Raw genomic sequence first — 53,329 nt, 5'->3', positions numbered from 1 at the left:
CCAGCGACACAGACTCGAATGACGCAACGTGTGCACCAAGCAAGGAAGGGTAAAAGCGAAGGGGCCGCGACACCCCGGTTCTCATCCTGATTGTCGCTGGCTTCTCATCCAGATTGACGCGCTACAGCAGCGATTTCGTAGAAGGCAGTATCCAGCGAGTCGAAGCTCATTCCGGTAGCGAGATCGGTGGCCAGCCAAGTTTGCAGGATAAAAATCCCGCCCATCAAAAATAGCGAGATCAGGGCCGCCCGGCCAACCTGACGGGAGGGGTCGCCCTTGACCTCTTCTGCTAGGGTCGAAATGGCATCGAAACCAAGAAAGGACAGCACTGCCACCGATACCGCGGTCATCACCAGGTTCAGGTCGAAATTAGCTGGATCATAGAATGGCTGGAGCGTAAGTTCTCCATTCCCCATGCCACCATAGAGCGCCTGAAATCCCAGCCCCAAAAATAGCGCCAAGACGATCAGCTCACCGATCAGGAACATTTTGTTGACGCGAGCAGTGAAGGTTACGCCACGCAAGTTCACCAAGGTGGCGGATACCAGGAAAATCAGCATCCAGCCCAGCTTGGGAATGGCCGGAAAGAAATGGTGCAATGCCAGGGCACTGAAAATATAGAGAAGCGGCGGGATTAACAGGTAATCCAGTAGCAGCACCCATCCTGCTATGAATCCCAGGTGCTCATGCACGCCGCGCTGGGCATACGAATACACCGACCCGGCGATGGGAAATGCTTTCGACATCTGCGCATAACTCAGTGCCGTGAACAGCATGGCTACCATGCCGATGAAATATGCCAGTGGTACCATCCCCTGGGCATCGGCATGCACCCAGCCGTAAACCCCGAAGGGAGCGATGGGGATCATGAAGATCATGCCGTAGATCACCAGGTCGGTCAGGCTCAGGCCACGCTTGAGTTGTTGTTTGTAGCCAAAGTTTTCTATGGACATATCAGTCACCTATTGTTGTTTGTACTGAAGGTGTGGGGTTGCTCAGGGGCTGGCTTAAAGCAGTGGTGCAAGGCGTTCGGCCCATCGCTCTATCGCGGTATGCGTACGCAACAGGTCGTTGCGAACTTCGAGCAGAACGCAAGGTAGTCCGCGTCCGTCGCCATGCACGGGCACGGTGACATCTTCATCGGGGTGAATCTGGTAGGGCTGGTTGTCGCCCACGTGAACCCCCGCGCGAGTCAGACCAAGTATCATGTGCTCGGCGTACGCTTGGGCTTTTGCGTAGAGTACGCCGACCTCCCAAGGCCTTTGTTGGCCATGCATGGCTGGGGTAAACGAGTGAATGGCGACAACCCGAGTCGGGATGCCCTTCTCCATGCGGTGGTCGATCAGTTCACTGACCTTTGCATGGAAAGGCTGGAATAAATGATATCGGCGCGCCATGCGCTCCTCTTCGGCCAACGAGACATTCCCTGGTATCCGCCAACCGTCGCTAAGAGATGGAATGCTGTCTGGTGCCTCGACAGGACGATTCAGATCGATCAACAGTCGCGAATAGTTGGCCAACACCAAAGGGGCTTCCAGCCGATCACTCAGCGACTGTGCCAGCGCAAGCGCACCGATATCCCAGCCGATATGCTCGCGTTGCACTCCGGAAGGCAGGCCGAGATTGTCATAACTCTCGGGGATATAGTCGCTGGCATGCTCGCAGAGCAGCATGACGGGGTGCGATGAGTCGATATGGCGCAGCGTATAGGCTGGCTTCGTGAAGCGCGTTGCAATGTTCTGATGAGCATCAACGAACATGATGGGCCTCAATAGATGGAGCGATACAAGGCGCACAGTGCGTCGTCATCCAGGCCTTCGACATTGGCGAGTTCCTGGCGCTTGAGTGCTTGATAGGTGGCTAGCAGCGGCTCGGATAGACACTCCTCCAGCGCTGGACAGGCACGTAATGCTTCCAGCGCAGCGCTTAATGATGCCGGCAATGGATGGATCCCCAGCTTCGTTCTCTGCTCGTCGCTGAGCGTATCCGGGTCCTGGTCGGCTCGTGCCGTCATCGGTAGCCGTTGCTCAATCCCCAGACGACCAGCCATCAGAATTACCGCCATCGCCAAATGTGGGCTGGCCGTGGCGTCGAGAGCTCGGTACTCCAAATTGAACTGTTGCTCCACCGGCTTATTGCCAAGTCGGGTGGTTGGGCACACCCGCAATGCGGCCTCGCGATTTCGCACACCCAGACATGCATAGGCGGAACTCCAATGGTGTGGTTGCAAGCGGAGATAGGAGACTGGCGACGGCGCGGTAAATGCGCATAGCGCTGGCATGTAATGCAGCACTCCCGCAGCCCAATGCTGACCTAATCTCGATAGACCGATAGCCCCTTTCGAATCGTGCAATACCGGCAAGTTATTCTCGTCAAGAAAGCTGAGGTGCAAGTGCACGCCATTACTGACGCCTCCGGGAAACGGCTGCGGCGTGAAGCTTGCTTCCAAGCCCAATTGTCGGGCGATGTCCCGTGTGATCTCGCGTACATTGATGGCGCGATCGGCACTTGCCAGGCCTATGGCCGGGCGACAGGTAACCTCGTATTGGTGCTGGCCATATTCTGGAAGAAAGGTCTCCGGTGAATTGTGGCTGTTGGCCAGGGCCTCCATCAGGCATGCCGCGAAGCGCGCTGCCCGGCGTTGGGCCTGCAACGAGAAGGCAGGTGCTGCCAAGCCAGTAGAATCGTTCAAGATGAACTCATGCTCGAACGCCGCTTTGACTTGCCATCCCAGATTCTTCCGATAGTGAGCCAACTCGGCCTCGAGCACGGTACGGGGACATACCGGCCATGGCTCTCCATCCACCGTATACAAGTTGCCATGAACGTAATGCATGTCGGGGACATGGTCAGAGATCGCCCGGACATGCACATGGCTATCCAGGTCCGGTATCAAGCGCAGATCACCATGGGATCCCCAAGGGTTGGGATCGGCAATGATGTCCTGAGGCGTGAGAGCACTATTGGCGGGTACCCAGCCACAACCACTGGTTGCTTCGTTCTGTAGCGCCTCGCGGGGAACGGCTCGGCCTCGCGTGATAGCCGTGAGGTCCGTAGAGACGATGCTGATCAGGTCCATGAAATATTGCTCTTGTATTGGTTATCGAACAGGTCGCGGCGAGTTTCTAGCCCTGCATTCGTGCAACTTTTTCCAGCACGGTTTGCGTGTCGGAGATGAAGCAGTACCCCTTGATGGCATTCAGGCAGGATCGATGGCGAGCTTCACTCTGGGTGGCGCAGGCATCCTCTACCATGGTGACGAGGTAGCCGCGATCAGCGGCATCGCGCACGGCCATGTCCACGCATTGGTCGGTAACCACGCCGCAGATCACCAACTGCTCCACGCCCAGGTTACGCAGCACATAATCGATGGCCGTGGAGTTGAAAACTCCCGACGATGTCTTGGGTAGCACGATTTCATTGGCGACAGGCGCCAATTCCGAAATCACCTGGGCATGGGAATGGCCCTTGGGCAGATGGATATTGGAGAGCTTATGATCGAGTGATCGATCGCGGCCATCCTCGGTCAGGCTCTCGATAATGGTGTGCAGCACATTCTGCTGGGCTCCTCGGAAGGCACTCAGAAGCGCTTGCTGGTTGGGTATCACCGTATTTCGCAACCGGTTGAAGTAATAACTGGATTCCCCCTCTTCCGACTGAGGGGCGAGGCCCGGCCGTATCCACACCTCTTGCATGTCGACAAAAAGCAGAGCGGTTGCATTTTTCTTGTAGGGCAAGTCGCGCGGCGACTCGACTGGCGGGGTAGCCATCATCATGCGTCCTCAATCAGATGAACATGAAATTCGGAGCGAATCCTGTCGATGCGAGCCAGGCGATTGTCGAGAGTGTCGAGAGACTGATGGGTCAGGCAGGCAATCAACGCTTCTACCTGGGCCATGGCAGGCACTAGCGTGTCGAAGGGTGACGGTGATTGGACTGGGGCGCTGATGACGATGTCCGCATCGTCTCGCAGTGGGGAGGCATAAATATCGGTGAACAATATGATCCGTGCCCCCTGTGCGGCAGCGACACGTGCCAGGGTTTGCGCTTGCTGCTGGTAGCGTCGGTAATCGAAGATCACCAGGATGTCTTGCTCTCCCACGTCGATCAGTGCATCGGCAATATGGCTGGAATCGGGAAGCAGGTGGCAATTGGCGCGCATCAGCCTTAGATGTGCGTGTAGGTATCCAGCCAGGAAGAAGCTATAGCGACCGCCATGCAGCCAGACATGATGCTGTGGAGAGGACAGAAGCTTGCATAGTCCTTGAATGTCAGGTGCTGACATCAGTTGGCGTGTCTCATCGACTAGCGACGATGTGCCAGCAAGGTAGTCATCCCAGTTTTCGGGCAAGGGGTGCTTATAGCGCTGCTTGTCCAACTGCATGCGTGGGGAACGCAAGCGTTCGTCGACTTCTTCGACCAACCCACGCTGGAAATCCGAATAGCCGCTGAACCCCAGCTTCCTGACTAGCCGCATGACGCTCGGCTCGCTGACCCCGGCCACTGCCGCCAGGCGCGCCATGGGCCCCAGGCCTGCACGAGGATAGTCATCAAGCAATATACGCACGACCTTGCGCTCGGCCTGCGTCAGCGATACGGGGGGCGATGACAGTAGTGTCTTGAGATTCGGCATCTTCCGCCTCTGTGCATTGTATTCGTAGTGAACACTACACTATTAACATATTTTGTATTTTTTGTAGCATATACTACTTTTCGGCGGGCGCAAACATGCTGGTGATTTCTTTACACTGGAATGGGCGAAGGAGGGATTCGTCTATGATTATTGCCGCCAGTCTTGGCGAAAGGGGGTATGCGCCACGCGCACATACGTCATGTACGTGCCCATTGCACACAAGTGAATCTGGGGCGAGGGGTGGTTGTGCGGCAGGTTCGCCTGAGATATGCGTCTCATCGCAATGCCCCGCCCCGGCGGTGACCCGTCGCGCGCCATCGACACCCCGCCCCGCCTGCGCTCTAAACAAGACGGTTTTTCTTCATTCCCTCAGCCCTAGGCGGGCATAGCTGGCACAAGGCGCAGGGTGGCTGGGGTGTCAAGGGGGAGCGTGATTAGCTGTCAGCTAAAAATAATTGCGCGTTTTTAGCTGTAAGCTATAATTGGGGCAATGAAAACGATCTCGTACAGCAAAGACGCCTTGAAGGTATTGAAGCGCATGCCGCGCCCGGACGCGCAGCGCATCCGGCGCAAGATCACGGCCTATGCCGAAGACCCGGTGGCCCAGCGCAACAACGTCAAGGCACTGGTTGGCAGCGAGTATATCCGGATGCGGGTCGGGGACTGGCGGGTGATCATGGACGACCGGGGCACGGTGTTGTTGGTGCTGAAGATCGGCGCCCGCGGCGACGTCTATCGTTGACGAATCACGAGGAAGCAGATCATGGGTACACCACAATTCATCCAAACTCCCGCCGGCGAGCGCCTGGTAGTGCTAAGCGAGCAGGACTACGCCACGCTGCTCGAGCAGGCGGAAGACTATCACGACATTCAAGCGGCGAATGAGGCCCGCGCACGCATCGACGCGGGCGAGGAGACCTTTCCGTCCAGCGTCGTCGAGGCGTTGCTCGACGGCGCGGCGCCGGTGCGGGTGTTCCGCGAGTACCGGGGGCTTCGCGCGGGCGAGCTGGCCGAGAAGGCGGGCATCAGCCAGGGCTATCTGTCGGAGATCGAGGCGGGCAAGAAGACCGGCTCATTGAGTGTGTTGAAGCGGATCGCCGAGGCGCTGGATGTGGACTTGGACAGCTTGACCTGACGCTACACCATTATAACGGCCGCGCCCTATCGCGTTGTGGGTAGTCGATAGTCGGGCCGTTGCGATCGACCCGGTCGCGCACGTTTCTTCTGTTCGTCTATGATCGCTGGGGACTCGGCGGGGACTGAATTCGAGAGGTTCTGAGATGCTGAAAGGCTCTAGAATGCGGCTTCTAGGCCTGTTGATGGTGCGGATGGGGAGACTTGAACTCCCACGCCCGAAGGCACTGGAACCTAAATCCAGTGCTCATTTGGCCAAAGTCTCCAAGTCATTGATTCCGTGATAATTTTTGTTTCCGTTGGTTGATATGTTTTGCGCCACACCACGATCCACACCACGGTCTGAGGCGTGTGGCGTTTCCGTGGATTTCAATCCAGTGCCCTCATCTAGCACCCCAATAGCGTTCCTCAGATTATCAGGCGACATATGGACATAGCGCTGTGTCGTCACGATGGACGAGTGACCAGCCAGCTCCTTGATAGCCGGGATGGGTACGCCACGTTGAGCCAGCCTGGAGCAAAACGTGTGGCGCAGCACATGGATGCCGAACTGAGGATCACCCATCAGTCCCATGTGGTGACGCGCACGATCCCAGTGATACCGAATCATATCCTTGGTCCAGCCAGTGAACAGCCTATCGGTTGGCTTCTCGATCCTGTTCAGGCGCTTCCCCAGGATGGCTGAAGCTCGACGAGTGAGAGGCACTGACCGGGCTCGACCAGACTTGCTCTCCCAGATGAACACCTTGCCATCACTGACATCCCGAGCCTGGAGTCGGAGTAACTCGCTCCTCCGAAATCCAGTGTCCAGTGCGAGGCACATGAAGTCTGCCATATCTTCCTGGCCAACATGCTCGAAGTACGCCAGCGCTTCGGCTTCCTCTTCAGGCGTGACCCAACGAATGCGATGCTCAGGTTCACGCTTGCGGCTCATGTCCGGTAGCTGCTGAACGTAGCCGTGCTTCTGGCCATACTTGAGCATCGTCGATAGGGCAGAGAGCTTACGGTTGATCGTGGCGTCACTGTTACCGGCCTCGGAGAGCTTTATCACCATGTTCTCCACCCGGCGAGTCGTCACAGAGATGACCGGCAAGTCCCAGCCGAGAGCCTCACAGACGCTCGCTGAGTTCATCTCTGAGGTTTTCTTGGACTTGGCCCCGGCCCAGTGGTGGGTAAGCGTCTCTTCCCGTAGCTGAGCCATTGTGACGCCACGAGTCTGAGTCGGTCCTTCGTCCCCCATGTCAACCGGCTTGCCGTACTTGAGGTTGTGCTTGGTCTGGCTCTCCCAGGCTTCGGCGTCAGCGTAGACGTCGAAAGAACGGCGGAAGCGCTCACCACGGTGATGAACAGTGACCTGATACTTGCGACCACGCTTGGCGATAGGCATAATGTGCCTCCGTTATTGAGTTGCGTCGGTGATGGAATTGGTAGACATGCAGGATTTAGGTTCCTGTGCCGCAAGGCGTGAGGGTTCAAGTCCCTCCCGACGCACCATCCTTGGCGCTGCTTCTCCTGGCGTCAGCGTAAAGGCTGAGACACCAGATAATCCAACTGTGCTGCTAGGCGTTCGCCTTTAGGTGTGAGCTTTACGATCTTCCTGCGGCGCTCGACTGGGTCTTCCATAGCCTGGACGAGTCCGTATCCTGGCTTGTTGTGCTTCAACCACTCAGAGAGCAGCGAGACATTCCTTGAGCATGTTGACTGGACAGTCCCCGTGCGTTCCATTAGCTCTTTCATTGTGATGCCAGGATTCATCGCTATCGTCACGAAAAATACCGCTGTTTGCGTCTGCATATCAGGATATATCTGACGGAATTCTTCTAGAATCTGACAGACTCGCATCATCCCTGCCTTTGTGTACCCGCTGCTACTGTTCATGGTTCGGTTTCCTTCAGCCATATCCAGGCGATATGACGATGTGACATCGACCAGCCCAGATAAGAATGTCACCTGTATCGGTGTCTTTTTCGTATTCAAGAGGACGGTAGCCCCTGACTACCGATGGGAATTCCATGAAGATTGACTTATGGAACGGCTTAATGTTGGTGAAGAAAAACAAAACTGTCAACCCCTGGTTGATATGATATGTGAACGGAATTGATGAGACAGGGGAATTTTACCGCCCTCTGTAAGGTAGTCAAGTAAACTTAGTTAGCCAGCTACCGACAGGAACCACCAGCCGTCTATCCTTTTGATAGTTATCTTGGCTCCAGCTCTCACGTAGTCATGGAGGGGCTTCAAGAGCCCCTCCAGGCTGCCCCCAATCACAATGGTCATGGTGCTGCCCTCCGCTGGTGTTCGTCCAAGCGTTCCGCTGCGCGTATCCTTAGTTCCCTGATCCTTGGATCGCCCATACCGTATATCCTGGCGAGCCTTTCGGCCTTGCGCTGCTGGTGTTCCCAGTGCTGTCTCTGTTTCTCAGTCATCGCTCACGGTCCCTTGGACATGGCCACTTGAGACTTGAGTTCCTGGCGTTCCCTGATAAGGAGGTCGATGAGTTGATCGACTTCTCTCATCCCAAGGTCGGCCTTTTCGTGCAAGTCAATCAGGTGCTCTACCTGTTTCTCTTCGCTGTGACTGATCATTTTGATTTCCCCTCCAGTCGTTGCTTAGAGTGTTTCCAGGCTGCCTTCACTGCCTCTTCTCTTGAGTTGTAGCTATGGTCGAGTGTTTCCAGACTGCCACTGACAACCCAACCGAAGGTCCAGCCGTTGTCGTATTCCTGAAGCCAATAGAGCGTCGGCGGTGTTAAAGCCTCCGAATATGTCGGAGCGAATTCCCGGTAGTATTCCAACAGCCTCGCCATTTGCTGGAGCTGCTCACGCTGCCGTTCGATCTTCATCTCGGCGAGTTCAAGGTGATGCTTAATGTCCATCTATTGGTCCTCCTCTTTGATTTGTTGATTGATCCTAGCGAGGTACTCGGCAGCGGTTTCGACTTTATACTTTTGTCGATTCACTGCCTCCGCTGTAGACTCACTGAAGGTTTCAAGAACAGGCTTTCCAGTCTGGCGATGAGTGATCACCCAGCTACCGCAATGATTCTCTAAGGGAGGGATCATGGTGTTATCTCCTATTGCTTCTCTCGCGGTTTATCTCAATCCCTCCCCTTTGGCGTATGCCATCAACATCCGGCGATACCATGAATACCCTCTCGGTCCTCGTCCCTTGGCATTGCCTTCCCACATCACGACAACGGTCCCTCCGGGCTTAACCCCGCAGTACACTCCACGGGCTCCACCAGCGGTGACCCATTGTCCCGGCTGTAACTTCTTGGCGATTTCTTCGCGATCAATCGCCCATATATCTAGGGTTTTCTGGAATTTCATCGCGTGACTCTCTCTCTCTGTTGTTTCTCTTGGTCCTGGCCAGACGGAGACTCGCGGCGCTCGTTCCAGCGGTCAGGCTCAGGGACACTCGCTTGGAATGTCCCTTGGTCTGTTCACTGGCGAAGCGGCATAACGACGGCTGTTCGACCACCCGGAAGATCGAGACGGATAGTGCTTTCTTTCTTGGCTATCCAGACATTGGCACTGGATTTCTCCATGCTCATAGCAGCCAGGAAGTAATCACGGTCAACATGCGGACCATTCTCTTCGTTGCCGTGACAGTCAGGCAGCTTGAAGAACTTCAATTTGTCGTCCTTAACGTGAACGTCGAGAGCATCCTTGTTGATCTCATATGGACTATACTCGCCGTTCATTACAGGGTCAGGAACTACGCGCTCATAGTTCGGGTATTGAGCCCAATTAGGATCATGACAACGGACGCCTGACACGTCATAAAACCCTGGCTCCAACCCTTCCCAGTTGCGGGCCATGTGAAGTCGATGGCCATCAGTGCCGACGATATGCTTCTCAGTCACGTAGACCCAATTCAGGTAATACCTGGCATCATCCTTAGCGACAGCCTTAGCGACCCACTCAAAGTCACTCTTAGGCTTCGCTGGAGCCTTCGGCATGAAGTAGGCATAGAGACTGGCCAGAGCGTCTTTAGCTGATGAGTCGATGTATTGTTCGCCCATCGTTTCGATGATCTCTTTGAGCTTCTCGTGAGCGACTGCCTTGGTCGGCTTTTTGCCATGGCTGGCGGCGGTAGCGATAGCGGAAACGAAGATGTCAGTCATGTCGTTCTCTCCTGCTGGTTGTCTTTTGGTCCAGTCAATGACACTGGCCAGTGGACACGCTTCGACATGTCCACCAGTCAATAACATCGAACTACGGATATGTTGAGGCACAATTAGAACTCACTGGCATTGATGCGCCAGACTCCTGGCTCAATCTCTGCGACATCGCCGCCTATCTGAAGGTCACGAGCGAATGAGTCATAATCGAAGTAACGTTGAGCTATCTCTGGAAGATCGAAGCAATAATCGACTAGCTCTTCCGCATAGTCTCTAATCGAGCCCCACCAGACTTGAACCTCATCGGCTTTTGACAAGGCATCGGACAGGTCCATCCCTACGTTGTCTAAGAGGTAGATAATGGCGATAGCCTCATCGTCTGAGAGATGATCAAGGTCATCGAACCAATCACCGATAGTCGCTTGACTGATACCGGCAGCCTTGAAAATCTTGGGATTATCACCGTCGATGAATTGAATCTCGAACTCTTCGACAGGCTGGCCGAATTCATTACGACATTTCTCTGATTTGTCCATGTACTCTTCTTCAGAGTCGAAGTAGAAGCCAGCAGCGTGAAGGTCATATGGTTGAGCAAACAGAGTGGACATTGTGTTGTCTCCTATCATTGACCGTGCATGGTTTTCTTGAGGTAGTCGATGTACTCTTGCATGGCATCCTCTCTTAGTCAGTCTTCCCGCTTGATCCAGCGAGCCCCGTGAGGCACTGACATTCCATTGAGAAAGGCTTCTCTATGCTCTTCCTTAACTTGGTGTAAAGCGACTGAAGCTCTATGCCATGGCCCACTTGTTTTCGCCCCGTTGTCAGTCACCACAATACTGAAAATTACGTTAAGCGGTTCGATCATACGCATCATTTCTCTCCTCTATTGAATCGTATGAATCAACGGATACCTTCAGGCGCACCGATAGAGATACGCCTTGAGCTATCCGCTCGACTGTTTTTAGGGACAGCTAGCCCATCCAAAGAGCTGTTACAGCGGTCACTTGGCTGATCGAGGGAAGCGCTTGTGACTTGTTCCCAGGCCATGATCTTTAAGTTTGCCCCTGGTAGCTTGGTCTGTCTGGCGTCTCTCGACGTGATGTTTTCCAGCTTAGTATCCGCTAGTTGATATGTCAAGTCAGCGGATTGTTCGATTTACAATTCATCGCTTGGTTGTTGGCTGCGAGGGCTCAAGCTTATAGCTGATCTTGCCGTTCGCCTCGCCGTGTCCCTTGGGTTTTAACGTCTTTAACCTTGACTCCAGTCTGGACAGTGGCGAGTGCCTTGCGTCGTTGCCTTGCGATGTACTTTCCAGCCTAGACCCTCGATCATATCCTGTCAAGGATCAATTCAATCAAAGGATACATCGGCAGCAAAAAATAAGTGAGTGACAGCATTCTCACTTCGTCGCGACTCAACCTAAGCAGGGCAGTAGGGCTGCCTTGTGGTCAGCCTAGTAGTGAGCCCATCATGTAGTGTCTCTTGTGGCTGTCTCGTGGTATATCTAGTAGTGGTGATGGTGTAGTACAACATGTGGTGGGCTTTGAGTGTGTCTTTTGGCTCATCTTGTGGTGTCTTCAGCAAAAATAATACCCCAGCACTCAGGCACGCCAAAAAGAAAAGCGATGCGATGCCTGTACAGTCGTCGAGTAGCTTTCTAGGGCTATACACTAGATTCATGATCGAGTGTGAGGCCAGTAGAATCAATCACCTAGATGAATTTGTGGTGCATCTTGTGGCGTGATCCAGGGGGTGGGTACGGTAAATCAATGACTTATACCACCAGGGTGCTGCCAGGGCCGCCCCCAAGGGGGGAATCCCGCGAGCTATTCTACTCTCAATACCGGCTCACATTTTTGCACCAAAAGAATCGGCCTATAGACCACCCCAAAGACGCTCTCACAGCCATCAATAGGGTAGGGCATCTCTCTAGTAGATAGACTAGTAGAGGAACGCACAGAGCGATCTGACGGGTATTGAGTCCTTCGATGAGGATGGTACATCAATACCAGACTCATCGAAGGACTCTGGAGATGTTCTTGTACAAACTGTACAAAGATGTAATGATATTGTACAAGTATTTCCCCCTCCCACGGACGTTCATGACAGGAAGTACCTGTACATCCCCATCTTAAAGATTCCTCTTTAGCGTGACTCACAGAGAGAACCTGTCCATCCATGTCAGTAATGGATAATCACTCACCAGAGATCATCTAAAGACGCTCTTAAAGACTGTCTTAAAGAAAGGGGAGGGGATTCATACGTTCCCCTCCTTGGGTGGGCTTTATTGTCAGCCCTGATATGTCGGTGCTCAGAGATGAACCCAGGTCTGCTCATTTTCACCCAGAGAGCTTCCCAGGATGTTCTCTTTGAATTTCTCCAGTTCCATGTTCAGGAGCTGGTCATAGTGATCTTGGGCGCTTTTGTCAGCGTCCTGAGCCATCTGCTCGACCCAGTAAGCGACTGCCCCAGCGAGCGCATCGAGACGGTCGTCATGAGCCAATGCGCCTTTGTCGTGAGTCAGCCGGGTCATCTGATAGAACAACGAATAGCGAGGATTCGAAGCCGTCTCGTAGTCCTTCTTGATGAGCCTCTCGTCGATCACCAGTCGATGCTGGTTCATGACTGGCTCCAGGGTGTCGATGATGCGACGTTCTTTCTGCTGAGTGGCTCGTGGGCCTTCTTCCAGGGTGCAGGGATGGATTCGACGGAGCCACGGTTTGAACAGCTCGTTGAACATCCCATCGCCGAAGTTGGGCTCGGACCAGACTTCATTGACCTTGTGTTTCGCTGCGATGGTCGCCAAGCCTTTCAATGTGGCTTCCTCATAGCCGCCCTTGAAGCCTCCAACGTCCATGACGAACAGCCATCCATGGAGCATCTTCACGACAGCGTAGGAAGTCTCATCCTGGCCACGTCCTGATGGGTCGATGAACATGAACGAGCCTGTGTACTCGGCCATGTCATTGGACTTCCACATAGGACGATAGAACTTGTCGCCAGCCATACCCACGTTGGGAGCATCACCAATGACGTACTCTGGGCCAGAAGACCAAGCGAGCTTCACTGGTGCCCTCTCAGGGTCCAAAGGCATACAGATCAGATCGGAAAGCTTCAGTGGGAACTTCTCAGCGTCGGACAGCGAGGTATCCAACATGAACTGGAGGGCAAACCCTGAGCGACCATAGGACGCTTCACGCTCATTCAGGTCTTCATCGCCAAAGCGCTGAGGGTCAACAGGATCACGCGCTTGTCCGCCCCTGGCGATCTTCTCCATGACCATCGGAGCGAGGTTCCCTTTGTACGTCTCATCGTTCTGGGGAATCCGGGCTGGCCATACGCGAATCTCATAGCCGCGCTCATTGAGTTCGTTGTAGATCGACATCTCGGTCTGTGGCGTACCGAGAAACGTAATGACGCCTCCAGGCTTGAGAATGGCGTCGAACTCTTTGATGCGCTCAGAGAGCTGCTCACGGAGAGCGTGGGTAAGGGAGTTGTTCAGGGACTCCACGTCATCGGCAATGATCTCGTCAGCACGGGAGCCGGTAAGCTGACCAGTGATACCAACGGACTTCACTGAGGGAGAGTGGGAGATACCTGCCGGTCCCACGTCGAACATGATGTTGGAGTCACGCTGACCTTGCTTGGGACGAAGGGAGCGTAGAAGAGGGAACTCATAGATCAGTCGCTTGGTGAACGTGGAGAACTGGTCTGAGCGATCCTTCGAGGCTGACACCACGAGGAAGTTGAGATGTGGATTGAGGAGTAACCGCCAGCACACATAGGCACTCGTCACCCAGGACTTGCCCACGCCACGGAAAGCCTCAATGACCTTCCTTCGTGGGCCAGTCTGGAGATAATGAGCGATGTCGTATTGAACAGGCGTGGGGTCAGGCTTCGGGGCGGTAATAGCGCCGGACTCCCAAAGAAACTTCCAAGTGAGATACAGGAAGTTCCTGAAGTCTTTCAGCTCTTCAGGGATATTCTGATTGACTACGTTATGCATACGCATCCTTAGAAGCCCTGTGAGCCTCTCTAAGAGCTTCTATCCGTTAGCAGTACAGATGCACTAGGGGATATGTTGAGGCAGCACAGAGAAGCACACAGAGCTGTCTCGAAGGGATTGAGAGAGACTTAGTGGGAAGTGGGCTCGTCAGGATTCGTGAAGGGGAGCTTTGAGACTGAAGATGACAGTTGACCCAACGGGCTATCATCGGTCGGCACAGCCTCGATGCCGTTATCCTTGAGGAACTTCACTGCTTGGGCGAACTCTGAGGCAGTCGCCTCACCAGATTCGATGCGTTCTAGGAGTTGTTTCCCGACAGCATTGTGAAGCTTCTCAAGGAGTTCCTTACTTGCGGTTGACATTGTGGTTTATCACCTCCTTGATGTGATTCTTGAGTGATCGCAATGATCGACAGGCTTTGGGAACGATTACGATCAGTTGGAATACGATGAGTACCCCTGTACCCATAAAGACCCAATCTTTGAGAGTGACTCCGAGAAAACTCAGGGACGATACTCCGACAGGGACAGGGGCAGTGACTTGTGCGACGGTCTCTGCGGCTTGTCTTGTGGTGGACATTAGAGATTCGGTTTATTTGGCCAGCTTACAGATTTCGGGAAGCCCGCCTGTTCGGGTAAGTCTCGGAGGGACTGGCGGTAATCTTTGAGATTCTTCGGGACGGGTTTCCCTGATTCAAGAGCCCGGAGAACCTCTACGTCGGATTCACGGAGTTTCTCGTTACGTTCTCTTCGGGCTTTATTTTTGGCTTCTTCGAGACGTTCTGACTCTGCCTCTTCTGGAGTTTTAAATTGGATATTCGCCATTATGTTCTCCGGGGTTAATCAAAGAAACGGATTCCATCACGAGTTTTTACCCATGCCTTCCCATAATGTAGCTTGGACGTGTCGCGTACTACATGAACCGTGCGGGGGTCGTATCCAGACACATTAAACCATCCGCTTTCGCTCCAATACCCAGGACCTACTTCTTGACATAGGAAGACTTTCAGCTCCCCGTTTACACGTTCAACAGACCAGATTGGGATCACCCCTTTAATTTTCTCGGCGTTAGTAAGCTCCCCACCTTCTGGGAAGTCTGATAGATCATAACTCTTCGAGTGGCCGTCAACATAGGCGATAATTGTTTCCCCATCAAACCCGTAATAGTCTGGACCATCAGGAGTTGCCAGGATGTTTATTTTCATATATTCCTCTTGATTACTTCCAACGTCCAAAAGCAGACATGGATATATCCACACTTCCGTTGTATCCATCCCCGTCCCTAAATAAACGCCATTCATTCTGGGCGGCGGCGTCGGCTGATATTGCCCAATTAGCGGATACGTTTGTTCCCGATGTTATTCCGTTGTAAAACCCGCTAGCTCCTCCATCGACTTGAGTGAAGGTTTTAGGATATTGAAGATTAACTATCGAAGTATTTGATAGATTAACACTATGAATCCGATGGCATTCCTGATACCCATCCGCATTCCGATACCATGTCCCGAAGGAGTTACTACCAGACTCCACAACTGAATTTCCGCCAACAGTAGGCATGGAGCTGAACTCAGTAGAACCAGAAAAAGTGTTACTACTGGAGAAAGTGTTGGAGGAGCTTAGTTTGGCGATTCCAGACAGCCCGGTCCCGCTCCCATCTGTTTGGAGAAATTCTGTCCAACCGCCCCAGGTTCCGCTATCTTTGCGGCGGGCGGCCATTCTGACGCCAGAGGGAGTGCCCCAGACCAATTGAATGAGCTGTCCTGTCCCCTCGGTCACTAGCATGTTACAGTAGTCGCCGAATGGAGCATTCACTGGGCTAAGGCTTCCCCAGGCGTAAAGACCCTTTGTGTTGATACTATTAAGATCATCAGTATCATCCAAAAGAGTCCCTTCCCCTTGAATGAACCGCGAGTCGGCAGTGCTCTTCGGGTAAGGCTCCTCGATGTACTCAAAGCCAGACTCATCACTCTTCTGTCGGAGGATCTTCAAGGCATTCCCAGAGGCACTCGGCATGTTCACGCCTTGAGCCCAGCCTTCTGCTTTCCTGGCCCAGTGAAGTGCGGAGTAATCATCTACGCCATCACCTTCAGGAACCAGATCGTCTTCCGCCCGATTGGCCCAGTTTTGAGCCTCTATCGCAGCGTTTTCCGCGTCTGTCGCATATTGCTCATTAGACCCTAGTTGATCTTTGACATATCCTTGAGTTGCTGCGTCATCGTCGGAATCAGGATACCCGACAGTTGAAATACGACGGCTACTGGCAGAGTACGATCCGTCCTCCGCTACGGTAAGCGTTGAGCCAGTCTGATCGAAGGACTCTTGGGCAAGGTAGAAAGATTGAGTTGCAGCAAGATCAAGATCGGACTCAAGGAGCGTGGAACCGTCTTGGAAATCTACCAGAAGATTTTCTCGTTCAGTCTCCCTGACAATATCAATGATTGTCCCCGAAGTTGGTACGGTATCGAACTTGATGGAACTATCTGAAGCCCAGGTCCAGGCAGTAGTCTCAGTCCCGTCGAGAGAGACTTTAACGTCTTCCTTAGCGATATACGGGAAGGTCAGCGAATAAGTGTCCGTGGAACCATCGGCCTCATATTGGACACGAGCTAGAGCCATAAATAATGTCTCCTATACAAACGAAAAGACCGCCTCAAAGGACGGTCTCTCGTAAATCTTTTAGATGTGGAATCGGTTAGCGGTCTTCTTCTGGAGCGTCTTCCGGTAAGCCAGTCTCGCCAAGAGCGATGTTCACCATCTGAGCCACTCCATTGGCATTCTGGAAGGGGAGCAGTCGAATGACGTTGCGAACATCTTCCTGGCTCTCCAGGGTGTCACCAGTGAGGATCGTAGAGAGAGCTGTATGCATACTGTCCGCTGTGTCGGCAGTAGGGTTCCCGAATACGGAACTTACAGCCTGACCAGAAGAGCGCGAGAATTGGAAAGTCCCAGGGACCATCGTGTCGATGGCCGTGGGCATGAGGGCCGACCAAGAGGAACGCTCGAAGGTAGCCTTGGCCAGTGCCTCGGGATTCAGCCGCCTCTCCAGATACTCTCCCTGATCCTCTCGACCGATGGACCGGGCGTAGGTCATGGCGGTGTACCCGGCTGTCGCCATCATCGTCGTCGTGACGAATGTCGAGAATGACTGGAAGTCCCTCATGTGGAGGTTATGGAGAAGCTGTTTCTCGTGAGCCCCGATGATGAATGACCGGAATTGGAGGAACATGCGGGCGACCGGGTGAGCCATCCACTGACGGAACTGCCCGATGTCGTTCTCTTGGACCAGTCTCCGAGAGTACCGGAACATGGCCTCAGTGAAGTTAGCCTCAGCCTTCAAGTCCCACTTGTTGAGGTTCAACCGCTGGACTCGCTTGCCCGACAGTCCATCCTTGAAGGTGGCGTGCTTACGGATGTTCTCTAGGATGGCGTCTACCTGAGCGTCATTGAGGCCAATGGAACGGAGACGCTGACGGTTCATCAGTTTGCCGGTCCCTAGAGCAGCCTCCCCGAACCTCTGGACGATGCCATTCATGGTGCCACGCTGTAGGGCAGTGTTGATGGTGGACATTCCAGAGAGAGCGAAGACGCCGCGCTTGCCGCGCCTCACGCTGAACTCCAACTTGTCCTTCCAGCCTTGTCCCATGAAGGTATCTTGAGCGCCGGTCATGTCGTTGAACCGTTGGATCTGTCCTGAACGGAGCCAGTCGCCCCCATGGCCAGTCACCATCTCCAGCTCATCGACTACCTCATGCTTGATCTTCCCTGTCTTGGCGTCCCGAATCATGTGGCGCAGTTGGGGAGCGCCCTTCATGGCAGTCTTGATGCCCAGCCCTGAGATGGCCACGCCAAGCTCTGGCACCTGAGCAAAACCGACTTGCCCCATGAAGCGCATGAAGGACCAGTCACGGAAGAACTTCAGGGCTTGTCCCCAGCGTGTCAGGTCGGCCTCGTTGGGCATTCCCATGACCGCTCGGTACATCTTGTCGAGTTCTGCCAGTTCCCGGTTGGTCTTCTCTGGGTCGATCCCTTGGCGATGTCCAACATCCCTGATCTTGTTCTTCAGGGTCTCGAACTCACCATGAGATGTAATCCCATCAGACAGCCCAGGAATCCTGTAGCGGGCCATGGCCAAGGCACCGGACATTCTTCGGTTGTACCTGGCTAGCAGGTCGTGAGCGTCCCGGTTGAACAGCTCTCGCATATCCAGCGTCCGACTCCCTGAGCCAGTCTCCGGGTTGCGCTTCAGCTCCATCTTGAAGTCCATGTTCAAGGGAGTGCGCTTCTTGCTGTACTTCTGGCCTCCCTCGGTTCGCCTCACAGTCAGAGCGTCAACGATGTCCTCGATGTCAGCCTCAGTGATGTCCTCACCGTTGGCATTGTTGCGGAGGAACGCTTTGATCTCTTCAGCGTCACCACTACCGAGAATCCGCCCAGTATCCATACCCATCCCAGCGTCAATGCTGCGGACAGTTTTCAGGTAGGCTCGACCAGCCTTCATGGCGGCTTCCTCAGTGATGTCGTCGGTAGCACTCTTGATGGCTCTCGCCAAGAACATCTCAAGGTTAGGCGTGCCGAACTCCTGATCGAGACGGCGGATAGCCTGAAGGTCGAACTCACGAGGGACATAGAAGGGGTCTTCTTCCAGTGTCCCGAAGCCTTTCACTGGCCGACCGAACTCCTGACGGTAAGACATCGGTTGGTTCAGGTCTTTGCGGTAGTCGTCGAGGATCTTCCGCATGACTTCACCCTGTCGACGAACTGCCGGGTGAGGGTTCTTGTCGATCCCTTCCACGAAGTCCGTCACCTGCCGGTTGAAGACAGTCGCCATCTCTTCCTTGAAGAACGGCTTCCAGCTCTTCTTTTGGCTCTGGCTGGACATCCACTCACGGAAGTTGGGGTTGTAGCTGCGGAGCCATTCAGTGGTGACTTGGCGTTCACGGAGAACCTGACGCTCGGATGCACCTATCTGAACAGCAACGTTCCTGTTGGTGTACCCCACGCCTTCCTCAGCCATCGGCGCATAGGCAGCTCTCACAGCGGGATTGTCGGATGATAAGCCAGTGGCCATAGAGCTGAACCTTACGTCACCGAATGCGGCTCTTGGCGCTACTGCATCAGGAGCCTTCTTGTAGTTGCCCAGGAAGGTGTCGATGGACGTGTCGTCTTCCCTGATCGGGATGAATCTCGACACACGGGCAGCACCAGCGTCTCCAACGTTCCCTGCGGGCTGATAGGAAGCTGACCGGACGATCTGACCGATCTCCTCTTCGGCAGCCTTCTTGATGCCTTCTCCAGCGCTCTTGAGTCCCTCCACTTCAGTCTGAAGGGATGGATTACGTGAGAGAGCTGAGAGACCAGCACCGAGACCGAACCCTATGCCAGTCGCATAGAGCAGGTTCATGTCATCGTAAAGAGGCTTATTCGCCCGGATGGCCGACTCCACGGCAAGGTTCCCAGCAGCACCGGCAGTCCCAGCCTGGACGATCTTCCTGACTCGGTTGGCTCGATTGACGGCTGTACCGACGAACCCAGCAGGACCGAGCAACGCTGAGGAAGCCGCACCGATTCCCCAGGCAGCAGGATCAGTGAGAGCCGCACCGACCCTCAGACCGATCCCAGTGAAGCCCATCTCAGCAAGCTTCTGTTCGTTCTCATAGTCTTGCCGGTAGCGTTTCTCCAGGGCTTCGGCCTGAGCCTTTGATTGAGCCTCAGCGATGTACTGGAAGGCATCTTCCGGGAGTCCCTCGGCTCGCTCTTTAAGCTCCTCCTCGGTCATCTCATAGTCAGGATCAGGCGCATAGTCATCAGGATTGGCCATCAGGAGACGGGGAACCCACTCTTGCTGTGTCGCTAGGTCAGCCCCTTCGATCAGGCCAGGAGTTCCCTCTTCGAGCTGCTCTCGCTCACGCCGACGCTCGGCATCGGTTTGCCTGACCACTGGGACGGACTGGCGGGCAGTCTTTTGGCCACGGGAAAGGTCATCTTCAGGGGAAGGAATGCCGTAATCAGCTCCCTCCTGTGGACCGAACATCACCTCACCGAACAGCTCTCGGGCTCGTCCGGTTTGTCGGCGTTCGCGGTCAGCCATTGGTTACTCCTTGATTGTCTTTAGGATGTGGGGAGATATTGGCGAATCGTCTCTCTCACAGTGGGGTTCGTTGCGAACGGCGCATTCAATGACTTCCCGTTACCCAGGAGCCCAGCCCATTGAGTCGGCTCCCTTCGGTTCTCTTCAAGGAACCTGTCGAAGTCCGATTGGGTAATCCCTGCATCACGGAGGGTCTCAATACCCTGGCGCATCTTTGGGTCGAGATTGGTTGGGAGCCGTGCAGGAGTAGAGGAATCAAAGTGACCCAGGTCAACAGCCTCCTCGCCATCTTCAGGAGCGGCGTTCATCTCTTCCGCAGTGAGACCGTCAGTGCTGGTATGTCCCTGTTCCCTGAGAGCCTCTCTGGCTGCACGATCGCGCTCCTCTTGGTCTTCACGCATGAGCTGGTCAAGAGTGAACGTTGAGCCAATAGGATCAGAGAGAGGGCTGGCAGTCGTCTGATCGACAAGTGTCCATACGCCACTGCTTCCAGACCCACCTAGAGGGAAAACTGTAATGTCGTCTTCACTCATTCCCTCATCGGAATTCTTCTCGACGTACTCGTTGATCTTCTTCTCAGCGAGTTCCTTGAAGTTGACCGGGACATTCTGACCACGAGTTGGCACAGCCCATCCATTGATGAACTCATGTTCTGACTTGAACCGTTCGACAGCCTGATCAAGTCCAGTAGATCCACCTGCACGAGCAATATGACGGCCAATCTTGCGGAGTTCCGTGGAGACGTAAGAGTCATTCTTCACGTCACCCCAACCGTCTACCCAGCCGTTCAGGCTTTCGACAGCAGCATCGACTTCATCGTACCGTGCTCGAATAGATGGGTTATCTTCGATGTCCTGATTGGTGGCGATGCGATGAGCCTGAGAGACAGAGCGCTCAAAGGGGAGTCCCATGTACTGCTCACCGATGCGGATGGCTTCATATACATCCCGATCCTTCTCAGTGATCATTCCATTGAGGAGTCCAGGGTTCCGCACTCGAAGCCGATTATAGAGAGCGTAGCCTTCCTTCAACTTGGTCGGGATTTCATCTCCATCTGTGGCGGCGGCGGCAGTCACAGCCCCAGGAGCGTTCTCCAGGGTAGCCTTCCACTGATCATTCACGAGATTGGGATTCTTCGAGTAAATCTCCAGGGCATAGTTGAAGGCTGCTTCGCCTTGTTCCTCTTCAGGAAACTGTGAGGCATACCGGGGAATGACAGTGTTATGAAGCTCAGTCTTGATGGCTTCCAACTGATCTTCTTTGCTCATCATCTCCAGCTCGCCGTTGTCGTCAGTGACAGCTACAGGTTGGATTCGATGAGTAGTCCCGTTGCGTAAAGCCTTGATGCCTTGGGTAACGATCTCAGCCCGTTCGTTGTTCTGACGAGCCCGGATAGCGTCTTCTTCGCGTTGTTCTGCAAGAGCCTTCCGTTTGGCTTCCTGAGCTGATCTATTGGAACGGAAGAGAGAGCGGATGCGTCCCTCAGTGAGAGCCCCAGGATTCTCTTCATGCCAAGCCAGAAGCTCTTCCTCGTTGAGCATTCCTTGCTCAGCTTCCTCAAAGAACCTCATGCGGGCATCGAAAGTTCGCTCACGGTTATCAGAGTGGTAGTTCTTCTCAGCTTGTCGGAGGATTGATGCAGCCTCAGAGCCCACCTTGCCTCGCTTGTCGATGATCGCACCGATGCCGCCACGGTTGTCCGTCAAGAGCTTCTCAACGACATCGGCCTGTCCATCCCTGGCGTACTTCGATGCCACCTGCATCAGCACAGCGTCTTGCTCAGCGTTACTCAGATTGAGCAACTTTTGGTGCTGCGGGTAGTGCGACCGAATAGCCTGATACGCCTCATTGATGGCAGCCTTGCGCTGTTCCGGGGTTTCTGCACGGGATATACGCTGATCCAACTCAGCAGTAAAAGTCTCATAGACGCCATCGAGTTTATCTTGCTCATAGGCGGCAGCCTGTTGCTTGGCAGCTTCATCCCGAATCGTCACCATGGTTTCTTCCATGGCATCGGTGAATCCGCCTTGAATAGTGGGATTCTGAGCCATTGCCCCCATGTCCACGCCGAGATTCTCAGCGATGAACTGATCGACATCATCGGAGCGAGCATTGAAGCCAGTCGCGAACTTGGCTTTCAGTTCACGTCCTTTGGCTAGCCCCAGGCGGACGCCATATTGACGCTGGAAAGCTTCCTGAAAGTAGGGGTTTTCGTATTCCGACATCTCCCCTGATTGAACAAGCTGTTCGGCTTCCTCCATGCTCATCTGTTGGATTTCAGCCTGAGCTTGTTGTTCGGCTTCCTTCCGGCGTTTCTCTGCAAGATGAGAACTCAGACGTCCCAGGGTAGGGGAGACAGATTGTAAGGCGTTAGCCAACTGTTCTGCCTGAGCGTTCCTCGGAGTCCGAGTTGGCCGCTGATAATATTGGCCAGGACTAGCGGAAGGCCGAAGACTCACTTGACGATTGATCTGACGGTTTCGGCCCTGGCGACCTTCTTTGCTCTCGGTCTCCGGGCTGTTCGTTTGCAGTGTCCTCCGACCGGGAAGTCTAGCCATGAAGTTCTCCTTATGATTCCGGCTTCACTGAGTCGTATTGCATGTAACCCTGAGCGGCTGAACTCGCTGCGCCAAGTCCCAGAGCAAGATTAGAAGGCTTCTGGCCGGGTTGTACTGAGTTGATTCGATTGACAGTCCCGGTACGTGAAGACTGCTTCTGGCGTTGGAGCTGTCCGAGCGTCCATTCGAGATTCTGGTCGATAGTCGAACGGTCACGGGCAGCAGCACCAGAGATGTCACGTAGAGCCGTATCGACACTATTCCCTGACACACCAGACTCACCCGCCATCACCCTGGCTGTGGCCATTTGGGCGCGGGCCTGTCGAGTGACTTCTTCTTTCCGTTCAGCGGCAGCTTGTTGCTCTTGAGATTGCCGCTCACCGATGTCTCCATACCGTTGAGCCAGCGCATCATAAGAATTCTGCTTGTTTCGCTGGTACATCTCGCTTTGATATTCTGCCCGAGCCTCAGCCTGTTCATGCTGAACGTACATACTCCCGGCAGAAGCAACCGCCATTGTGGTGGCTGCAATAGTCATGGGCTCGCACATAGTTACCCTCCTGTATTTGTCACTCGGGCGAACTCATAGAAGCTCTCCCCGTTGAACTGGACTTTCCGTAGGAAGATGAACCCGGCCCACTTCAGCCATCGGATGTGGACGGAGTTATCGGCGTGAACGACATTGGCGAGAATGCTGTAATCCTCGGATAGCCTGTCGATCCATTGGGGTGTCTCTCGCAACAGCCTCACCCAGCACAGACGGATTGCCGGTGTGGCCATCATCCAGACGAACCCCAGGATCGGGTCGGGAGACGGAGCCGTACCGAAGATGATGTGAGGAACATCCTCCTCATCGACTGCGACATAGGTGGGATCGGGAGACCGGACGCCAGCCAGGAGAGCCTCTTCGGGAGTCCTGTCGGCAGCCTCGATCTCCTTTCGATCTGCTTTACGAAGGCGCGGGGCGAGAGACAGTGCATCAGCCTCAGTGGCCAACCTCACTGTCGTTGGTGTCATTTCATTAAATCCTCTTGGAGCGAGTCGTGAAGTAAGCCTCCCATTCAGCACTCAAGAAGGATGCCGGGAGATAGGAATCATTGGTGATGTCGATGGTTACTTCAGTATTTCTAGCCATGATTGGGAAGGGGAACGTTCCATCTTCAATGGAGATGTCACCGATCAAGTTACGGGCAGAGCCCAGGACACGCCCTGAGAAGACATACTCATAGGTCTGTCTACGGAAAGGCGTGACTTCAATCTTGAAGTACCCTGCCTCGGAGAACTGTAAGTTCATCTTCCTGACTTGTGTCCGGCCTGAATTTACCGTGGACTGACCGCCACCATCGGACGATTCTCGAAGAGCAAGCTGTGAGAACCTATACCGGAAGGTGTACCGAGTCCCGACAAAGAAAGCTTCAGATGTTAAATCTTTGCCAGACACAGTGACGACTGTTTCAGTCCCAGAATTATCGACACTACTCTTCAGGACGACGCCTTTCTTGATATTCCCTCCGTCCCCAGCGACTACCACCAGCTCTTGCCCAGAGCCAATCTTGTAGGGGAGCGTGAAGGTCGTATCTGTGCCGTCGAAGGTCAGGCTGGATACTTGAGTCTCGTCCAAGAGACGATCTAGGTGAACAGCCGAAGGCATCCCCGGTGACTTGTAGCCGGGCTCAAAGGACGCGACTTCGAGATAAACCCCATCGTCCCTCTCAATGACAGCGTACAGGTCAGACTCGATGAACTCAGCATTGAGAATTCTATCGCCTTCAGGGATTGTCCACTTCGACCAAGACGCTTGGATTTTCTCTTGGTCGCTCCAGTAGTAGCGATAGACGTAAGCAGCATTCTGTTCCTGCTCACTGAGAATCACCAGAGCATCCTCGTTGGAGCTGGAAGCTATCTTGAAGACATCTCCAGGGATGTACTCAGGGACGTGTCCAGTGACATCGGCGGCCTCTTGAACCTCGGTGCTTTTATCAACGTAATATTCCATTACACCAGAGGAGCCACCCCGGTTCACCATGAAGTAAACGAAGCGACCGGCTGCCCCAGGCTTAGCTCTCAGGGACGTTTCATACTCAGTTGTTTGGTTGATCGACACAGTATCAGGCGTGAGAATGTTCGCTCGCCCTAGCTGGAACTGAGTCTGATCAGAGAACAACAGGAGCGTCTCATTGAAGGGAACAGCGTGACGGAGGATGGATACCTTAACGTGCGACACGCCGACATCTATAGGATCGTCGTCGAGAACCTGAGTGGCTGTCCCTCGGAAGAAGTTGAAGAAGTCCCCAGCCTTAGACATTACGACGTTCTCACCAGAGATAACGCCAAGACGATTCCGGTGGAAGAACACGCCACTGATATTCATTCCGATGTATGATGGGAATGGGTTAGAGTTCAGGTCGCCGACTTTGCGATCCTCCCAGGTAATCTCTCGGAAGGTAAACGTCCCGTCAGCTTCACGGACCAAGGCATGAGGCATTGTGGAAGTGTCAAGTCCAATCTCTTGGCCCTGTTTAATGGTCTCTACCCATACACCATCCTGATACTTCACATAGTAGTTATCGAAATTGGAGGATTGATCCCCTGTAACCTCAACCTCAAATCCTTCTACTGCCGTTGCCGGTAGTTCAGAGAACCGCTGGATTTTCTCCCCGATAGCCTGGATGGCGGTATTCCCGAGAGAGTCTTCAGACGAAACAGTGACGGAGCCAGAAGACCGCTTTATGTAAATCACTGAGCCAACCGTGTAGATGGTATAAGCCGTACCGAAAGCGGCGTCTAGGTCTGCTTCTAGCTGGCTCGCAATGTAGTCTGTTGCGATTTTCGTGGAATCAGCGGAGCTACCACCGTCCGGGGTAGTGTAGCTCGCTGTAGTTCCATTGACTGTCGCAGTATAGGTAGCACCATAAGCCCCCTGTTTGATCCATATCATGGCCTCGTTGTCACGAGTAGGAGATAGAGTGCTGGACTTTGCGGCAGTCACAGTCTTGTTCACGATAAACGTGTAGTCGGCTACTGTGATGGTGTCGAAGTCTTCTGACGGAGTGCTGGAAGATAGATACCCAACTCCATCGGGCTTATTGACTACCATCTCGTAGCCGTATATATCGAACACTCGTATGTCGCCATCGTAAATCGTAACGACATACCGTTCGCTTTTGTCTCGGTTGATTACATGGACATAGGCATTGCCGATCTGAGTGCCCAGCATCTTAGCGACATGCCGGAAGGCGGGACGCTTCCTGAGCCCCTCAGCGATGGACGACAAGCCATTCTCTTGCAGTTCCCCTTGAGAAGCCAGTCGAAGCGATTTAGGCTGTTGACTGACGCCATTAACCAAGTTGGGAATGCTGGACGTTATTAGACTCATCTATCGAGAACCCTGAGAATCGAGTAGTTTCCGTTGAAGACGTTCAAGTCGGCAGTCCTGGCCTCACTATTCTCCAAATGGACCAAGGTCCGGGCTTCGTCTTGCGCGGTAAATCCATCCAACTCCGCTGACCCAATAGTTCTCTTCTGGAAAATTCTTGCAGCCCTCATGGAGATATACTCACGCGCATATTGCGGTAAGTCCTCAAAGGGAAGAAGGATGATCATCGTCACTTTGATCGTGGAGTCGAACTTGTAGGTGTGATTCTTCCGGTCATAAAGACGCCGACCACGGACAACCACTTCCTTGTCTGTATCAGTGCCGACGGTATCGACTTCCATAGCGTTATCAGGGATGACAATCTCTTTGTCGGGATATGTGGGCGACATGGGATAGTCAATCTCAGTATTGAAATGCCATCCTCGGCCTTGGACTTCCCGACTTACTTCCTGAAGAATCTGGTGGGCAATCGCAGCGTCGACAACTCCGGTATCGTCTACGGAGGAGACTGGAGATTCCCCAATAGTGGTCAGCATGGAGTTGATGGCTTCAAGCTCAGTTGTTGCAGCAAGCATCGAAACTCCTTAATCAGTGAAAAAGCAAAAAAAGGGAGAGACCTATTGGCCTCCCCCTTGGAGAAAAACTATTGGTTTATGCAGTGACCAGCTCGATAGCAGACTCGGGACGGAGAATGCCGTGGCCAACTGCATACTTTGCGACCAGCAGAGTGCCCTGGCGGTTAATCTGATACTCAGATTCCAGACCCAGGTCCAACAGCTTGACGGTGCCGATGGCAGACGGGTGCATCATCAGACCGACAGTCTTGGAGAAGTCGCCAGCGTACTTGTCACCAGTACCGGCTTGGAGAGTACCGGCACCGACGTTAGTGCTCGGCAAGTTGTTGGTCTTGACGATGGTCAGGCCAGCCACGCGAATGACGTTACCGCCAGCGTAGGAGCCTTCACCGCCCCAATCCCGGTTCAGGATTTTGGTAGAGCGGGCCATCGCATAGAACTCTTGCGGACGGACGAACAGGAAACGCTCGTCTTCCGGTACGTCCTTCTCGTCGAAAATCTGGGCGGAATCAAAAGCCATATCGGCCAGAGTGTCGCCAGTCGGTGCAGTGGTTGCACCAGTAGAGAGCTGAGTGCCGCCGTTCTGATCAGAGTCGTCGATGGTCTTGGTGTCACGAGCGGCAAGACAGCCCAACTGGAGCAAGTGCTTGTCCATGGTCTGGCCCAGCTTGCGGCCCATCTCAGTGGAATAAACGGAGCGAACGTCGTAGTGGTTCTTCGCTTCGTCGATATTCGAGATGAACTGCGGAGCGATCAGAAGATCGTCGATGGTGATAACACGCTCAGCGTGCTTCAGAGTGCCACCAGTGATCTCAGCGCCAGGAGTGTGGTACTCAGCGCTCGCTCGACCCATAACTGGGAACTGTGCGCTCTTGCCATTGGAAATAGTGCGAACTTGGTGACGACCCATCATCACAGTGTTCTGCTCAAATGAGGTCATTACCTCGCCAGAGAACACTTTGAGAAACAGAGCGTCGGTATCACCTGCGCCATTGATCTGACCCAGGCGAGAGACAGTTGCGTCAGCCATTTAGTTACCTCATGAAAGATTGCGTGGAGTCGTGTTCCTTCGCGATTCCCAGCAGTCCTTCACGCGGTCACACATGGTTATCCGCCTCAGCGGGCCACGGATCTCGGCGCGAGTCCTGTGAGTGCGAATTGATCGCCGCCTTTGCTGGCAGCGCGATCTGTCCGCAAAACTTCATGAGTGGCTGAAGTAACCCCTGCGCATCCGAGACGGGACGGGAGGCAGGGGCTGTAGAAAACCCTCTACGATTTAAGCGTCATCACAGATACATGGAGAGAGGCTTGGAGGGTATATTCATAAAAAAACCCCGCATTGCACGGGGCGAATTTCAAGGAGAGACTTTAGAAGGAGAGAAGAGTATTCTCCTTGGGTGGGCTCTATTAGACAGAGACTTCGATGGAACTAGTACCTGTCGATGTCATTCGGACGCCAGAAGCCGCTTGAGGGAGGGTCGCGGAGGTCTTGGCAGTCACAGTGCCGGGAGACCAAGTGACCCAAGTTGCGGTGTCACCCTCAATGTCGTCATAGCTGGAGAACGTATACTCGACCTTCGCGTCGGTTCCAGGCACCACCACAACGCCAGCTTCGATGCCCTCGTTCGGGAGTCGAATGGGTGACGTGGTGGTGTCCGTTACAGATTCCTTGTGGAAATGCCGGTAGTCCCAGCGGTAGCCGTGCTTAGTAGCGCGGGGTTCAGACAGGGTTGCCATTGGTTATGGGGGCTCCTTTTATGGTTTATTGCGGGTCACTCCCTTCCGTTTCTCATAGGTACGATAAGCACCATACCCTAGATAGCCGGAAGTGAATGTCCACCAGAGTTCTTCAGGGATTGCCTTGAATCCTTCACCGACATTATTGAAGAAGGTCTCCATCTGATCGGGATAGAAGATTCCCAGAGTCGGCGCAACGATCACCAGGGAGATGATCACGAGATAGAAGACATACATGAAGGAAGGCCGGGCTCGGGAAGTCCAAGGATCATCGCTCTCAGCTTCGGCCATGATGGTGGACATTCGAGTCGAGAGCTTCTTGAGTTCGCCTTCTTGTTCCAGCTTCTCCAGCTCTCGTTTTGCCTTGGCTTTTTGTTCGGGGTCGGGGAATAGACGATCAATGAGCTTGCCGCCGATGTCGAACAGGCCACCGGCGACAGCAGAAGAGATTACTCCCATAGACTACCTCATGGTGAGGAAGCCCTTGTCACTTGTCCTTGAAGCAAGCCAGCCAGACGAGCACGCCAAAGCCGATAGTATTGCCGATAGCAAGGAACACGAGACCATATGTGATGATATTGGCCAGGGCTTCCATATTGATTCTCCCCAGTCAGCTCACAGAATGTTTGACTTGGCGAGCCGACGCTCCACGTCCTGACGGTAAGCCGGGTCCTTGTGGTAGCGCGGGTCTTTCATCGCCTCCGTCAACTGTGCCACTGATTGGAACGCATCGGAACCCCCCTTGCCTTGGCTATCGCCGCCGATCAGGTCAGGCTCAGAGGGCTTCGCTTGGCTGTACTGGAAGGCAAGCGCTTGGACAGCTTGCTCCATCCGGCGAGGGTCTCCTGAGTCGATCTCGGCGTTGTAAGCGTCGAGCTGTTCAGGGGTCATATTGGCAGAAGCCCATTCAGCCATCTTGTTGAACTCGGCCTCACCGCCGATAGCTTCCTTCACTTGGTCTTCAGCTTGAGATGCTCGGGCTTCCTGACCCTCGATGTACTGATCGACCATCTCACGGGAAATGCCGACAGCCTCCAGCGCCTTGTAGCTCTCCTCAGCCAGCTCACCGTTCTCGGCGTACTCCTGGCTCAGAGACTCCATATCGACGCCTTCAGCGCGGTCTACAGCCTCACGAGCTGCCTCATCGACATCATTCTGAGCAGCCTGACGATCATCGCTGGTGTCATTGTCGTCCGCTTGACCAGAAGAGAGCTTCGATTCGAGCTGGCGGTATGCTTCGACCAGTTCGTCCTGAGACTTGAACTTGCCCAGGATCAGCTCGTCGTCGTCCCCTGAGTTGCCAGTCTCAGTGTCGGGACCGGAAGCAGCGGATTGGGCTTGATCGAACTTATCGGCCATCTTCTCGTCGTGACCTTCGGGAGCGGCGGTTTGTCCCGTGTCGATGTTCGCTCCAGTATTGATTGAATCAGCCATTTACGTTTCTCTCCTTGATTAACCGATAGCGATAGCGCCAGAAGGCATCACACGACGACGGCGGCCTTTTTCATCGGCTTGTTCATTCTTCACGTCCTTACCTTCCGGCTCTGCCTTGTTGGCTTTTCGGGATGCGCGAGGCGACTTGCTACGGGTCGGTTTCTGTTCTTCACTCATTCGGCGTGTTCTCCATGTTTGGTCCTTGGGGTGTCATCTTCTCGACAGCCTTACCGCCAGTCTCCATGGCTTGCTCTGCCAGTCGTTGACGCATAGCAGCCTGTTGGGCAGCAGCTTGCTCCCTGGCGATCTGTTCCTGGCTCTTGATCAGGCCGTCAGTCTCGATCCCCAGCGCTGTTGCTCGACGTGTCATGTAGTCGCTGAAGTCAACGTGCTGACTGAGAACTTCAGGAGGAACGATGTCGGCCATGCCTTTGATGAACAGATCGAGCTTCTCCAAGTCATGGCCCCTACCGAGTGCCTCGATGCCGGTCGTGATAGATGGGCTTACAGCGTCTTCAGGGAGGGAAGGGATGGCATCCTTGTTCTCAAGGACGTACATCAAGCGACGAACCAGGGGTAGCTGGAACTCTTGGGAGAGGATCGAGTAGACACCACCAAGAGCGGACTCCAGCTCATTGGCCATGTACCGGATTTCCTCAGCCGTGACACGCTCAGCATCCCGTTGGATGGCAGAATTCAGGAGGAATCCGTAAGACAGTCGCTCGGTCAGCGTCCCAATGGTCTGGTAGGCGATGCTGAAGTCAGCCTGTTTCTCCATCTGAAGGACAGACACATCGTTGGAATTGCCCGACCGGATGGCCCCATTGGGAGCCTCTTGGAGAGTCTTCTTCTGAGTGGTCCCGTTGGGATTCACCAAGAAAAGGATTCGAGCGGCGGCGGCAGAGCCCTCAACGATTGTCTTGGTGAGAGCCTCCAGGGAACGAAGGTCGCCATAGTATTCCTCGACGTAACCACGACCGTAGTTCTCGCCGTCGATCTGAGTGAAACGGAGCGGAATCCAGGGAGACTTTTCGAGAGGATAACTACCCTCAGTCCCAGGAATCTTTAACCCATCGACTTCCTGATAGACAGTCCATTTGTCGCCATCTCGATAGATATGAGTGTACAGGTCCACGTTGTCGTGGTCGGACCTATCAGTTGACGGGTTGTTATCTTGTAAGGCTGTTCTCACTTTCTCGGGAAGCGTGGCAAGACTGACCGACTCCTTCACAACTGTGTCCAAGGGAGTTCCTTCAGGATCACGGCGGACAACATAGGAGTCTATCTTGAAGACCTTGGCTCCACCCCCAGGCTTGACATAAAGAAGCGCATTACCAGCCACTAGGAGTTGCTTGAGAGTCTCACCCACGGACACACGGATGGCGGACTTTTCGATCTCCGTCATGACCGTCTTTTCGATCTGTCCCAAGGCTTTCTCAAGTTCAGCTACTTGGTCGGACTCTTCAGCGGCTTGCTTCAGCTCAGGGTTATCCACGCGAAGCCGGAAGAAGGGACTATTGGGCGGCATCAGAGCCATCAGGAGCTTTGACGACAAGTTATTGACGCCACGGGCTCCGAGACTCTGAAAGGGAGTCTTCAGTTTTGTAGTGCCGTTATGCCCCTCTTCAGGCAACAGGGAAGGAATGGTCAGTTTGGCCGCATCCCTCGCTCGACGGAGGAAAGGATCACGGTCAGCTTCGAGACGTGAGTACAGCCCCTTCGCCGAAGTGGCGTTGGGGTTATGCATTGATTACCTCTTACCGGGGAATGTTCAGGCCAGACTTTCCGCCGCCTTGGGCTCCAGCCTTCTTGTCTTTCTTGACGGGTTGATCTTTGAGACGGCCAGCAGAAGGATCAGCTTTGAGTTGGATACGGAGTTTGCTCCGGCCCTTCTTCTTGATGTCGGCCTTGCGTTTCTTACCGTCTTCCTCATCATTGTCGAGACGGTCCAACGCCTTTAAGCTTCGATCTTTCTGAACATCCGTCTTAGTCTGATAGCTAGTCTTTGTGTCGTAGACGGTGTTCGTTACATCGACCTTAGCCTTTCCTTCCCATCCGTTGGCATACGCATCACCTGTTCGGTCGAGAGAATCTGCCCAGTTGATGTTTGTGACAGTCCCTTTAGACGATTGCCAACGACCGTCTTTACGGACAAAATCAGGATTCTTGGTGTCATAGCTGCCGACAGGACTGGAACCGCCGTCGATATAAAGCCCTTTATGATTCTGGTAGGCGGTGTAAGTTTTGGTCTCGTTTCGACCTACTTTCCGCTTCACCGGGACTCTACGCTCAACCCTGGTGGTAGTCTCAGTGCTAGACCTTTTGTTTCGGCGTCGAGAGTCTCTTACTGCCATTAACCTTGTCCTCCCGATCCAGGCAAGTTAAGTCCTTTGGACTGTTTCTTCGGAATCCGAAGACTGTCCCGATCCCTTCGATTCTTCTGGCCTTTCTTCGAGCCGGGTTTCTCAGGGGCAGATTGCTTCTCCGCTGCTGACTGAGTGGCTGGCGGGGCCGGAGGTGCCGGAGGGGGAGGTGGCGGAGCTGGTTCAGGCGGCTTAGGAGGGTCCGGCATGTCCGGGGCGCTCATGCACATTGGCTACTCCTGTAGAATGTTCTCGTTTTGCTCCTCATAGACCAGCTTCAAGAACTCAACCACTTCGCGCTTCCCTTTGTTAATCCATATTTGTCGTTCACTATCATTGATGTCAGGACATTGACTGGGGAATCTTTGGTCCAGCTCTTTAAGAAGGTCTTGAGGAACCCTTGAAGATAAACTCATAGATACTCCTAAAGAGGGGGTTTCACCCCCTGGCTCTCCTTGGGTGGGCTCTATTGTTCAGGCCAGTTCCAATCACCAATCATTCCTTTGGCGTTATAATCGGTGACTCGACCCTCAAAGAAGTTCTTTTGGGAATCGCCAGACACAATATGATCAATCCAAGGGAATGGGTTACTCACCCCATAGTTGGCTTTGAGTCCCAACATAATGAGACGACGGTCAGCGATGAACCGGATGTATTGCTTGGTCTCCTCAGCAGTCATCTCTTTCGGACCACCGAGAGCAAACGACAAGTCAATGAACCTGTCCTCCAAGTCCACGGCTTCCCGATACATCGAATAGATAGTCCGTTTGAACTCATCATCGACGATATGCGGATGCTCGTTGCAATATTCACGGAACAGTTCTGACATGCCTTGGACGTGAAGCGTCTCGTCACGGATGGACCACTCCACGACTTCACACATGCCGAGCATCTTGGAGCCAGCTTCAGGACGCTGATAGTTCAACAGTTGGGCAAACGCTGAGAACAGTGATACGCCTTCGTTGAGAACAGTCTTGGCCAGGGCCAGCCCAAAGCCTCGCTCAGTGTCAGGATCAAAGTCCTGCATGAACTCAATCTTTTCGGCCATCTCCTCGAACTCAAGGAATGCCGAGTAGTCCGACTCAGGAAGCCCCAAGGTGTCGTTGAGCAAGGCATAAGCCCGCTGGTGGATGGTCTCCCGGTGAGCAAACGAGAGCATCATCATACGTGCCTCGTTGTTCTTCACTCGTGGGAGAAACACATCCACATAAGCACCGCCAACAGCTTCATCAGACTGAGTGAACAGACGGAGAATCTGAGTGATATGGTCCTTCTCTTCCGGGGTGACTGTTCCATCCTTCCATTGGTTCACGTCACGTTGAAGCGAAGTCTCATGCTCGATCCAGTGAACCGAGTCGTGGTCGATGGCTCGCTCGACGTAATGCGGGTAGTTGAATGGTTTGTAAGTCTGGCTATAGGACATCAGCCCTGACATGCTGCACACTCCTCTTGATCGTCCGTGGGTTGATGGTCTTTAAGTGCATTCCGCTCGACTGACTTGGAGACCTTATCTCCAGTGAAACCAGACTCAGTTCGGAGGTAATAGAGACCTTTGAGTCCGCGCTTCCATGCCAGAAGATGAGTCATCAAGACTTTGTGGCGAGGGGTCTCGAAGGGGAAATACAAGTTGACCGATTGTCCCTGGCAGATCATCGGCTGACGATCAGCAGCATGGATTACAGTCCACTCAGGATCAGTCTCAAAGGCGGTCCTGAAGACTCTCTTTTCGTGGTCTGTCAGGTAGTCCAGATGTTGGACTGAACCGTTCTCCAAGACGATGGACTGCCATTGTTCAGCCAGCCAGTCATCGACGTTAAGACCGAGTGCCAGAAGCATTGCGTCACTTGGCGCGTGAGACTCAAGGATTCGCTGCAAGTGTCGATTCTTGACCAAGTGCGTTCCCGCTCTTGTGCGCTGGGAGAAGGCGTTGCTTCGTAACGGCTCGATACTGGGACTGGTCCCACACAGTAAGCCTGAGTTGGCATTCGGAGCGATAGCCAGGAGATGAGCATTACGACGACCAGTGCCTTCCATGTCGGGAGCTTCGCCACGCTCTTCCGCAAGTTCATAGGTCGCCTCCTTAACCATCCGACTGATATACCCAAACATTGCTTTGTTGTGGAGCTGGGCTTCAAACGTCTCCCAGGGAATCATCTTGGACTGGAGATATGAGTGGAATCCCATCGCCCCCAGGCCAATAGAGCGCTCCCGATATGCCGAATAGACGGCTTTGTGCATTTCACTTGGAGCATTCTCGATGAAGAACGTCAGGACGTTATCGAGGAACCTGATCCACCGTTTGATGAACTCCGGGTCACGCTTCCACTCGTCATAACGTTCAAGGTTGACGCTTGAGAGACAACAGACGGCTGTCCGTTCTTCGTTCGTAGCAAGGTGGATTTCGTTACAGAGGTTCGATCCGTTGATCTTGAGGCCGAGCTTCTTGAGGACATCCGGCAGGTGTCGGTTCGCAGTGTCGATGAAGTTGAGGTACGGCTCCCCAGTCCTGAAGCGAGTATCAAGAATCCATTGAAACAGATCACGAGCGCTAAGATTGTCAGTAACATGACCACTATGAGGACAGCGAAGACTCCACTCATCATCTCGTAAGCACGCCTCCATGAATTCATCGGTGAGATTCACCGCATGATGGATGTTGAAACACTTCCGATTGATGTCTCCACCTGTCGGCGTCCGCATATAGAGGAACTCCAAGATGTCTGGATGAGAAACATCGAGATAGGCTGCATAAGAGCCTTTGCGGGTTTTCCCCTGACGGAAGCCTTCGACTGCACTGTCGGCAATCTTGATGTGTGGCAGTGGTCCCACGGACTTCTCCGAGACGGAGCGAATGTGATCCCAGTGACCGCCGACACCACCACCAAGCATGGATAGCCAAGCGAGTTCTTCTTGATGCTCTACCAGCCCCTCCCGAGTGTCAGGGACGTATCCCAAGAAGCAACTGATAGGCATGGCTTTCGGTTTCTCTCCGGGCTCAGGAGCGTTGGAGAGGATAGGGGAGGAGTACATGGCCCATCCCTTGGAGATATCATTATAGATGTCCTGAGCCATCTCCAAGTCATCACTGAAAGCTAGAGCTGGACGTGCCAGAGCTACTTGATAAGTTTCCTGTTTCCCTAAATAAAAACCCGAGAGCAAGTCTCGGGCTATCTCTGTGAGTTGTTTATCTCGCTCCGAGTGGAGCTTAATACCGTGGTAATCATTCATCCTTCACGAATACTCCATCGACCATTCGGCCTGTCCGTTTACTGATAACGTGGTAGGAGTGGGCAAGACACTGACCAAGAGTTAGCCCCCGCATGTGGGCTTGAATGATCAGAGTGACTGTCACGTCGCCAATACCGTCGATGAGCATTTCATCAATATCCCCATCGTCACCGTCGATATGGTCACTAAGGGCGACAGCCATTCCCAGCTCACCGACTTCCTCGTAGGTCTTCTTCATTTGTGCCAGAGGATCGGCAGCCTCGAAGATTCCTTTCTCCTTGGCCCACTCCACGACTGCGACTTCAAGAGACTCAAGCACTGTACTTCTCCTCGACTTCTTCCAGTTTCTCCAGACGACGCTCATACCACGCAGCCTTTTTGAGACTCTTCACGCGGTCCTTGTCCTCATATCTCCAGCGATACTTGAAGGAGTTCCCACGGAGATAGCCACGAATCTGATCGACAGTTGAGAGACAGGAGACCATCCCTTCGATGCACTCCAAGTTGAGAATATCGGGTGGATCGTTCTTGTCCATCGAAAGGATGGCGTCCCGAACGTCTATGAGCTTGTCGTCGGCCTCGCGCTTGTAGTGGGACGGTTGGTTTACTTCATCGACGATCACGAAATCCGCACGATGCCCCCGAATAGAAGTCTGAGGTTTCACAGGGTGGCTGATAATGACCTGTTCAGGAGTTAATCGGCGATAACAGTCATGCTCATTTAAGCTTAATTCAAAACAGTTCCTGCTAACTCCGTTCGATTCTTTACACCAGTAGATACACTTCCAGCCTTCTTCGTTCTCCAGATACGGGTATCCGATTCCTGCCGTGGCTCCTGCGGCAATGAAGCCGTCCGCTATAGCCTTGGCCTGTTCGTGAGACTCGATGTCTCGGTAGAGGACGCAATCTCCAGGCTTGAGAGTTACTGCTTTGGGCTCCATAGCTTCACCTCTTTACGTTTAAAGTCATAATCGTCAGCTCGACAAATACGGGCTACCCTCGCTTGAGTCAGTGCTTCTTCCTCACCCAGACCTGCCTTACGGAATTGCGAGACGATAGCGGACCAGAGACTTTCCGCTTCGACTTTCCGCCACCGGAGTTCTGTTTGTCCTTTCCGTTTACCACTTTTGAACTCATGCTCGTATTGCTCCCACTCGAATGGCTCTTCGATAATCTGTCTGGCAACTGTCTCGCCAATCCCAGGACAGCCCGAATAGTTATCTGTAGGATCGCCAGTGAGCGCCTGAATGAGATGCCAGTTGTCGGCCTCTTCCTGACTCACTTCGAGATGCTCATCCTTATGAAGCACATAATGTTTCCCAGGAATCGTCAGTAAGTCCTTATCCTTAGTGACGATCACCTTGTCACCTTTGAGCTTTTTCCAAGTGGCTAGGATTCCCAGGACATCATCAGCTTCAAGTTTTGGCCGGATGAAGCACTCATATTCAGCTTGAAGATGTTCCTTCAGGAGTTTCAGGAGCATCGGCTTACGGACACCATCACGGTTGCCCTTGTAGGTGGGCAGTACGTCCTTCCTCCAGTTTTCATCATCGGATAACGCAATGATGATTCTGTCAGCTCCTACAGCTTCAGCCGCTTTGGAGACCCTATCGTCCAACTTTGTGATGGCTGGCTCTTCAAACGCATGGAGAGTCCAGAAACCATCACCCCAATGGATAGGCTCTTCAGCACTGGCTGCTTGCTCATACGCGAAGATGTCACCATCGAGAAGTGCGATTGTTTCACTCATCTCGTTAGAGCCTCCCAGGAGATCGGGTAGAAAGGTTGGAGGATGTCATTAACATCGGACGCCAACTCTTGGATTTCACCTTGGGCATGGCTGTCAGTTCTCTGTCGGACGAACCGAGCAAAAGCAGCCAGTGATCCAGTCCATATCCATTGGACTTGAACTCCCTGCGGCAAGATGAAGCGAGCTTGTTCAGGTGCAATTCCGTCTTCGACCATGGCGACATATCCATCGATAGCCTCCTCACAGATGTCCTTGTAGAATGCCTTCCAAGGAGTAGACCTAGAGTGAGTACCGGATGAACCTTGTTTGGCATTTGCCGCCTTTGAGCGAAACTCTTCAGGCATGAATAGTTCAGGGCGGGAAGAGATATACCGGCGGCTCTCTTCGTTCTCCACGAAGCCTTGCTTATGCTTGAAGCACTGAGTCCTGATAGGCACCGGAGCTTTCATCCGAAGGGAAATCTGTGGATGAGCAAAAGGAGTCCAGTGGCCATGCTCAGCGAGAAACTGAATGAGACCGAAGTCACCAACTGAAAGTGTCGGACGATCATGACGGACATTTACTAGTGCGTACCGAAGCCACGCCTCGAAGTGCTTGGAGTTTTTATCCGGTACATATTCTTCATTGATGTACCAAGATTCATTAGCGAACGACACGCGGGCGGCGTCGACTACCCGAAGATCATCACCCATATGGTCTTTATATTGAGCGTGCATTATCGGTTCCCCATGTAGACGTAAATGAAGACATCTTCTTGAGTCGAGAAAGAACGGTGGTGGTGCATCCGCTCGTAGTTGTGGGTTCGGAACGGGACATCTACCGGCTCTTCACCGGCAGCATCAAGTCGGACTGAATCGAGAGGTAGCAACTCAGGGAACCGGATAACCGGAAGAGGCTCATATAGAACCCTCTTGGTCAGGTCTTCAGGACCACCGACGAAGTAAGCGACGTTGCGCATCAGAACAACTCCTCTTCCTCATCATCTACAGGGGATTCCTTAACTACACTCACTCCCATGTACTCGATCTGAGTCTGGAAAGGACGGGCGCGCATCGGCATAGCCGCCCCGTAAGAGTTCAACTCCCGCCTAAACCGGAACATTTCTCCATCAGTCAGCTCGATGAAATCAATCTCACGATCCAATTCCTTTGCCTTGAGAATCTCGTCCCGAATCTTATCGATCATCTTCGGCTTGTAATGAACTCGCATCTTGTCTCTCCTCGATTTATCAATGAGTCTCTGCCCAGGACTTACCGATCTGCGCTTCGCCGTCGATAAGAATTCGCCAGTTGAATTGCTCACCGGCTTGTCGGAATGATTGAACTGCGATGGCTGCAACTTCCTCAGCAATCTCTTCACAAACTTGAAGTTGGAACTCGTCATGAACGTGGGCGACCATTGCCCAATCCTTTCCCCATTCATATCCAGCAGCGGATAGATTGTCGTAAAGATTTACCGTGGCTTGTTTTACTAGCAATCCCCCGGCAGATTGCAGAAGGGTATTCAGCGCAGCGTGTTGAGAGCGGATATGAAGTTTCCGCCCATCAATCCCAATGAGATAACCGCGCTTCTTGACGGTTGCCTCGATGGCTTCCTTGAGTTTCTTCAGTGCGGGAGTCTTACGGAGAAACTCTTGCTTGAGCTTCTTGCCAGCTTTCGGACCCTTACCGATTATTGAACCGATCTTGGCGTCACCAGCTCCATAGAGGAATCCATAGATAAACGTCTTGGCATTATCCCGAGTCGGCAGACCGGCTGCCTTCTGGTTCATCGTATGGATGTCGGTGCCATCTTCCTTGCTTCCCTTCAGGATGATCTCGCCATATCGGCCTTCATCCCAACGAGCCATGTAGTGCGCCAGACAACGCAGCTCAAGGCCGCTGGCATCACAACCGATCAGGACATAACCTTCATCCACTGTGAAGCAGCTTCGGCACTCATGACCATAAGGAGCGCCAGTAGAAGGCACTTGGGCCATATTGGGGGAGGAGTGGGTACAGCGACCTGTGACAGCCCCATTCGTATTAACACTTCCATGTATCCTCCCGTTCTTCTCCAGCTTTAACCAACCGGCTTGGCCTTCAGCGATCTGTCCGATTCTCTTCTCGACAGTGAACCGCTCAGCCAGAAGTTTGGCTGGTGGATAGGACAGTCCCTCAAGAACAGTCTCATCGACTTTCGCTTCGCCTGTGTCCGTGAAGTCTTTCGGTTCCCATCCGTAGTTACTCTTCAGGCGGGCAGCTATTTGTTGGCGGCTTCCAGGGTTGAACTCTTCGAGTTTGATCTTGGTGAACGTGCAGCCTTCGACGTATCCCAGCTTTCGGTTATTCCGTTTGGGAGTTTGATCACAGACTTTCACGTACCAAGGCGGGAAGAACTCTTGGAGTTGAGCATCGAGTTCAGACCTACGGCCCATCAGTTCGGTGTACAGTTGGACCGCATTGTCCTTGTCAAACTTGAAGCCGAATCGTTCTTGCTTAGCAACTACGTGGCAGAACCGATGTTCGAGTTCAATCGCTCGGGGCGAGTAGTTCTTCGACTTGATCAACTTCCAGAGAGCCCGAGTGACTACAACATCCTGTTCACAGTAAGACTGCATCTCAGGATTCCACTCGGCCCAAGGGTCAAGCCCACTCTCTTCCATCTCCTTGGCGTAGTCACCTTTATGAAGCCCAAGACGATAGCCCCAGGCTTCCAGGGAGTGAGACCCACGAAGGCGAGGAGGGAGTTTCCCCTTCTTGATTAACTTAAAGTCCCGGTCAGCTAGGTCTGGCCAGATAAGCCGAGATAGGACCAGGGTATCAACCAACTGATCTTCTCGAAGCTCGAACCAGGGATAGACTTTTTGAATCGCGGGTAAGTCGAACTTTATGCCATTGTGAAAGACAACCTTGTCGAACTTCATTAGGGCTCGAAGCCCGACCTCGACGCCAATGAACTCCTTGCTATCATTAGTGCAGGAGTCGATTCCATCTTCATTGCCATAACACAGTGAATGCACAGTGGTGAGTACATCGAGAAACCCATTGGTTTCGATGTCAGCTACAGCTTCTCTCATCTGTCGTCCTCTCGCTGGAGTGACTCAATAGCGGATAGATCAGCCCACAAGTCGATAGCCGGGGAACTTGGCCTTCATGCGCTCAGCTCGTTCAGCCATGCGCTTCTCTGTGTCCGTCCGGCGTACTCGGGTGATGGTCTGGTTGGCGTGGTCTTCAAGGAACGAATCTGTGACCGTGAAGTTGTCGCCATCATAGGCGGCTTGATTGATCCCGAAGTCGAACCCATGGATCAGAGTTTCCGGGGAGTCACAGAGTTTCCCCATCCAGATCAGGTTGAACTCGATACCGTTCTCCTCGAAGTAATCAATGCCGACTACTCCACGGTCCTCGGCTGAGGGACCATAGCAGGTGATAGAGGAGGGCTCATTGAGTGGAATGCCATATGCTTTGACATACTCACGACTGATTTGAAGCCGATTAGGATCAATCTGAACCCACAAGTCTACATCTCGGACTTGATCTTTTTGACCAGCTCGAAGGTCTCGTAAACATCCCCCGGCAATGAATACCTTGTGAGTACAAAACCACAAAATATGCTCAAGCCTGTTCCTGACTTCTACCCACTCCCCAGGGAGATCGGTGGGCTTCAGTCCTTCGAGGATGTAATTCTTATGAATGCCTGACTCGAAAACTGAGTCTTGGCACCGTTGACACATTCCTTGGATTCGATGCTCTTTTCGAGATAAATTATCACGGAAGGGATCGCCAACTATCAGCCCACCGCAAGTTGGGCAAGTAGTGTCTAAAAACATATTCTCTCCTAGATCAGAAGTCAGATTTACCTTCCCAGGGCGGAGCGTCGTCCTCCTGTCCAAACCCATAGTCGTCGGCAGTGGCGGGAGACTTCTCGAACAACATCCCAGTCTCGGCGTCGTAGCCCAGCGGGATAGTCTTGCCGGTAGCCTGTCCGGTATAACGATCCTTGAGGATTCGGAAGGTTGTTGTCTGAGCTTCCTCGGGGTCTTCAGCTTGTTGATCACGCTCCAGGCCGAACATGTAGTAAGACCAGAAGCCGATACTGCGAGAGCCCTTGAAGTGGCGAATCATTACTCGACCACCTTCCTCGTGGGGCTTGCCTTCAGGAGTAGATAAGTGGGAGATGAAGTGAATGATGCAGCCCAGCTCTTTGGCCAGCCCAGCCATCTCCTTCATGATCTGCTCAAGGCTTTCCTTCTCGTTCGCCGTGTCAACCATTGCCGTAAGGTGATCGAGGAAGATGAGTCTGATCCCCAGGCCAGTGACCATATAGCGAATCTTGTTCGCCACTACATCCCACTCGGTCTGTCCGAATGAGTCATAGAAAGTCACCTTGCCCTTGAGCTTTGCGACAGCTTCTCGTCTCTCTTCAACAGTCCAGTCACCGTCAGGAATGTGGAACTGTTTGCGAGCCAGCTTCCCGGCAATGCGGGTGCCAGTCTCAGCGGGCATCTGTTCGAGATAGACCACGCCAACTTTCATCTTGAGCTGGGTGATGTCGTGCTCGATCTGTTGCGTGAATAGGTCAGTCTTACCGATGCCAGTCCCAGCGCCGAACCCGTAGACCTCACCATAGCGTCGGCCATAGGTGTACTGAGTGAGAGTAGGGAAGCACCAAGGGAGTCCCCATTCGACTGGCTTCTCGATCTGATCAAGGATATCGTCGATCTCAACGAGACCGTCAGGACGAAACTCCTCAGCATTCCAAAGAGCGGCTATCAGTTCCTTATCCCGACCAGCAACGAGCATCTCATTGGGGTCTTTAAGAGGGAGCTTTGCGATCTTCGCCTGTCCTGGCTTGAAGAGTTCCGCCGCTTTCTTAACGTTCTCCTGTCCGGCTTCATCCATGTCGAACAGAAGAACCACTTCCTCAAACGTAGAGAGCCACTCAAGGTTTGCTCTGATAGGGTCGCTATAGCTCTGAGCACCAGACGGAAGGGAGACTACAGGCCACTTATTGCCTTGGGCTTGAGAGACTGACAGACAATCAATCTCACCTTCGGTAATAACGACACGCTTACCACTACTTGGCCATAGATGCTGACCGAATAGCTGTAAGTTCTCCGCATCGAAGTCGCCTGTAGTTCTGAACTTCTTGTCAGGGAACCTGAGTTTCTGAGCTGTGACCTTGCCTGATTGATCTCGATAAGGAGCGACTTGAACCTTCTTCCCGAACTGCTCACCGAGGAAATAACCGAACTTCTTACAAGTCTCTTCAGTTATCTTCCGTTTCCTGAGCGGTATGACCTCGCCATCCGTGACCAAAGGTTTCTTACTCATAGGTCGCTTCTCGGTGGATGGTGAATGGGAGGGGCCATTGTTATCGTCAGCCCATTCGTTGACGTTGGCCCCACATGAAAAACATTTGCCCCATCCCTTGTCGTTTATCGAGTAGCCATCACTCGAAGAACACTTGGGACAGGGCAAGTGAGACTGAACCCATTCACTCATCGTCACCGCAGTCGCATCTCTCGACGGTCGCACAGATGTCGCCGTCAACATCTACTTCAGCTTTGAAGTCCAAGTCTTTATTGCAGACATCACAGCGGACTTCATAGAGTTGAACAGTCGCGGTAACATCGAGTTGCATATCACACCTCCTCACCGATCAGCTCAGAGATTTTGTCCCGAGTCTTCTCAGCCTTGGCACGATCCCGGCGATTCACGAAGTTGCGCGAAGTCAGTTCCGCCATCTTCTGCTCAGCGCTGTCGATGTCCTTATCAACCTGATCAATGTACTGATCGAGCTGACGGAGAGTCTTATGGAAGGACTTGAGGATAGAGTTAAGTTTCATAATGAGAGACTCCTAATTGTTAGAACCAACCGAGAATGCCGCCGACAGGGAATACAAAGATTCCAATCGCTCGGGAAACTTCGAGACCTTGGAAAGTTTCAGCACCGATCAAGTCAATAATGTTCATGACCCAACCGATGATCAGAAGAGCCAGCCCAGCGAGATACACGAGGACTGCGCCGACGCCAATCTTTTCGCTCAGTGTCAGCATCACAGACCTCCGATATATTTGATCTTGAATTGGCCGCTATGGAGACGATTAGGTTTGAAGTATTGATCCACTCCTGCCATCTTGATCCTCACCATGGAGCCGCTCAGGGAGAAACCTTCCATCGTGAAGTAGCCATGAGACTCTTTGAAAACATCCTTGTTGAACGGGTGCTTCACCACGTCATAGATGTGGTAAATACATCCAGGCTTCAGCCGAGTTACAAGCTTGATTTCATCGTCCAGGCTGTACTGAGCGAAGCGTTGTCCGGTCATCGGATTGCTCTTCATCTCAACTTTCACCGGGAAGCCAGTCTCTTTCAGATCAGTGATTCGACGTGGCAAGGCCATGATCCCGAAGTCCATCAGAGCACTGCGCTGAGTCAGTGTGTTTCCAGCCAGGAGTTGCCTACGGATAGTCTCTACTTGAGTTGCCATTTATTGATTACCTCTCACAGTTGTCGTGGAGTTTTACAGACCGTGTGATTCACAGACTCGATTGGTCAGGCGGGTGTGCGCGTCTTGGTAATAAGTCAGGGCAGGGAAAGTCAGGCCAAGAATGTTGTAGACGCCGTTCCAGTTACCCATGACGCGACCAGAGCGACGTTTGGTGTACGGCTTGGAGCGACTCGGTGAACTGAACGGGACTCCTTTGCGCTTTGGGCTGAGTTCTTCTTCCACGATGATTTCCTCCATACAAATGAGAAAAGCCCCAGCCTCTCTCGAAGCCGGGGCGATTAGGTGTTCTATGGGTGGGCTCTATTGTTTGAAGTTGCTGTTGAACGGGGCGAGACCCTCGAACTCAAGCTCCTCAGAGTCCCGCTCATCGAGCCACTTTTGGACATCAAATGAGGGACAGGCTTTAGGTGAAGCTCCAGTCTTATCAATAAGGTCACGGTGTCCCATGACTTCAACTTCAGGACTGACTTCAACCAACGGCTGGATGCCGATGTCATTGATCAGCCAATAGAGAGACTCCAGTTGCTCTTGCGAGTAAGTGTTCTTCGCTTTCATGTCAGCATCGACACCACCGATGAGGCAGATGCCGATAGACCTACGGTTCCAGCCAGGGCCACAATCTCCAACATGGGCTCCAGGTTTTTCCAACGGACGACAGCGATGGCCTCGCTCTTTTGACTCGATGGTGCCGTCCAGCCGGAGAACGAAGTGATACCCATTACCGAGCCAGCCACGGGCTCGATGCCACTTGTCGATGTCGGCAGCGCCAAAGTCTTCCCCTTCCGGGGTGGCGCTACAGTGAACGATGATGTGATCTACAAGACGTTTCTGTTGAGTCATACAATTCCTGCCTCTTCCAAGGCTCGGAGGCGCTTCTTACAAGGCTTTTCCTCCTTCCACTCCTTCGGGATAATTCGGTCGTGATACTGGAAGCCGTGCTTATTGCACCACGCAGCGTATGTCGTTTTGCTTCCCTTGCTGATCTTGTTTCGAGAGTTCGAGAAGACGAACCGTATGTCCAGATCAGGATGCTGTTCCTGAATAATCAGGTGCTTCTTCCTGTCCGCTACAACGAACCGGCCCTTGGTCTCGATGATGATTCCATTGGGAAGCACGAAGTCTGGCGTGTACTTGGCCTTTCGGGGAGGGTAGGTGAAGTGGATTTTGTGTTTCTCATACTCAGCCTCCACTCCACTCTTTTTCAGATCGTCAGCGACAGCTTCTTCGAGACCCGAACGAAACCCATGCCGAAGGCCAATCTGCTTGGCCGACTTCCGGCTGGTCTTTCGGTTTATCTGTCGCATGATTAGAAGTCTCCGCCGTCATCCTCCTCGTTTTCTTCATCGTTACCCTCATAGCCTTCCTCTTCGTCAAAGCCTTGAGAGTCATCGTCGCCATCATCACCGTCTTCGTAGCCCTCTTCCTGGCCGAAGCCAAAGGCTCCACCATCCATGTCACCGCCAGTGGATAGCTCGATGATCTGAATTGCTTTCAGACGGAGAGTGATACCAGCCTCGGAGTCCTTCTGGTTGAAGTAAGGAACAACCTCAAAGGCCACCTTGGCGATAGTGCCGTTCCATACACGCTTGGGCTTGGTTGGTTTCCCCTTAGCGTCGAACAGCGCTGGAGCCTGAGTGAACGGCTCGCCATTAGTCGGTTCGACGTAAGCATTAAGCTTGGTCTTTACGAACAGCTCACCTTCATCAATGTAGAAGGGAGGATCAGCCTCGGTTACTTCAACAACCTTACCCTTCTTCTTCTTGCCATTGTGTTCTTCAGAGAACTTCTCGAACGATGCGTCAAGCTTCTCTGTCAGGAAGTCTGAACATTTACCAACGGACTTTCCGGTCTTGGCATCGAAGAGTTCAGCATCTTCTGGCATCTTGACATAAGTGTGATACACACCAGACCCAACATACTTTGTGTCGGGCTTTCCGGTAACAACATGCGGATAAACGAGAACTCCTTTCGGAGTAACGAAGCGAGGATTACGTTTCTTCTGTTCAGCCATTAAGTGTTTCTCTCAGTTGTCGAGTTTACTAAAGCGTTCTCTAACGCTCACGGAGAATGGATTTCAATCAGGGCTTCAACGTCGAAGCCTTGCTCTACGAGTCGAGCGTGAAGATCAACGGGCAATAGGTAGCCCGCCTCGATCAGCTCAAGAGCATCGTCAAGGTCATTCATGTGATTGCCTGTTCTATGGGTGGGCTCTATTGGTGATCGAACAGCAAGCTAGGAGCTGTTCTATGGGTGGGCTCTATTCCCTGAGCCCCATCGTTTCGGTGTCCTGTAGGTGGGCTCTATTAGCCATCCGGTAAGGGAACACATCAAATAACGGATACATTAGGCAAAGAAAAAGTCGGACTCCATCACCTGCTCCAAGTCCAGTGAGCCTTTAGAGGGGAGCGGGGCCAGCTTAGAGTCTTCGGGTAGCTGATCTTCCAGCTCTGACTTGAAGTCAGCTAACACATCTCTCTCAGTATACATCTCAATGAATGCCTCTCTCAGAATGTCGGCGAGAGCCCACGCATTGCCAGCGTGAGTGCCGTATGAGTCGTGGACCAGGGCGAAGGCACGTACACCTTCCTTCCAGCATGAGCGGACTGTCTGGCGCATGTGGCTGGCGTCCATCGAGTGAACCCAGTTTGGCGAGATTCCATTTGCCTGTTTACTGCGGTCCAGTTCTGGAGCTTGGCCAGTGTCTTTGGCAACAGACAAACGGAGACTCTGGCCGCCGAACGTCATGCGGATACGCTTGGTGGAGAGCTTAGGGTAAGCCTGGAGTACAGGCAGACCATCGGGAGTCGTCCAGCGTACCGGCAAGCCTTCCTTGGATGAGGCTCGGGCAGCCTTCTGAAACCAGTCCATTGCTTCCCTGGCAGCGACGACAACCTGAGCGACGGACTGCCAGATCAGCTTGCCCATATACTCAGCAGCTCCCCAGCCACCATCTTTCCAAGGGAAGTCGGTCCCAAGCTCCAGCTTTGCGGGCTTCACTGTGTCCTCAAAGACTTGGTTCTTGAAGCCGAACTCTTTGGCACCATAAGCCAGCGTCATGACCGGACGCTTGCACGTCTTCCGGTTGATCCCCATGGACAGCCACCCGGCAGCGTTGAGAGCTGTCTTCTCGTCGTCTGAGTGGACATCCTTCTTGACCTGCTCTTCCACGATGTCAGCGACACGCTGATAGATGTCAGCGGGAAGCTCTTGTGGAGTCAGGTTGACGGCTGAGCCACCAACAGGATCGCGCAGGGCAGCGCTGAAGTTCTGGAGTCCATTGCATGACCCATCCATCTGAACGGGGAGGGTAGAGACGTACCCGAAGCCTTCCTCTTTGAGTCCCTGCCACTCGAAACAGAAGGCCAGGAACTGGAAGGGATCGTCAGCGTCAGCCCACATCCTGTTATTGAAGGGGTCATTGGCGCTGGCCAGGATTTCTTGCTCGTTCTCTTCGACCCACTCGACGCGACCTTCAAGACTGTCCTTGTCGTATCCGTAGACGTTCGCTCCATGGACAGCCAGCCAAGCGCGCGCCTCTTCGTCGTTGATAGGAACACCATCAGCGAACTCCAAAAGTCCCTTCGCCAAGTCACTCCCTTGCGGGTTCAGGAACATCGGCACCGCATAGGCTCGGCCACGGAAGTCGAGTTGGTGAGGGAAATAGACTCGATCCTCGTCAGAGAACTGCTCAGCAACCGTGAGAATCTTCACGAGCTGGAGCCGGAGAGACTTGAGCTGAGCGTTGGCTGTGTGAATGTCCGTGGCTGCCGCCTTCCAGGCTTTGAACTGGTCCATCTCTTCGTCAGTCCATTGGTCCTTCGTGTAGTTCTCATCGTCGAGAAACCCAGGCTTAGGCGGTAGATCGTAGTCATCCGCTGCCGGAATCCCGCCGAGAGTCGAGCCGTTGTTCCAGAGAGTACGGACAACATCGAGCATCTTGGGATTGATCGCCCAGGCAGTGGACTGCATCGCATTGACCGCATCATAGACCGGAGTGATGTCCATCTCGTTCAGCTCATCGAGATACGCACGGTTGTACGTCTTGATGAACTTGAGCTTGCGGACACGAGTCGTCCAGTAGCCGCCATCGTGAGGAGTAGTCCACGGCTTGGGCGGGATGATGGTCGGGAGATAGACCGGCGACAGGAGTTCACAACGGTTGTTCTCTTCGTTGATCCAGTCCATTGCCTCCGGCGTAGCCTCGATCAGAACCTCAGTGTTAGTCCCTCGACGAGTCACAGACGACTTAGTGACCAGCCCGGTAGTGTTCATCATGATCTCGATGAGCTTGGTCCCAACGCATGTCCGTTGCTCCGGCGACCACTCAGGAACCTCGATGTCACGCGCTTGCATGTTGTGGCGCATGACCTTCCGGCTTCGGTCGTAGCTCGTTGAGTTCTTCTCTTCCCGCTTCACCAGCCAGTCGTGGGCGTTCTTGTCCTGCTCCTTGAATGCTCGGAAGGCCAGCTCGTCTTCGATCATCATGCCGATACGGTAAGCCGTGGGAGTGAACTTCCGACCGGCAGCGATGCCATCGAGGACCACCCTGGCTGCAATGTACGCACAGACTTCAGGCTCGATGTCCTTGATCATGACTGCCGCTGTGTTCTTCACCCCAGGCTTGCCCGAGAGAGCCTCTTCAAGAAACGTCTCGATCCCTCCTGTCATATCGACGATTGCTTGGTTCATCAGGCGACGGACACTGCGGACACTGGTCTCCTGCTCGCGCTCCCTGGCTTTCTCGATGTTCGACCAGTAGCGGTCGATACCCATCCCTCGCATCTTCTCTTCGAGCTGTACCTGACGGTCGAACTTCGCGTCGAACTCAGGATCGTTCTGGATTTCACGGATGAGCTGATCGGTGATGGACTCAGTGGTCATCTTAAAGTCTCTCCAAAGATGGTCTTAAAGAAGTGAGAACTAATGAATCCCCATCCCCTGTAATCCCCTTCCCCAGCGAGGAGAGGAGCGTTGTCCTGTAGGTGGGCTCAATTGATGTCAGTGGCCTTGGGTGGGCTCTATTCGCCACAAACACGCCACAAAGAGGGACCGTAGGTAGGTCATACCAGCCTACGGATACATCAAGACAAACAAAAAGCCCCCGCGAGGAGCGAGGGCAAGTATACCGGTTGATGGGAACGATTCAACTGCGGATAGTTGAGGCGTGACAACCTAAATCCAGCGTGTCTACCAATTCCACCACATCCGCGATCTTCGATGGCCGCCCATATTTTACGGATGGACTGGAGCAAGTCAACGAGTTAATCCGGTAGTCGCAGATACTCGGCGGCCTTCGCTACGAGGTCGTGGGTGTCGCCATGCGTGAAGTAGGGCAGGGTGCCGAGACAGGGGGCGGCAAGATGATGTTTCAGCGTGGCCAGGTTGCCGTCGCGCGCGGCGATATCCGGGTCGATCTGGTTGGCGACCCAACCGGCAATGCGCAAACCCTGGGCGGTAATGGTATCGAGCGTCAGGCGCGCATGATTGATGGCCCCAAGGCGTAAACCAACCACCAGGATCACCGGTACGTCGAGCTTGACCGCCAGATCGCTCAGGTCTTCGCTGTCGTTGAGCGGCACCCGCCACCCGCCAGCGCCTTCGATCAGCGTCAGGTCACGGCGTTCGGCAAGCGGTGCGGCAAGCGAGTGGATGAGATCCTCCACTCCCAATATCTGGCCAGCCTGGTAGGCGGCCAGATGCGGGGCGATCGCTGGTGCGAAGGCGTAGGGGTTGACGGTTTCGTAGTCCACCGCCGGCTGGGACTGCGATTGCAGGACCAAGGCATCGATGTTGCGCAAGCCGGCCGGCGTCGCTTCGCTACCCGAAGCTACAGGCTTGAGGCCCAGGGTGGTCAGCCCCTGGCGCCGGGCGACGGCCAGCAGTGCGGCGCTGACCAGTGTCTTGCCGGCATCGGTGTCGGTACCGGTCACGAAGTAGGTGGGCATTCAGTCGATCCTTTCTTTTGACAAGGTGAGCGTCACGCACTGGTAGCTCACCGGCAAACCGTCTGGCTCGCGAAGTGTCTCGTAGCGTCGGGTGGCGCGGGCCACGTCCCTGCGGCTTAGGCGGTTACCGGTGGCTGCCTGAGCACCTACGCCCTTGATCGATGCCATGACGGCGGATAGGTCCGGGTAGTAAAAGCGCCGGGGAGTGACCTCGATAACGATGCCACGAAAGCCGGCCTGGTAGGCAATCCGTCGCAGCGCCGCCGGAGAAGGGAATTCCAACACGCCAGCGGGGCGCCCGGGGCGCGACCAGGCTTGACGAACTTCAGTCAGAGTGCCGGGGCCCAAAGTGTTGATCAGGGCCATGCCATCTGGCGTCAATATTCTATGGAGTTCGCTCATCGCATCGACGAGATCGGGACACCACTGAAGAGCCAGATTGGAGAAGATCAGATCCCGAGAGCAAGGGGCGAGTGGCAAGCTCGTGGCATCGGCGCATAACCAATGGGCACGCTCGCCATGTTCACGTCGTGCTTCTACCAGCATGCCCGGGGCCAGGTCGACCCCCAGTGCGGTTGTGGCGTAACGATGCGATAGTTTGGCCGTCCAGTGGCCGGGACCGCAGCCCAGGTCCAGTATGTGGGTGGCGTGTGCCGGCAGCTTGGCCCACAAGGTGTCGCCCATCGCCTGTTGGGCACCGGCGCGTTCTCTGTAGCGGGGAGCGGCCCGGCTGAACGCATGTGCCACCCGGCGGCGCCAGTCATGGCGCCGTCGCTGCTCGATGATGCCTTCCCGTAGATCGCGCTCGGCCAGGGCAGTCATGACGACTCTTCCTCGCGGTGATGTCCGGTGGTTGAATGACGATGGACGATTGAGGCCAAGTAATGTGTGAGTGTGGCTGGCTGGGAAAGCTGGGGACAGTGGCCAGCATCCTCGAGTCGATGGCCGGTAGCGTCGTTCGGCAGTGGTGCGATGAGTGGATCCTTCGCCCCTTGGCAGCGATACACCGGACAGGGTGGTTTGGCCAGGAGCGTGGAGGCATCGAGTGAGCTAAGTTGAGCCAGACCAGCGGCCAGCGTTTCCTCGCTGGCCGGGGGCGTTCTTTCGATCAGAGCGAGCAGCCGCTCGAGTACCACACGCGGGGCGGGTTCGCCGCCCAGTTGCCAGCGCAGGAAGTGATGCCAGGTGGCCTCTCCATCACGTCGAAACGCGCGTTGAAATGCCTTTAGCTCCTGGCTCGTGACACCACCTTTCTCTCGTTCGGTAACGGTGAAGCGTGGCCCCATGCCCAGCATCACCAGTGCTTTCGGGGCTGGCAATCGCTCGAGGAGATGAGCGGCCAGCAGTGCACCGAGTGACCAGCCGACCCACACGGCATCGCAAGCGAGGTCCGCGCTCATGGCATCCGCCAAGGCATCCAGGTCTCCCGGGATGTCAAGCGGAGGACGACCTCCATAGCCGGGCCAGTTGGGTGCGTCGACTTGGATATCTTCGGACCAATAAGGTGCCAGCGGCCGCCAGATGCGCGCATCGATTCCCCAACCGGATAGCAGTACGAGTTTGCTCATGGGCTAACCGCCTCCCGTACTTCCGGGGGGGCATGCTTGGCCAGCTCGCCCAGGCAGTCGAGCAGGGCATCGATTTCGTCCAGCGTGTGTCGGGCACTCAATGTCAGCCGCAGGCGTGCCTGCCCGTGAGGGACCGTGGGCTCGCGAATGGCACCGACCAGGAAGTTGCGTTGTACCAGTACGTCGCGCCATGCCATCACCCGGGCGTTGGTGCCCAGCAGCAGGGGTTGTATGGGCGTGGTCGAGGGCAGTAGCGGCAGGCCATGGTCCGCGGCACCGACACGGAAGTAATGGATGTTATCGTGCAATCGGACGCGATGTTCCGGCTCGGTTGCCAGGATATCCAGTGCTCGCAAGGTTGCGCTGGCCACACCGGGTGGTTGTGCGGTGGTGTAGATATAGGGTCTGGCAAACTGGATCAGGGCTTCGATCAGTGGTTCATCACCGGCCACGAAGGCTCCGGCTGAACCCAGTGCCTTGCCCAAGGTGCCGATCAGCACGGGCACTTGCGCGGTACCGTATCGCTGGCCTACGCAACCGTCGCCCCGTTTGCCTAGTACCCCCAGACCGTGGGCGTCGTCGACCATCAGCCAGGCGCCATGACGTTGGCACGTGGCTACCAGACCGTCGATATCGGCGATATCCCCATCCATGCTGAACACACCGTCGCTGACCACCAGGCGTCGGTCACCGTCGGGAGCACGCGCGAGCAGACGGTCGAGATCGTCGAGATCGCAGTGGTGGAAGCGCCGTGAGCGTGCTCCGGCGAGCGCTGCCCCATCGAGCAGCGAGGCATGGTTCAGGCGGTCCTGATAAAGCTGGGTATGACGGTCGCCGAGCGTCTGCAGCGTGCCCAGATTGGCCATGTAGCCGGTCGAGAATAGCAGCGCCCGGGGTCTTCCGGTCAGCTCGGCCAAGCGCTCTTCAAGCTCATGATTAGGGGCGAGATGGCCTGATACCAAGTGTGAGGCGCCGGCACCGGCACCGAAGCGGCGCGCCCCTCGGGCCTGCGCCTCGATCAGACGAGGGTCGCAGGCCAAGCCCAGATAGTCGTTGCTGGCGAAGTCGCGTTGACGCATTGGCCGCTCGAGTGTTGGCCGTTCGCGCCACAAGCCTGCCGCACGTTGCTGTGCCAGCCGGTCGCTCAAGAAAGCCTGCCAAGCATCGCCGAGCATGTCAGACCACCTGCGTGGCGCCGACGCCTGCGGCTTGGGTGGCATCGGCGCCCGCGGCTTGGGTGGCATCATAGAACAGTGCCTGGTTGGCGCGTTCGGCCACCGCCCGCTCAAGTGCCGCGGCTTGTGCGGCGTCGTCTCGACAGGTCTCGCGACTTTCGGGATGCAATCCCAGCTTGGCGAACAGCGCACGGTCGCGCTCTGCCTCGGGGTTGTCGGTGGTCAGCAGCTTGTCACCGTAGAAGATCGAGTTGGCTCCGGCGAGGAAAGCCAATGCCTGGGTCGACTCACTCATCTGTTCGCGTCCCGCGGACAGGCGCACATGACTTTTTGGCATCAGGATGCGTGCCACGGCGATGGCGCGGATGAAATCGATGGGATCGAGGTCGTCGGCAACTTCGAGTGGGGTGCCGGGCACCTTGACCAGCATGTTGATAGGCACCGATTCCGGATGTGGCTTCAGGCTTGCCAACTGTTGCAGCAAACTGGCCCGGTCGCTGGGGGCTTCTCCCATGCCGAGGATACCGCCGGAACAGACCTTCATGCCGGCATCGCGGACATTGGCCAGGGTGTCGAGGCGGTCGGTATAGCTGCGAGTGGTGATGATCTCACCGTAGTATTCGGGTGAGGTGTCCAGGTTATGGTTGTAGTAGTCGAGTCCAGCGTTGGCGAGCTGCTGGGCCTGGCCGGTATCGACCATTCCCAGCGTCATGCATGTCTCGAGTCCCAACGCCTTGACGCGCTTGACCATTTCCAGCACCACCTCGAGATCGCGCTGGCGCGGACTGCGCCAGGCCGCACCCATGCAGAAGCGGCTGGCTCCGGCCTCCTTGGCGGCCTGGGCCTGGGCCACTACCTTGTCGATCTCCAGCAGCTTTTCCTTGCCCAGGCCGGTGTTGTAGTGCCCCGATTGCGGGCAGTACTTGCAATCCTCGGGGCAGGCCCCGGTCTTGATCGACAGCAATGTCGACACCTGTACGGCATTGGCGTCGAAGTGCTGGCGATGGACTTGCTGGGCGCGAAACAGCAGATCGTTGAACGGTAGGGCGAACAGCGCCTCGATTTCGGCAAGGGTCCAGTCGTGGCGAAGGTCTGCGGGAGCGGTTAGAGTCATGGATGTGCCCACATGGGTTGGTAAACTT

At 54.2% G+C, this 53,329-nt stretch carries 56 protein-coding genes and 1 tRNA gene; 3 read left to right on the top strand and 54 right to left on the bottom strand.

The window, feature by feature from the left end; genetic code table 11:
- Positions 1 to 104: 104 nt before the first annotated feature.
- From IE093_RS09315 to IE093_RS09295, 5 genes are read right to left on the bottom strand one after another with little or no spacing between them, the layout of a single operon-like run.
- Positions 105 to 953: an APC family permease gene (locus IE093_RS09315; protein ID WP_229803418.1), complete on the bottom strand. Its 849-nt coding sequence runs from the start codon at positions 951 to 953 to the stop codon at positions 105 to 107.
- 54 nt (positions 954 to 1,007) lie between these two features.
- The gene (locus IE093_RS09310) at positions 1,008 to 1,760 is read right to left on the bottom strand and encodes an N-formylglutamate amidohydrolase (protein ID WP_189468444.1); all 753 of its coding nucleotides are present in this window, start codon (positions 1,758 to 1,760) and stop codon (positions 1,008 to 1,010) included.
- 8 nt (positions 1,761 to 1,768) lie between these two features.
- A complete protein-coding gene (locus IE093_RS09305) occupies positions 1,769 to 3,079 on the bottom strand; it encodes a glutamine synthetase (protein WP_189468442.1) in 1,311 nt (436 codons plus the stop codon).
- Between the two features lie 46 nt (positions 3,080 to 3,125).
- Positions 3,126 to 3,776: a cysteine hydrolase family protein gene (locus IE093_RS09300; RefSeq protein WP_229803417.1), complete on the bottom strand. Its 651-nt coding sequence runs from the start codon at positions 3,774 to 3,776 to the stop codon at positions 3,126 to 3,128.
- Positions 3,773 to 4,633 carry a MurR/RpiR family transcriptional regulator gene (locus IE093_RS09295; RefSeq protein ID WP_189468440.1) on the bottom strand — a complete coding sequence of 287 codons (861 nt, stop codon included), beginning with the start codon at positions 4,631 to 4,633 and terminating at the stop codon, positions 3,773 to 3,775. Before IE093_RS09295 ends, IE093_RS09300 begins: the two co-directional genes overlap by 4 nt.
- 490 nt (positions 4,634 to 5,123) lie before the next feature.
- Here IE093_RS09295 and IE093_RS09290 point away from each other — a divergent pair, with 490 nt between their 5' ends.
- Positions 5,124 to 5,375, top strand: a complete 252-nt coding sequence (locus IE093_RS09290) for a type II toxin-antitoxin system RelE family toxin (protein WP_189468438.1) — start codon at positions 5,124 to 5,126, stop codon at positions 5,373 to 5,375.
- A gap of 21 nt (positions 5,376 to 5,396) precedes the next feature.
- Positions 5,397 to 5,768, top strand: coding sequence for a helix-turn-helix domain-containing protein (locus tag IE093_RS09285; protein WP_189468436.1), 372 nt, complete (start codon positions 5,397 to 5,399; stop codon positions 5,766 to 5,768).
- A gap of 246 nt (positions 5,769 to 6,014) precedes the next feature.
- On the opposite strand, the gene IE093_RS09280 is transcribed toward IE093_RS09285, so the two are convergent.
- On the bottom strand, positions 6,015 to 7,154 hold the full coding sequence (locus IE093_RS09280) for a tyrosine-type recombinase/integrase (protein WP_189468434.1): 1,140 nt from the start codon (positions 7,152 to 7,154) through the stop codon (positions 6,015 to 6,017).
- A gap of 22 nt (positions 7,155 to 7,176) precedes the next feature.
- On the opposite strand from IE093_RS09280, the gene IE093_RS09275 reads away from it, so the two are divergent.
- Positions 7,177 to 7,261 (top strand) — tRNA-Leu (locus IE093_RS09275).
- A 24-nt stretch (positions 7,262 to 7,285) separates the two neighbouring features.
- Here the strand turns inward: IE093_RS09275 and IE093_RS09270 are convergent.
- The 48 genes from IE093_RS09270 to bioB form a co-directional block, all read right to left on the bottom strand.
- Positions 7,286 to 7,645 (bottom strand): MarR family winged helix-turn-helix transcriptional regulator, encoded by a 360-nt coding sequence (locus IE093_RS09270; RefSeq protein ID WP_189468432.1) that lies wholly within the window; start codon positions 7,643 to 7,645, stop codon positions 7,286 to 7,288.
- A gap of 551 nt (positions 7,646 to 8,196) precedes the next feature.
- Positions 8,197 to 8,352, bottom strand: a complete 156-nt coding sequence (locus IE093_RS09265) for a hypothetical protein (RefSeq protein ID WP_189468430.1) — start codon at positions 8,350 to 8,352, stop codon at positions 8,197 to 8,199.
- Entirely contained in the window at positions 8,349 to 8,642 is a 294-nt protein-coding gene (locus tag IE093_RS09260) for a hypothetical protein (RefSeq protein WP_189468428.1), read from the bottom strand. The genes IE093_RS09265 and IE093_RS09260 overlap by 4 nt, the downstream gene beginning before the upstream one ends.
- Positions 8,643 to 9,208: 566 nt before the next feature.
- On the bottom strand, positions 9,209 to 9,892 hold the full coding sequence (locus IE093_RS09255) for a hypothetical protein (protein ID WP_189468426.1): 684 nt from the start codon (positions 9,890 to 9,892) through the stop codon (positions 9,209 to 9,211).
- A 113-nt stretch (positions 9,893 to 10,005) separates the two neighbouring features.
- The gene (locus tag IE093_RS09250) at positions 10,006 to 10,497 is read right to left on the bottom strand and encodes an antirestriction protein ArdA (RefSeq protein WP_189468424.1); all 492 of its coding nucleotides are present in this window, start codon (positions 10,495 to 10,497) and stop codon (positions 10,006 to 10,008) included.
- A 1,703-nt stretch (positions 10,498 to 12,200) separates the two neighbouring features.
- Entirely contained in the window at positions 12,201 to 13,895 is a 1,695-nt protein-coding gene (gene terL / locus IE093_RS09245) for a phage terminase large subunit (protein ID WP_189468422.1), read from the bottom strand.
- Positions 13,896 to 14,023: 128 nt separating this feature from the next.
- A complete protein-coding gene (locus IE093_RS09240) occupies positions 14,024 to 14,257 on the bottom strand; it encodes a hypothetical protein (protein WP_189468421.1) in 234 nt (77 codons plus the stop codon).
- A gap of 216 nt (positions 14,258 to 14,473) precedes the next feature.
- A complete protein-coding gene (locus tag IE093_RS09235; RefSeq protein ID WP_189468419.1) occupies positions 14,474 to 14,719 on the bottom strand; it encodes a tail fiber assembly protein in 246 nt (81 codons plus the stop codon).
- A 14-nt stretch (positions 14,720 to 14,733) separates the two neighbouring features.
- Positions 14,734 to 15,099, bottom strand: coding sequence for a hypothetical protein (locus IE093_RS09230; RefSeq protein WP_189468417.1), 366 nt, complete (start codon positions 15,097 to 15,099; stop codon positions 14,734 to 14,736).
- Between the two features lie 13 nt (positions 15,100 to 15,112).
- Entirely contained in the window at positions 15,113 to 16,510 is a 1,398-nt protein-coding gene (locus tag IE093_RS09225) for a phage tail fiber domain-containing protein (RefSeq protein WP_189468415.1), read from the bottom strand.
- Positions 16,511 to 16,586: 76 nt separating this feature from the next.
- Positions 16,587 to 19,982, bottom strand: coding sequence for a hypothetical protein (locus IE093_RS09220; protein ID WP_189468413.1), 3,396 nt, complete (start codon positions 19,980 to 19,982; stop codon positions 16,587 to 16,589).
- Positions 19,983 to 20,002: 20 nt separating this feature from the next.
- Positions 20,003 to 22,360: a hypothetical protein gene (locus IE093_RS09215; RefSeq protein WP_189468411.1), complete on the bottom strand. Its 2,358-nt coding sequence runs from the start codon at positions 22,358 to 22,360 to the stop codon at positions 20,003 to 20,005.
- A gap of 190 nt (positions 22,361 to 22,550) precedes the next feature.
- Entirely contained in the window at positions 22,551 to 23,078 is a 528-nt protein-coding gene (locus IE093_RS09210) for a virion core protein, T7 gp14 family (RefSeq protein WP_189468409.1), read from the bottom strand.
- A 14-nt stretch (positions 23,079 to 23,092) separates the two neighbouring features.
- A complete protein-coding gene (locus IE093_RS09205) occupies positions 23,093 to 23,557 on the bottom strand; it encodes a hypothetical protein (protein ID WP_189468408.1) in 465 nt (154 codons plus the stop codon).
- Between the two features lie 4 nt (positions 23,558 to 23,561).
- Positions 23,562 to 25,916, bottom strand: a complete 2,355-nt coding sequence (locus tag IE093_RS09200; protein ID WP_189468405.1) for a phage nozzle protein — start codon at positions 25,914 to 25,916, stop codon at positions 23,562 to 23,564.
- Positions 25,913 to 26,491 carry a hypothetical protein gene (locus tag IE093_RS09195; protein ID WP_189468403.1) on the bottom strand — a complete coding sequence of 193 codons (579 nt, stop codon included), beginning with the start codon at positions 26,489 to 26,491 and terminating at the stop codon, positions 25,913 to 25,915. The genes IE093_RS09200 and IE093_RS09195 overlap by 4 nt, the downstream gene beginning before the upstream one ends.
- A gap of 76 nt (positions 26,492 to 26,567) precedes the next feature.
- Entirely contained in the window at positions 26,568 to 27,521 is a 954-nt protein-coding gene (locus IE093_RS09190; protein WP_189468401.1) for a phage capsid protein, read from the bottom strand.
- 725 nt (positions 27,522 to 28,246) lie between these two features.
- The gene (locus tag IE093_RS09185) at positions 28,247 to 28,687 is read right to left on the bottom strand and encodes a holin family protein (protein ID WP_189468399.1); all 441 of its coding nucleotides are present in this window, start codon (positions 28,685 to 28,687) and stop codon (positions 28,247 to 28,249) included.
- A 156-nt stretch (positions 28,688 to 28,843) separates the two neighbouring features.
- The gene (locus IE093_RS09180) at positions 28,844 to 29,662 is read right to left on the bottom strand and encodes a capsid assembly protein (protein WP_189468398.1); all 819 of its coding nucleotides are present in this window, start codon (positions 29,660 to 29,662) and stop codon (positions 28,844 to 28,846) included.
- Between the two features lie 18 nt (positions 29,663 to 29,680).
- The gene (locus IE093_RS09175) at positions 29,681 to 29,839 is read right to left on the bottom strand and encodes a hypothetical protein (protein WP_189468396.1); all 159 of its coding nucleotides are present in this window, start codon (positions 29,837 to 29,839) and stop codon (positions 29,681 to 29,683) included.
- Positions 29,832 to 31,409 carry a portal protein gene (locus tag IE093_RS09170; protein ID WP_189468394.1) on the bottom strand — a complete coding sequence of 526 codons (1,578 nt, stop codon included), beginning with the start codon at positions 31,407 to 31,409 and terminating at the stop codon, positions 29,832 to 29,834. The genes IE093_RS09175 and IE093_RS09170 overlap by 8 nt, the downstream gene beginning before the upstream one ends.
- 10 nt (positions 31,410 to 31,419) lie before the next feature.
- Positions 31,420 to 31,938, bottom strand: coding sequence for a hypothetical protein (locus IE093_RS09165; RefSeq protein ID WP_189468392.1), 519 nt, complete (start codon positions 31,936 to 31,938; stop codon positions 31,420 to 31,422).
- Between the two features lie 553 nt (positions 31,939 to 32,491).
- Positions 32,492 to 33,460 (bottom strand): ribonucleotide-diphosphate reductase subunit beta, encoded by a 969-nt coding sequence (locus tag IE093_RS09160; protein WP_189468390.1) that lies wholly within the window; start codon positions 33,458 to 33,460, stop codon positions 32,492 to 32,494.
- Positions 33,448 to 35,253, bottom strand: coding sequence for a ribonucleoside-diphosphate reductase subunit alpha (locus tag IE093_RS09155; RefSeq protein WP_189468388.1), 1,806 nt, complete (start codon positions 35,251 to 35,253; stop codon positions 33,448 to 33,450). Before IE093_RS09155 ends, IE093_RS09160 begins: the two co-directional genes overlap by 13 nt.
- Positions 35,246 to 35,572, bottom strand: a complete 327-nt coding sequence (locus IE093_RS09150; RefSeq protein ID WP_189468386.1) for a nucleoside triphosphate pyrophosphohydrolase family protein — start codon at positions 35,570 to 35,572, stop codon at positions 35,246 to 35,248. Before IE093_RS09150 ends, IE093_RS09155 begins: the two co-directional genes overlap by 8 nt.
- On the bottom strand, positions 35,565 to 36,194 hold the full coding sequence (locus tag IE093_RS22460) for a DUF3310 domain-containing protein (protein WP_229803411.1): 630 nt from the start codon (positions 36,192 to 36,194) through the stop codon (positions 35,565 to 35,567). The genes IE093_RS09150 and IE093_RS22460 overlap by 8 nt, the downstream gene beginning before the upstream one ends.
- Positions 36,176 to 37,003: an exonuclease gene (locus IE093_RS09140; RefSeq protein ID WP_189468384.1), complete on the bottom strand. Its 828-nt coding sequence runs from the start codon at positions 37,001 to 37,003 to the stop codon at positions 36,176 to 36,178. The genes IE093_RS22460 and IE093_RS09140 overlap by 19 nt, the downstream gene beginning before the upstream one ends.
- Positions 37,000 to 37,719: an FAD-dependent thymidylate synthase gene (thyX, locus tag IE093_RS09135; protein ID WP_189468382.1), complete on the bottom strand. Its 720-nt coding sequence runs from the start codon at positions 37,717 to 37,719 to the stop codon at positions 37,000 to 37,002. Before thyX ends, IE093_RS09140 begins: the two co-directional genes overlap by 4 nt.
- Positions 37,719 to 37,961 carry a hypothetical protein gene (locus tag IE093_RS09130; protein ID WP_189468380.1) on the bottom strand — a complete coding sequence of 81 codons (243 nt, stop codon included), beginning with the start codon at positions 37,959 to 37,961 and terminating at the stop codon, positions 37,719 to 37,721. The genes thyX and IE093_RS09130 overlap by 1 nt, the downstream gene beginning before the upstream one ends.
- Complete coding sequence (locus IE093_RS09125; protein WP_189468378.1) at positions 37,961 to 38,212, bottom strand: hypothetical protein; 252 nt, start codon at positions 38,210 to 38,212, stop codon at positions 37,961 to 37,963. The genes IE093_RS09130 and IE093_RS09125 overlap by 1 nt, the downstream gene beginning before the upstream one ends.
- 19 nt (positions 38,213 to 38,231) lie before the next feature.
- Positions 38,232 to 40,061, bottom strand: a complete 1,830-nt coding sequence (locus tag IE093_RS09120) for a DNA polymerase (RefSeq protein WP_189468376.1) — start codon at positions 40,059 to 40,061, stop codon at positions 38,232 to 38,234.
- Between the two features lie 39 nt (positions 40,062 to 40,100).
- Positions 40,101 to 40,814, bottom strand: coding sequence for a Gabija anti-defense Gad2 family protein (locus tag IE093_RS09115; protein ID WP_189468375.1), 714 nt, complete (start codon positions 40,812 to 40,814; stop codon positions 40,101 to 40,103).
- A 13-nt stretch (positions 40,815 to 40,827) separates the two neighbouring features.
- On the bottom strand, positions 40,828 to 42,318 hold the full coding sequence (locus IE093_RS09110) for a DnaB-like helicase C-terminal domain-containing protein (protein WP_229803409.1): 1,491 nt from the start codon (positions 42,316 to 42,318) through the stop codon (positions 40,828 to 40,830).
- Between the two features lie 163 nt (positions 42,319 to 42,481).
- A complete protein-coding gene (locus IE093_RS09105; protein WP_189468371.1) occupies positions 42,482 to 42,628 on the bottom strand; it encodes a hypothetical protein in 147 nt (48 codons plus the stop codon).
- A 1-nt stretch (position 42,629) separates the two neighbouring features.
- The gene (locus IE093_RS09100; protein ID WP_189468369.1) at positions 42,630 to 42,833 is read right to left on the bottom strand and encodes a hypothetical protein; all 204 of its coding nucleotides are present in this window, start codon (positions 42,831 to 42,833) and stop codon (positions 42,630 to 42,632) included.
- A gap of 19 nt (positions 42,834 to 42,852) precedes the next feature.
- Positions 42,853 to 43,044: a hypothetical protein gene (locus IE093_RS09095; protein WP_189468367.1), complete on the bottom strand. Its 192-nt coding sequence runs from the start codon at positions 43,042 to 43,044 to the stop codon at positions 42,853 to 42,855.
- Complete coding sequence (locus IE093_RS09090) at positions 43,044 to 43,478, bottom strand: helix-turn-helix domain-containing protein (RefSeq protein ID WP_189468365.1); 435 nt, start codon at positions 43,476 to 43,478, stop codon at positions 43,044 to 43,046. The genes IE093_RS09095 and IE093_RS09090 overlap by 1 nt, the downstream gene beginning before the upstream one ends.
- Positions 43,479 to 43,511: 33 nt before the next feature.
- The gene (locus tag IE093_RS09085; protein ID WP_189468363.1) at positions 43,512 to 43,721 is read right to left on the bottom strand and encodes a hypothetical protein; all 210 of its coding nucleotides are present in this window, start codon (positions 43,719 to 43,721) and stop codon (positions 43,512 to 43,514) included.
- Positions 43,722 to 43,799: 78 nt separating this feature from the next.
- Positions 43,800 to 44,339, bottom strand: a complete 540-nt coding sequence (locus IE093_RS09080; protein WP_189468360.1) for an N-acetylmuramoyl-L-alanine amidase — start codon at positions 44,337 to 44,339, stop codon at positions 43,800 to 43,802.
- Entirely contained in the window at positions 44,336 to 44,803 is a 468-nt protein-coding gene (locus IE093_RS09075; RefSeq protein ID WP_189468358.1) for an endodeoxyribonuclease, read from the bottom strand. The genes IE093_RS09080 and IE093_RS09075 overlap by 4 nt, the downstream gene beginning before the upstream one ends.
- Positions 44,804 to 44,805: 2 nt before the next feature.
- Entirely contained in the window at positions 44,806 to 45,510 is a 705-nt protein-coding gene (locus IE093_RS09070; protein ID WP_189468356.1) for a hypothetical protein, read from the bottom strand.
- 47 nt (positions 45,511 to 45,557) lie between these two features.
- Complete coding sequence (locus IE093_RS22645) at positions 45,558 to 45,683, bottom strand: hypothetical protein (RefSeq protein ID WP_268247394.1); 126 nt, start codon at positions 45,681 to 45,683, stop codon at positions 45,558 to 45,560.
- Between the two features lie 159 nt (positions 45,684 to 45,842).
- Positions 45,843 to 48,380, bottom strand: coding sequence for a DNA-directed RNA polymerase (locus IE093_RS09065; protein ID WP_189468355.1), 2,538 nt, complete (start codon positions 48,378 to 48,380; stop codon positions 45,843 to 45,845).
- A 380-nt stretch (positions 48,381 to 48,760) separates the two neighbouring features.
- Positions 48,761 to 49,444 (bottom strand): dethiobiotin synthase, encoded by a 684-nt coding sequence (gene bioD / locus IE093_RS09060; RefSeq protein ID WP_189468352.1) that lies wholly within the window; start codon positions 49,442 to 49,444, stop codon positions 48,761 to 48,763.
- The gene (gene bioC, locus IE093_RS09055; protein ID WP_189468350.1) at positions 49,445 to 50,266 is read right to left on the bottom strand and encodes a malonyl-ACP O-methyltransferase BioC; all 822 of its coding nucleotides are present in this window, start codon (positions 50,264 to 50,266) and stop codon (positions 49,445 to 49,447) included.
- A complete protein-coding gene (locus tag IE093_RS09050; protein WP_189468348.1) occupies positions 50,263 to 51,012 on the bottom strand; it encodes an alpha/beta fold hydrolase in 750 nt (249 codons plus the stop codon). The genes bioC and IE093_RS09050 overlap by 4 nt, the downstream gene beginning before the upstream one ends.
- On the bottom strand, positions 51,009 to 52,187 hold the full coding sequence (bioF, locus tag IE093_RS09045) for an 8-amino-7-oxononanoate synthase (RefSeq protein ID WP_189468346.1): 1,179 nt from the start codon (positions 52,185 to 52,187) through the stop codon (positions 51,009 to 51,011). Before bioF ends, IE093_RS09050 begins: the two co-directional genes overlap by 4 nt.
- Before the next feature lies 1 nt (position 52,188).
- Positions 52,189 to 53,301 (bottom strand): biotin synthase BioB, encoded by a 1,113-nt coding sequence (gene bioB, locus IE093_RS09040; RefSeq protein WP_189468344.1) that lies wholly within the window; start codon positions 53,299 to 53,301, stop codon positions 52,189 to 52,191.
- Between the last annotated feature and the right edge of the window lie 28 nt (positions 53,302 to 53,329).

Source organism: Litchfieldella qijiaojingensis (genome assembly GCF_014651875.1).
Taxonomy (GTDB): Bacteria; Pseudomonadota; Gammaproteobacteria; order Pseudomonadales; family Halomonadaceae; genus Litchfieldella; species Litchfieldella qijiaojingensis.
The sequence above is the reverse complement of the archived record's forward strand: the minus strand, read 5'-3'. Positions and strand labels throughout refer to the sequence as shown.

Excerpts from the sequence above, each read along its gene's own strand:
- IE093_RS09305 (WP_189468442.1), bottom strand. The coding sequence starts at position 3,079 with ATGGACCTGATCAGCATCGTCTCTACGGACCTCACGGCTATCACGCGA.
- IE093_RS09185 (WP_189468399.1), bottom strand. The coding sequence starts at position 28,687 with ATGGGAGTAATCTCTTCTGCTGTCGCCGGTGGCCTGTTCGACATCGGC.
- IE093_RS09195 (WP_189468403.1), bottom strand. The coding sequence starts at position 26,491 with ATGCTTGCTGCAACAACTGAGCTTGAAGCCATCAACTCCATGCTGACC.
- IE093_RS09235 (WP_189468419.1), bottom strand. The coding sequence starts at position 14,719 with ATGGCGAATATCCAATTTAAAACTCCAGAAGAGGCAGAGTCAGAACGT.
- IE093_RS09225 (WP_189468415.1), bottom strand. The coding sequence starts at position 16,510 with ATGGCTCTAGCTCGTGTCCAATATGAGGCCGATGGTTCCACGGACACT.
- thyX (WP_189468382.1), bottom strand. The coding sequence starts at position 37,719 with ATGCACGCTCAATATAAAGACCATATGGGTGATGATCTTCGGGTAGTC.
- IE093_RS09175 (WP_189468396.1), bottom strand. The coding sequence starts at position 29,839 with ATGAGTGAAGAACAGAAACCGACCCGTAGCAAGTCGCCTCGCGCATCC.
- IE093_RS09280 (WP_189468434.1), bottom strand. The coding sequence starts at position 7,154 with ATGCCTATCGCCAAGCGTGGTCGCAAGTATCAGGTCACTGTTCATCAC.
- IE093_RS09070 (WP_189468356.1), bottom strand. The coding sequence starts at position 45,510 with ATGGCTGAACAGAAGAAACGTAATCCTCGCTTCGTTACTCCGAAAGGA.
- IE093_RS09160 (WP_189468390.1), bottom strand. The coding sequence starts at position 33,460 with ATGTCAGGGCTGATGTCCTATAGCCAGACTTACAAACCATTCAACTAC.
- IE093_RS09315 (WP_229803418.1), bottom strand. The coding sequence starts at position 953 with ATGTCCATAGAAAACTTTGGCTACAAACAACAACTCAAGCGTGGCCTG.
- IE093_RS09105 (WP_189468371.1), bottom strand. The coding sequence starts at position 42,628 with ATGCAACTCGATGTTACCGCGACTGTTCAACTCTATGAAGTCCGCTGT.
- IE093_RS09080 (WP_189468360.1), bottom strand. The coding sequence starts at position 44,339 with ATGACTCAACAGAAACGTCTTGTAGATCACATCATCGTTCACTGTAGC.
- terL (WP_189468422.1), bottom strand. The coding sequence starts at position 13,895 with ATGCATAACGTAGTCAATCAGAATATCCCTGAAGAGCTGAAAGACTTC.
- IE093_RS09240 (WP_189468421.1), bottom strand. The coding sequence starts at position 14,257 with ATGTCAACCGCAAGTAAGGAACTCCTTGAGAAGCTTCACAATGCTGTC.
- IE093_RS09125 (WP_189468378.1), bottom strand. The coding sequence starts at position 38,212 with ATGCGAGTTCATTACAAGCCGAAGATGATCGATAAGATTCGGGACGAG.
- bioF (WP_189468346.1), bottom strand. The coding sequence starts at position 52,187 with ATGCTCGGCGATGCTTGGCAGGCTTTCTTGAGCGACCGGCTGGCACAG.
- IE093_RS09190 (WP_189468401.1), bottom strand. The coding sequence starts at position 27,521 with ATGGCTGACGCAACTGTCTCTCGCCTGGGTCAGATCAATGGCGCAGGT.
- IE093_RS09220 (WP_189468413.1), bottom strand. The coding sequence starts at position 19,982 with ATGGCTGACCGCGAACGCCGACAAACCGGACGAGCCCGAGAGCTGTTC.
- IE093_RS09095 (WP_189468367.1), bottom strand. The coding sequence starts at position 43,044 with ATGCTGACACTGAGCGAAAAGATTGGCGTCGGCGCAGTCCTCGTGTAT.
- IE093_RS09200 (WP_189468405.1), bottom strand. The coding sequence starts at position 25,916 with ATGAGTCTAATAACGTCCAGCATTCCCAACTTGGTTAATGGCGTCAGT.
- bioC (WP_189468350.1), bottom strand. The coding sequence starts at position 50,266 with ATGACTGCCCTGGCCGAGCGCGATCTACGGGAAGGCATCATCGAGCAG.
- IE093_RS09170 (WP_189468394.1), bottom strand. The coding sequence starts at position 31,409 with ATGCATAACCCCAACGCCACTTCGGCGAAGGGGCTGTACTCACGTCTC.
- IE093_RS09265 (WP_189468430.1), bottom strand. The coding sequence starts at position 8,352 with ATGATCAGTCACAGCGAAGAGAAACAGGTAGAGCACCTGATTGACTTG.
- IE093_RS09100 (WP_189468369.1), bottom strand. The coding sequence starts at position 42,833 with ATGAAACTTAACTCTATCCTCAAGTCCTTCCATAAGACTCTCCGTCAG.
- IE093_RS09115 (WP_189468375.1), bottom strand. The coding sequence starts at position 40,814 with ATGTTTTTAGACACTACTTGCCCAACTTGCGGTGGGCTGATAGTTGGC.
- IE093_RS09290 (WP_189468438.1), top strand. The coding sequence starts at position 5,124 with ATGAAAACGATCTCGTACAGCAAAGACGCCTTGAAGGTATTGAAGCGC.
- IE093_RS09210 (WP_189468409.1), bottom strand. The coding sequence starts at position 23,078 with ATGACTATTGCAGCCACCACAATGGCGGTTGCTTCTGCCGGGAGTATG.
- IE093_RS09065 (WP_189468355.1), bottom strand. The coding sequence starts at position 48,380 with ATGACCACTGAGTCCATCACCGATCAGCTCATCCGTGAAATCCAGAAC.
- IE093_RS09140 (WP_189468384.1), bottom strand. The coding sequence starts at position 37,003 with ATGAGTGAAACAATCGCACTTCTCGATGGTGACATCTTCGCGTATGAG.
- IE093_RS22645 (WP_268247394.1), bottom strand. The coding sequence starts at position 45,683 with ATGAATGACCTTGACGATGCTCTTGAGCTGATCGAGGCGGGCTACCTA.
- IE093_RS09120 (WP_189468376.1), bottom strand. The coding sequence starts at position 40,061 with ATGAGAGAAGCTGTAGCTGACATCGAAACCAATGGGTTTCTCGATGTA.
- IE093_RS09255 (WP_189468426.1), bottom strand. The coding sequence starts at position 9,892 with ATGACTGACATCTTCGTTTCCGCTATCGCTACCGCCGCCAGCCATGGC.
- IE093_RS09230 (WP_189468417.1), bottom strand. The coding sequence starts at position 15,099 with ATGAAAATAAACATCCTGGCAACTCCTGATGGTCCAGACTATTACGGG.
- bioD (WP_189468352.1), bottom strand. The coding sequence starts at position 49,444 with ATGCCCACCTACTTCGTGACCGGTACCGACACCGATGCCGGCAAGACA.
- IE093_RS09155 (WP_189468388.1), bottom strand. The coding sequence starts at position 35,253 with ATGAATGATTACCACGGTATTAAGCTCCACTCGGAGCGAGATAAACAA.
- IE093_RS09130 (WP_189468380.1), bottom strand. The coding sequence starts at position 37,961 with ATGCGCAACGTCGCTTACTTCGTCGGTGGTCCTGAAGACCTGACCAAG.
- IE093_RS09270 (WP_189468432.1), bottom strand. The coding sequence starts at position 7,645 with ATGAACAGTAGCAGCGGGTACACAAAGGCAGGGATGATGCGAGTCTGT.
- IE093_RS09050 (WP_189468348.1), bottom strand. The coding sequence starts at position 51,012 with ATGAGCAAACTCGTACTGCTATCCGGTTGGGGAATCGATGCGCGCATC.
- IE093_RS09090 (WP_189468365.1), bottom strand. The coding sequence starts at position 43,478 with ATGGCAACTCAAGTAGAGACTATCCGTAGGCAACTCCTGGCTGGAAAC.
- IE093_RS09295 (WP_189468440.1), bottom strand. The coding sequence starts at position 4,633 with ATGCCGAATCTCAAGACACTACTGTCATCGCCCCCCGTATCGCTGACG.
- IE093_RS09205 (WP_189468408.1), bottom strand. The coding sequence starts at position 23,557 with ATGACACCAACGACAGTGAGGTTGGCCACTGAGGCTGATGCACTGTCT.
- IE093_RS09285 (WP_189468436.1), top strand. The coding sequence starts at position 5,397 with ATGGGTACACCACAATTCATCCAAACTCCCGCCGGCGAGCGCCTGGTA.
- IE093_RS09310 (WP_189468444.1), bottom strand. The coding sequence starts at position 1,760 with ATGTTCGTTGATGCTCATCAGAACATTGCAACGCGCTTCACGAAGCCA.
- IE093_RS09250 (WP_189468424.1), bottom strand. The coding sequence starts at position 10,497 with ATGTCCACTCTGTTTGCTCAACCATATGACCTTCACGCTGCTGGCTTC.
- IE093_RS09300 (WP_229803417.1), bottom strand. The coding sequence starts at position 3,776 with ATGATGATGGCTACCCCGCCAGTCGAGTCGCCGCGCGACTTGCCCTAC.
- IE093_RS22460 (WP_229803411.1), bottom strand. The coding sequence starts at position 36,194 with ATGGAGCCCAAAGCAGTAACTCTCAAGCCTGGAGATTGCGTCCTCTAC.
- IE093_RS09180 (WP_189468398.1), bottom strand. The coding sequence starts at position 29,662 with ATGGCTGATTCAATCAATACTGGAGCGAACATCGACACGGGACAAACC.
- IE093_RS09260 (WP_189468428.1), bottom strand. The coding sequence starts at position 8,642 with ATGGACATTAAGCATCACCTTGAACTCGCCGAGATGAAGATCGAACGG.
- IE093_RS09075 (WP_189468358.1), bottom strand. The coding sequence starts at position 44,803 with ATGCGACAGATAAACCGAAAGACCAGCCGGAAGTCGGCCAAGCAGATT.
- bioB (WP_189468344.1), bottom strand. The coding sequence starts at position 53,301 with ATGACTCTAACCGCTCCCGCAGACCTTCGCCACGACTGGACCCTTGCC.
- IE093_RS09110 (WP_229803409.1), bottom strand. The coding sequence starts at position 42,318 with ATGAGTAAGAAACCTTTGGTCACGGATGGCGAGGTCATACCGCTCAGG.